68 protein-coding genes (2 of these 68 running past the window's edge) are annotated in these 55499 nt (G+C 36.1%); 51 read left to right on the top strand and 17 right to left on the bottom strand.

Annotation, left to right across the window (positions count from 1 at the left end; genetic code table 11):
• The 4 genes from ACRXC1_RS12155 to ACRXC1_RS12140 all read right to left on the bottom strand — a co-directional run.
• A protein-coding gene (locus tag ACRXC1_RS12155; protein ID WP_433659155.1) for an AAA family ATPase crosses the window boundary here: on the bottom strand, nt 1-536 show its 5' portion. 400 nt of this gene lie to the left of the window's left edge; the window shows 536 of its 936 coding nt (coding positions 1-536); the start codon lies at nt 534-536; its stop codon lies off the left edge, out of view.
• 128 nt (nt 537-664) lie between these two features.
• Entirely contained in the window at nt 665-973 is a 309-nt protein-coding gene (locus tag ACRXC1_RS12150; protein ID WP_120404300.1) for a helix-turn-helix domain-containing protein, read from the bottom strand.
• Complete coding sequence (locus ACRXC1_RS12145; RefSeq protein ID WP_392988950.1) at nt 961-1173, bottom strand: helix-turn-helix domain-containing protein; 213 nt, start codon at nt 1171-1173, stop codon at nt 961-963. The genes ACRXC1_RS12150 and ACRXC1_RS12145 overlap by 13 nt, the downstream gene beginning before the upstream one ends.
• 121 nt (nt 1174-1294) lie before the next feature.
• Nucleotides 1295-1987, bottom strand: coding sequence for a hypothetical protein (locus ACRXC1_RS12140; RefSeq protein ID WP_433659152.1), 693 nt, complete (start codon nt 1985-1987; stop codon nt 1295-1297).
• Nucleotides 1988-2143: 156 nt separating this feature from the next.
• Between ACRXC1_RS12140 and ACRXC1_RS12135 the strand changes: the two genes are divergently transcribed.
• The 11 genes from ACRXC1_RS12135 to ACRXC1_RS12085 all read left to right on the top strand — a co-directional run bounded on the left by ACRXC1_RS12135 (nt 2144) and on the right by ACRXC1_RS12085 (nt 10835).
• Nucleotides 2144-3514 (top strand): hypothetical protein, encoded by a 1371-nt coding sequence (locus tag ACRXC1_RS12135; RefSeq protein ID WP_433659150.1) that lies wholly within the window; start codon nt 2144-2146, stop codon nt 3512-3514.
• A gap of 178 nt (nt 3515-3692) precedes the next feature.
• Complete coding sequence (locus ACRXC1_RS12130; RefSeq protein ID WP_433659148.1) at nt 3693-3869, top strand: hypothetical protein; 177 nt, start codon at nt 3693-3695, stop codon at nt 3867-3869.
• The gene (locus ACRXC1_RS12125; RefSeq protein WP_433659146.1) at nt 3869-4654 is read left to right on the top strand and encodes a hypothetical protein; all 786 of its coding nucleotides are present in this window, start codon (nt 3869-3871) and stop codon (nt 4652-4654) included. Before ACRXC1_RS12130 ends, ACRXC1_RS12125 begins: the two co-directional genes overlap by 1 nt.
• 559 nt (nt 4655-5213) lie before the next feature.
• On the top strand, nt 5214-6272 hold the full coding sequence (locus tag ACRXC1_RS12120) for a helix-turn-helix domain-containing protein (RefSeq protein WP_433659144.1): 1059 nt from the start codon (nt 5214-5216) through the stop codon (nt 6270-6272).
• 95 nt (nt 6273-6367) lie between these two features.
• Entirely contained in the window at nt 6368-6610 is a 243-nt protein-coding gene (locus ACRXC1_RS12115) for a hypothetical protein (protein WP_433659142.1), read from the top strand.
• Nucleotides 6611-6616: 6 nt separating this feature from the next.
• Nucleotides 6617-7216, top strand: a complete 600-nt coding sequence (locus tag ACRXC1_RS12110; protein ID WP_433659140.1) for a hypothetical protein — start codon at nt 6617-6619, stop codon at nt 7214-7216.
• Nucleotides 7217-7315: 99 nt separating this feature from the next.
• Nucleotides 7316-8134 (top strand): hypothetical protein, encoded by an 819-nt coding sequence (locus tag ACRXC1_RS12105; RefSeq protein WP_433659138.1) that lies wholly within the window; start codon nt 7316-7318, stop codon nt 8132-8134.
• A 69-nt stretch (nt 8135-8203) separates the two neighbouring features.
• The gene (locus ACRXC1_RS12100) at nt 8204-8422 is read left to right on the top strand and encodes a helix-turn-helix domain-containing protein (RefSeq protein ID WP_433659136.1); all 219 of its coding nucleotides are present in this window, start codon (nt 8204-8206) and stop codon (nt 8420-8422) included.
• On the top strand, nt 8400-9461 hold the full coding sequence (locus tag ACRXC1_RS12095) for a tyrosine-type recombinase/integrase (protein ID WP_433659134.1): 1062 nt from the start codon (nt 8400-8402) through the stop codon (nt 9459-9461). Before ACRXC1_RS12100 ends, ACRXC1_RS12095 begins: the two co-directional genes overlap by 23 nt.
• A 71-nt stretch (nt 9462-9532) precedes the next feature.
• Nucleotides 9533-9751 carry a hypothetical protein gene (locus ACRXC1_RS12090; RefSeq protein WP_433659132.1) on the top strand — a complete coding sequence of 73 codons (219 nt, stop codon included), beginning with the start codon at nt 9533-9535 and terminating at the stop codon, nt 9749-9751.
• A complete protein-coding gene (locus ACRXC1_RS12085) occupies nt 9738-10835 on the top strand; it encodes a DNA methyltransferase (RefSeq protein WP_433659130.1) in 1098 nt (365 codons plus the stop codon). Before ACRXC1_RS12090 ends, ACRXC1_RS12085 begins: the two co-directional genes overlap by 14 nt.
• A 1-nt stretch (nt 10836) precedes the next feature.
• Here the strand turns inward: ACRXC1_RS12085 and ACRXC1_RS12080 are convergent, their stop codons facing one another.
• Nucleotides 10837-11799, bottom strand: a complete 963-nt coding sequence (locus ACRXC1_RS12080) for a BstXI family restriction endonuclease (protein WP_433659128.1) — start codon at nt 11797-11799, stop codon at nt 10837-10839.
• Nucleotides 11800-12319: 520 nt separating this feature from the next.
• Between ACRXC1_RS12080 and ACRXC1_RS12075 the strand changes: the two genes are divergently transcribed.
• Together ACRXC1_RS12075 and ACRXC1_RS12070 are read left to right on the top strand one after the other, a co-directional pair.
• Nucleotides 12320-12691, top strand: a complete 372-nt coding sequence (locus tag ACRXC1_RS12075) for a hypothetical protein (protein ID WP_433659126.1) — start codon at nt 12320-12322, stop codon at nt 12689-12691.
• A 250-nt stretch (nt 12692-12941) separates the two neighbouring features.
• The gene (locus ACRXC1_RS12070) at nt 12942-13076 is read left to right on the top strand and encodes a hypothetical protein (protein ID WP_433659124.1); all 135 of its coding nucleotides are present in this window, start codon (nt 12942-12944) and stop codon (nt 13074-13076) included.
• A 10-nt stretch (nt 13077-13086) separates the two neighbouring features.
• On the opposite strand, the gene ACRXC1_RS12065 is transcribed toward ACRXC1_RS12070, so the two are convergent.
• The gene (locus ACRXC1_RS12065; RefSeq protein ID WP_433659122.1) at nt 13087-13656 is read right to left on the bottom strand and encodes a hypothetical protein; all 570 of its coding nucleotides are present in this window, start codon (nt 13654-13656) and stop codon (nt 13087-13089) included.
• Nucleotides 13653-14561 carry a phosphorothioated DNA-binding restriction endonuclease gene (locus ACRXC1_RS12060; protein ID WP_433659120.1) on the bottom strand — a complete coding sequence of 303 codons (909 nt, stop codon included), beginning with the start codon at nt 14559-14561 and terminating at the stop codon, nt 13653-13655. Before ACRXC1_RS12060 ends, ACRXC1_RS12065 begins: the two co-directional genes overlap by 4 nt.
• A 61-nt stretch (nt 14562-14622) precedes the next feature.
• On the opposite strand from ACRXC1_RS12060, the gene ACRXC1_RS12055 reads away from it, so the two are divergent.
• The 5 genes from ACRXC1_RS12055 to ACRXC1_RS12035 all read left to right on the top strand — a co-directional run bounded on the left by ACRXC1_RS12055 (nt 14623) and on the right by ACRXC1_RS12035 (nt 17028).
• Entirely contained in the window at nt 14623-15189 is a 567-nt protein-coding gene (locus tag ACRXC1_RS12055; protein ID WP_433659118.1) for a class I SAM-dependent methyltransferase, read from the top strand.
• 139 nt (nt 15190-15328) lie between these two features.
• Nucleotides 15329-15943 (top strand): hypothetical protein, encoded by a 615-nt coding sequence (locus tag ACRXC1_RS12050; protein ID WP_433659116.1) that lies wholly within the window; start codon nt 15329-15331, stop codon nt 15941-15943.
• A gap of 30 nt (nt 15944-15973) precedes the next feature.
• Entirely contained in the window at nt 15974-16147 is a 174-nt protein-coding gene (locus tag ACRXC1_RS12045) for a hypothetical protein (RefSeq protein ID WP_433659114.1), read from the top strand.
• Complete coding sequence (locus ACRXC1_RS12040) at nt 16144-16455, top strand: hypothetical protein (protein WP_433659112.1); 312 nt, start codon at nt 16144-16146, stop codon at nt 16453-16455. The genes ACRXC1_RS12045 and ACRXC1_RS12040 overlap by 4 nt, the downstream gene beginning before the upstream one ends.
• Before the next feature lie 99 nt (nt 16456-16554).
• Nucleotides 16555-17028 carry a thermonuclease family protein gene (locus tag ACRXC1_RS12035; protein WP_433659110.1) on the top strand — a complete coding sequence of 158 codons (474 nt, stop codon included), beginning with the start codon at nt 16555-16557 and terminating at the stop codon, nt 17026-17028.
• Nucleotides 17029-17087: 59 nt separating this feature from the next.
• Here the strand turns inward: ACRXC1_RS12035 and ACRXC1_RS12030 are convergent, their stop codons facing one another.
• Together ACRXC1_RS12030 and ACRXC1_RS12025 are read right to left on the bottom strand one after the other, a co-directional pair.
• Nucleotides 17088-17774: a hypothetical protein gene (locus tag ACRXC1_RS12030; protein WP_433659108.1), complete on the bottom strand. Its 687-nt coding sequence runs from the start codon at nt 17772-17774 to the stop codon at nt 17088-17090.
• Nucleotides 17752-18138 (bottom strand): hypothetical protein, encoded by a 387-nt coding sequence (locus tag ACRXC1_RS12025; protein ID WP_433659106.1) that lies wholly within the window; start codon nt 18136-18138, stop codon nt 17752-17754. The genes ACRXC1_RS12030 and ACRXC1_RS12025 overlap by 23 nt, the downstream gene beginning before the upstream one ends.
• 95 nt (nt 18139-18233) lie before the next feature.
• Between ACRXC1_RS12025 and ACRXC1_RS12020 the strand changes: the two genes are divergently transcribed.
• Both ACRXC1_RS12020 and ACRXC1_RS12015 read left to right on the top strand, forming a co-directional pair.
• The gene (locus ACRXC1_RS12020; protein ID WP_433659104.1) at nt 18234-19061 is read left to right on the top strand and encodes a LysR family transcriptional regulator; all 828 of its coding nucleotides are present in this window, start codon (nt 18234-18236) and stop codon (nt 19059-19061) included.
• Nucleotides 19062-19160: 99 nt separating this feature from the next.
• The gene (locus ACRXC1_RS12015) at nt 19161-20303 is read left to right on the top strand and encodes a lanthionine synthetase C family protein (RefSeq protein WP_433659102.1); all 1143 of its coding nucleotides are present in this window, start codon (nt 19161-19163) and stop codon (nt 20301-20303) included.
• 47 nt (nt 20304-20350) lie between these two features.
• Here ACRXC1_RS12015 and ACRXC1_RS12010 read toward each other — a convergent pair whose 3' ends face one another.
• The gene (locus tag ACRXC1_RS12010; protein WP_433659100.1) at nt 20351-21031 is read right to left on the bottom strand and encodes a helix-turn-helix transcriptional regulator; all 681 of its coding nucleotides are present in this window, start codon (nt 21029-21031) and stop codon (nt 20351-20353) included.
• 75 nt (nt 21032-21106) lie between these two features.
• Here ACRXC1_RS12010 and ACRXC1_RS12005 point away from each other — a divergent pair, with 75 nt between their 5' ends.
• The 4 genes from ACRXC1_RS12005 (at nt 21107) to ACRXC1_RS11990 (ending at nt 23460) form a co-directional block, all read left to right on the top strand.
• Nucleotides 21107-21472: a VOC family protein gene (locus ACRXC1_RS12005; RefSeq protein WP_433659098.1), complete on the top strand. Its 366-nt coding sequence runs from the start codon at nt 21107-21109 to the stop codon at nt 21470-21472.
• 151 nt (nt 21473-21623) lie between these two features.
• On the top strand, nt 21624-22361 hold the full coding sequence (locus tag ACRXC1_RS12000; RefSeq protein ID WP_433659096.1) for a cytochrome b/b6 domain-containing protein: 738 nt from the start codon (nt 21624-21626) through the stop codon (nt 22359-22361).
• 9 nt (nt 22362-22370) lie between these two features.
• Complete coding sequence (locus tag ACRXC1_RS11995; RefSeq protein WP_392908725.1) at nt 22371-22886, top strand: helix-turn-helix transcriptional regulator; 516 nt, start codon at nt 22371-22373, stop codon at nt 22884-22886.
• Nucleotides 22887-23064: 178 nt separating this feature from the next.
• On the top strand, nt 23065-23460 hold the full coding sequence (locus ACRXC1_RS11990) for a hypothetical protein (protein WP_433659093.1): 396 nt from the start codon (nt 23065-23067) through the stop codon (nt 23458-23460).
• 70 nt (nt 23461-23530) lie between these two features.
• On the opposite strand, the gene ACRXC1_RS11985 is transcribed toward ACRXC1_RS11990, so the two are convergent.
• Nucleotides 23531-24022: a TraR/DksA family transcriptional regulator gene (locus ACRXC1_RS11985; protein ID WP_433659091.1), complete on the bottom strand. Its 492-nt coding sequence runs from the start codon at nt 24020-24022 to the stop codon at nt 23531-23533.
• 225 nt (nt 24023-24247) lie between these two features.
• On the opposite strand from ACRXC1_RS11985, the gene ACRXC1_RS11980 reads away from it, so the two are divergent.
• From ACRXC1_RS11980 to ACRXC1_RS11970, 3 genes are all read left to right on the top strand, one after another.
• Nucleotides 24248-24442: a YwbE family protein gene (locus ACRXC1_RS11980; RefSeq protein WP_433659089.1), complete on the top strand. Its 195-nt coding sequence runs from the start codon at nt 24248-24250 to the stop codon at nt 24440-24442.
• Nucleotides 24442-24975 carry an NUDIX hydrolase gene (locus ACRXC1_RS11975; RefSeq protein ID WP_433659087.1) on the top strand — a complete coding sequence of 178 codons (534 nt, stop codon included), beginning with the start codon at nt 24442-24444 and terminating at the stop codon, nt 24973-24975. The genes ACRXC1_RS11980 and ACRXC1_RS11975 overlap by 1 nt, the downstream gene beginning before the upstream one ends.
• Before the next feature lie 212 nt (nt 24976-25187).
• Nucleotides 25188-25514: a hypothetical protein gene (locus ACRXC1_RS11970; RefSeq protein ID WP_433659085.1), complete on the top strand. Its 327-nt coding sequence runs from the start codon at nt 25188-25190 to the stop codon at nt 25512-25514.
• Here the strand turns inward: ACRXC1_RS11970 and ACRXC1_RS11965 are convergent, their stop codons facing one another.
• Nucleotides 25515-26318, bottom strand: coding sequence for a TIGR02147 family protein (locus ACRXC1_RS11965; protein WP_433659083.1), 804 nt, complete (start codon nt 26316-26318; stop codon nt 25515-25517).
• 162 nt (nt 26319-26480) lie between these two features.
• Here ACRXC1_RS11965 and ACRXC1_RS11960 point away from each other — a divergent pair, with 162 nt between their 5' ends.
• The 3 genes from ACRXC1_RS11960 to ACRXC1_RS11950 all read left to right on the top strand — a co-directional run bounded on the left by ACRXC1_RS11960 (nt 26481) and on the right by ACRXC1_RS11950 (nt 28790).
• Complete coding sequence (locus ACRXC1_RS11960) at nt 26481-27788, top strand: hypothetical protein (RefSeq protein ID WP_433659081.1); 1308 nt, start codon at nt 26481-26483, stop codon at nt 27786-27788.
• Between the two features lie 240 nt (nt 27789-28028).
• Nucleotides 28029-28346: a hypothetical protein gene (locus ACRXC1_RS11955; protein WP_433659079.1), complete on the top strand. Its 318-nt coding sequence runs from the start codon at nt 28029-28031 to the stop codon at nt 28344-28346.
• 18 nt (nt 28347-28364) lie between these two features.
• Nucleotides 28365-28790: a hypothetical protein gene (locus ACRXC1_RS11950; RefSeq protein WP_433659077.1), complete on the top strand. Its 426-nt coding sequence runs from the start codon at nt 28365-28367 to the stop codon at nt 28788-28790.
• A gap of 38 nt (nt 28791-28828) precedes the next feature.
• Here the strand turns inward: ACRXC1_RS11950 and ACRXC1_RS11945 are convergent, their stop codons facing one another.
• Nucleotides 28829-30664 carry a hypothetical protein gene (locus ACRXC1_RS11945; RefSeq protein ID WP_433659075.1) on the bottom strand — a complete coding sequence of 612 codons (1836 nt, stop codon included), beginning with the start codon at nt 30662-30664 and terminating at the stop codon, nt 28829-28831.
• Nucleotides 30665-30740: 76 nt separating this feature from the next.
• Here ACRXC1_RS11945 and ACRXC1_RS11940 point away from each other — a divergent pair, with 76 nt between their 5' ends.
• The 5 genes from ACRXC1_RS11940 to ACRXC1_RS11920 all read left to right on the top strand — a co-directional run bounded on the left by ACRXC1_RS11940 (nt 30741) and on the right by ACRXC1_RS11920 (nt 37018).
• Nucleotides 30741-31232 (top strand): hypothetical protein, encoded by a 492-nt coding sequence (locus ACRXC1_RS11940; protein ID WP_433659073.1) that lies wholly within the window; start codon nt 30741-30743, stop codon nt 31230-31232.
• 31 nt (nt 31233-31263) lie between these two features.
• Nucleotides 31264-32103, top strand: coding sequence for an NIF family HAD-type phosphatase (locus ACRXC1_RS11935; RefSeq protein ID WP_433659071.1), 840 nt, complete (start codon nt 31264-31266; stop codon nt 32101-32103).
• Between the two features lie 228 nt (nt 32104-32331).
• Nucleotides 32332-32724, top strand: coding sequence for a MarR family winged helix-turn-helix transcriptional regulator (locus ACRXC1_RS11930; protein WP_433659069.1), 393 nt, complete (start codon nt 32332-32334; stop codon nt 32722-32724).
• Nucleotides 32721-33947, top strand: a complete 1227-nt coding sequence (locus tag ACRXC1_RS11925; RefSeq protein WP_433659067.1) for a TolC family protein — start codon at nt 32721-32723, stop codon at nt 33945-33947. Before ACRXC1_RS11930 ends, ACRXC1_RS11925 begins: the two co-directional genes overlap by 4 nt.
• Nucleotides 33948-33961: 14 nt before the next feature.
• Nucleotides 33962-37018, top strand: coding sequence for an efflux RND transporter permease subunit (locus tag ACRXC1_RS11920; protein WP_392908753.1), 3057 nt, complete (start codon nt 33962-33964; stop codon nt 37016-37018).
• Nucleotides 37019-37059: 41 nt separating this feature from the next.
• Here ACRXC1_RS11920 and ACRXC1_RS11915 read toward each other — a convergent pair whose 3' ends face one another.
• On the bottom strand, nt 37060-37722 hold the full coding sequence (locus ACRXC1_RS11915; protein WP_433659065.1) for an endonuclease I family protein: 663 nt from the start codon (nt 37720-37722) through the stop codon (nt 37060-37062).
• A 191-nt stretch (nt 37723-37913) separates the two neighbouring features.
• Between ACRXC1_RS11915 and ACRXC1_RS11910 the strand changes: the two genes are divergently transcribed.
• The 4 genes from ACRXC1_RS11910 to ACRXC1_RS11895 all read left to right on the top strand — a co-directional run bounded on the left by ACRXC1_RS11910 (nt 37914) and on the right by ACRXC1_RS11895 (nt 40781).
• Nucleotides 37914-38234: a hypothetical protein gene (locus ACRXC1_RS11910; protein WP_393060859.1), complete on the top strand. Its 321-nt coding sequence runs from the start codon at nt 37914-37916 to the stop codon at nt 38232-38234.
• Entirely contained in the window at nt 38235-38771 is a 537-nt protein-coding gene (locus ACRXC1_RS11905) for a metalloregulator ArsR/SmtB family transcription factor (protein WP_393060861.1), read from the top strand.
• Nucleotides 38772-38885: 114 nt separating this feature from the next.
• A complete protein-coding gene (locus ACRXC1_RS11900) occupies nt 38886-39863 on the top strand; it encodes an SAM-dependent methyltransferase (protein ID WP_433659062.1) in 978 nt (325 codons plus the stop codon).
• 18 nt (nt 39864-39881) lie between these two features.
• Complete coding sequence (locus tag ACRXC1_RS11895; RefSeq protein WP_433659060.1) at nt 39882-40781, top strand: M14 family metallopeptidase; 900 nt, start codon at nt 39882-39884, stop codon at nt 40779-40781.
• On the opposite strand, the gene ACRXC1_RS11890 is transcribed toward ACRXC1_RS11895, so the two are convergent.
• Both ACRXC1_RS11890 and thpR read right to left on the bottom strand, forming a co-directional pair.
• Nucleotides 40757-41263 carry a M48 metallopeptidase family protein gene (locus ACRXC1_RS11890; protein WP_433659058.1) on the bottom strand — a complete coding sequence of 169 codons (507 nt, stop codon included), beginning with the start codon at nt 41261-41263 and terminating at the stop codon, nt 40757-40759. The genes ACRXC1_RS11895 and ACRXC1_RS11890 overlap by 25 nt on opposite strands.
• Nucleotides 41264-41278: 15 nt before the next feature.
• Entirely contained in the window at nt 41279-41803 is a 525-nt protein-coding gene (gene thpR / locus ACRXC1_RS11885) for an RNA 2',3'-cyclic phosphodiesterase (RefSeq protein ID WP_433659056.1), read from the bottom strand.
• A gap of 206 nt (nt 41804-42009) precedes the next feature.
• Between thpR and ACRXC1_RS11880 the strand changes: the two genes are divergently transcribed.
• From ACRXC1_RS11880 to mnhG, 11 genes are all read left to right on the top strand, one after another.
• Complete coding sequence (locus ACRXC1_RS11880) at nt 42010-44817, top strand: G8 domain-containing protein (RefSeq protein WP_433659054.1); 2808 nt, start codon at nt 42010-42012, stop codon at nt 44815-44817.
• A 5-nt stretch (nt 44818-44822) separates the two neighbouring features.
• Nucleotides 44823-45392: a hypothetical protein gene (locus ACRXC1_RS11875; RefSeq protein ID WP_433659052.1), complete on the top strand. Its 570-nt coding sequence runs from the start codon at nt 44823-44825 to the stop codon at nt 45390-45392.
• A gap of 88 nt (nt 45393-45480) precedes the next feature.
• Nucleotides 45481-47979, top strand: a complete 2499-nt coding sequence (locus ACRXC1_RS11870) for a cation-translocating P-type ATPase (RefSeq protein ID WP_433659050.1) — start codon at nt 45481-45483, stop codon at nt 47977-47979.
• A 109-nt stretch (nt 47980-48088) separates the two neighbouring features.
• Nucleotides 48089-48307 carry a hypothetical protein gene (locus ACRXC1_RS11865; RefSeq protein WP_433659048.1) on the top strand — a complete coding sequence of 73 codons (219 nt, stop codon included), beginning with the start codon at nt 48089-48091 and terminating at the stop codon, nt 48305-48307.
• A gap of 117 nt (nt 48308-48424) precedes the next feature.
• Nucleotides 48425-50542 (top strand): hydrogen gas-evolving membrane-bound hydrogenase subunit E, encoded by a 2118-nt coding sequence (mbhE, locus tag ACRXC1_RS11860; RefSeq protein ID WP_433659046.1) that lies wholly within the window; start codon nt 48425-48427, stop codon nt 50540-50542.
• Nucleotides 50535-50960: an MnhB domain-containing protein gene (locus ACRXC1_RS11855; RefSeq protein ID WP_433659044.1), complete on the top strand. Its 426-nt coding sequence runs from the start codon at nt 50535-50537 to the stop codon at nt 50958-50960. Before mbhE ends, ACRXC1_RS11855 begins: the two co-directional genes overlap by 8 nt.
• On the top strand, nt 50961-51272 hold the full coding sequence (locus ACRXC1_RS11850) for a sodium:proton antiporter (protein ID WP_433659042.1): 312 nt from the start codon (nt 50961-50963) through the stop codon (nt 51270-51272).
• A complete protein-coding gene (locus ACRXC1_RS11845) occupies nt 51269-52750 on the top strand; it encodes a complex I subunit 5 family protein (protein ID WP_433659040.1) in 1482 nt (493 codons plus the stop codon). The genes ACRXC1_RS11850 and ACRXC1_RS11845 overlap by 4 nt, the downstream gene beginning before the upstream one ends.
• A gap of 7 nt (nt 52751-52757) precedes the next feature.
• Nucleotides 52758-53105: a Na+/H+ antiporter subunit E gene (locus tag ACRXC1_RS11840; RefSeq protein WP_392908775.1), complete on the top strand. Its 348-nt coding sequence runs from the start codon at nt 52758-52760 to the stop codon at nt 53103-53105.
• Nucleotides 53102-53371 carry a monovalent cation/H+ antiporter complex subunit F gene (locus ACRXC1_RS11835; RefSeq protein WP_392908776.1) on the top strand — a complete coding sequence of 90 codons (270 nt, stop codon included), beginning with the start codon at nt 53102-53104 and terminating at the stop codon, nt 53369-53371. The genes ACRXC1_RS11840 and ACRXC1_RS11835 overlap by 4 nt, the downstream gene beginning before the upstream one ends.
• Nucleotides 53368-53652, top strand: a complete 285-nt coding sequence (mnhG, locus tag ACRXC1_RS11830) for a monovalent cation/H(+) antiporter subunit G (RefSeq protein ID WP_392908778.1) — start codon at nt 53368-53370, stop codon at nt 53650-53652. The genes ACRXC1_RS11835 and mnhG overlap by 4 nt, the downstream gene beginning before the upstream one ends.
• Before the next feature lies 1 nt (nt 53653).
• Here the strand turns inward: mnhG and ACRXC1_RS11825 are convergent, their stop codons facing one another.
• The gene (locus ACRXC1_RS11825; protein WP_433659037.1) at nt 53654-54670 is read right to left on the bottom strand and encodes a S8 family serine peptidase; all 1017 of its coding nucleotides are present in this window, start codon (nt 54668-54670) and stop codon (nt 53654-53656) included.
• A 159-nt stretch (nt 54671-54829) separates the two neighbouring features.
• Between ACRXC1_RS11825 and ACRXC1_RS11820 the strand changes: the two genes are divergently transcribed.
• Nucleotides 54830-55499 carry the 5' portion of a hypothetical protein gene (locus tag ACRXC1_RS11820; protein ID WP_433659035.1) on the top strand. The gene runs 8 nt beyond the window's last position, so 670 of the gene's 678 nt are visible here — the first part of the coding sequence; the start codon lies at nt 54830-54832; the stop codon falls past the right edge of the window.

Genomic DNA, 55499 nt, shown 5'->3' with positions numbered 1-55499 from the left:
TCGGGGGAAGAATCACCAAAAGAGCAAGTTGAGAAATTATCAATATAAGCTAAGTCAATCTCATACTCTTTCACAAACTTAAATAGCGAAGCTACCCATGATTGTGGGTCATAAATAGTAGCTTGATCTAAGTCGGATTCATCTATAAGAATAAGCCTTCGCATGATGTGGTTACGTTCTTCAACAGATTTATACTTAAGAGATAACATTGTATCGAATCGTCGTTTTACATCGCCTTTCTCGCCTTCGGAAAGAAAGAGTAGGGTGTTATGACCTCTAACAATATTCTCACAAGCTAAGGACTGTGCAAGTGCTGATTTGCCCTTGTTTGTTCTTCCTAAGAAGACATGAGTGTGTCCTCTTTGAAAACCTTTGTGAGCTTTTAAGAAATTATACTTCGTTTTAAAGTCTTCTTTTAATTCTTTTATTTGAATTTGATCGAGACTATGTCTCTTTATTTGTTCTTTTGGTTTTAATATTTCTTCGTCTAGCGAAAACCTTATATCTGAAACAGATATCTTTTTTAATCTTTTCATTTTTAAATTCCTTTTTAAATAATTATTAATCTTTAAGTTTTAGTTTTTTAGGAATGTTCAAAATGAGCACTATATTTATTATCTTATATTTATATAGGCATCATTTTGAACACTATATAGTAGTCATTTTAGCCACTATCTATGTTCGGAATGTTAGGTACTAAGAGCTTATAGTCGCTATTTCCTGTATAAATTGAGCCTTTTTTCCACTCTAGAAAACCATTAACCACAAGTTCTTGAATAAGATTTCTTAGCGTTCTATGTGTTCCAATCTTTAAGTCCTTCATGATCTTTTTCTGGCTCGGAAATGACCTTCTCGCATTGCCTGAGTAAGATCGAAACTTAAGGTAAGCATAAAGGCCCATGGCCTTAGCGCTTAGATTCTGACTCTGAAAAATCTCATTTGGGATTTGTGTGAAGTTTCTTACCAGAGCCATGACGAATCCTCCTCATCTGCTTTGACAGTTTTCGAGTCAATCCATTTGATAAGCTCGTCTTGTTTAAAACGTACAAGACGACCGATCTTTACGAATGGAATTTCTTTACGAAATACCGCCGTACGAAGTCTTGAGACTTTGACTGAGAGGAAGCTAGATGCTTCCTCGATGTTTAGTAATGCTTGTTTGGGATTATCCATTTTAATATCCTTTTAAATTCATCAGCATCATTGCTGAATTGTTTAAAAGAATAGAGTTTTGGGTATTGTCTAATAACCAGAAGACTGGCCGATAAAAAAAACGGCCATTTTTCTGGGGCCATTATTTAATGTTTTCGGATAGTTGTAGGTCTTTTAATTCTTCGTAATATCTTAGTCTTTCTTGAAAGTCCTTTACATCTAGGAGGTCAAAATCAAGTTCTTTGATGAAGATTTCACCGATATGTTCATGGCAAAGTTTTAGAAAGCTTATATATTCTTTCCAGTAATTATCAGGCATAAGTTCTTTGAAAATACTTCGATAAATGACATAGAATTGGTATTCATAATAAAATTTATTCTTCCTATTTAACTTGAAAAATTTAGATTCACTTTTTTGTTTAAAGAAATAAGCGTATGTTTCAGGAATTTCAATATACTTTTCTAGTCTTTCCATCTCTTTTACTGGTAGGTCAAGTTCTTCAAGCTTTTCTTGTAGATACTCTTTCTTAAATTCTTCAATACTTGAAGGTAGCTTCTTTAGTCCTTCTCTTACATGCTTGGAGGCATAGTATTTGTTTAAGGTGAGGATTATGTAAAAAGTTTTAAGTGTGTGAAGTGTTCCTTCCACTTGCTCTGGCAAAGGCATTATACTTGGGAGGTACTCTTTTAGTTTTAAAAGGCCATCAATTTTAAATTCAAATATTGTAGAGTCTTTACCATAAAGTTCTTCACCTAAGAACTCAAGTGCATCTTTCTTCGTTAGTTTTACATTTATTTCTTTTTCGAAAAAATCATTTATAATTTTATTTTTCATCGTTTCTCTAAGTTTTTTTATAACTACTATAGCTGGATACATCTCTTTGATTTATATAAGTTGTAAAAAATACAGGCTTCTCTTAATTAAACAATACTGCTTGATATTAGTGCTATATTTAAAAGATGCTATTTAAGAAGATTAGATGGAGAATAAATGGAAGAGAAAATTAATGAGCTACAAAATGACCTTGATAGTATTAACTCATTTTCAGTAGATAATCTAAAAAAATTAGGAAGTGAATATTTGTCTTCTAAGCGCGGACACTTTGCTAAACTCCTTGATGGAGATGATGTAAAAGTAAGGTTAGGGAGGAAAGGAAAACAGCTCGAATTCGAGGAACCTATATTCATTAATACTATTTCATTTATTTCGGCAGCAGAAAAGAAAAAGTTGAATATTAATATAAAGGTTTTCTATGTTGATGGAAGCGTAAAAGAGTTTAATAAAACAAAAACTAGTAGGCATGGAGAAAATCGTTCATTTATTTCAATTAATCACTTAGTTAAGTCTATGTTAATAACATCGGCAAGCTTTTTGTCAGAACAGAAAATACAAGAAATACTAATCTTTGGACTACCTTTAGACTCCTTATTTAAAATAATCAATTCATACAATGAATTCTCTAATGAGATTAATGATTTTAAGGAGGATGCAAATAATATTACTGAAGAGATAAGTAAAAAATCGAGTAAATTATTAGATGATATTGAATCTTTTACCTCTGAAGAAGATAGTCGAAAGCAGGCTCTAAGTGAACTAAATGAAGACTTGAAGAAAACTAGCACTGAATTATCAGATGTTGAAGAAAAATTAACTAAAAAAGAAAATGAGTTAGAAGGACTTAGTGGAACCTACAATGACGTTTATGAAAAAAAGAATAGTCTTGAAAATCAAGTAGAACAGTTAACAGAAAGTAAATCTACTTTAAATAAGTCTATTTCAAACCTAAGTGGTGAGTTAGAAAAGCTTTCATCACGTAAGGATTTATATACAGAAGATATGAAGGGCTTTAATACTGAGAGTAATAAGCAATTAAGAATATACTATGCACTTCTTTTTTCATCAATAATCTGTCTCGGTATTATAGGTAAAGACTCTGTTGAGAAGATAAATGTTCTTGTCAATGTTTACGAGAACCTACTCGCAAACAATGCAAAGGTTCGTGGATGGGATCTTGTAGTAATGCGTTTACCTTATGCTTCAATAATTTTAGCTGTAATAAGTGCTCTTTCTATATTTGCACAAAAGTTAGTAGGTAAAATATTAGAAATTAATAATCAGAAAAGGGAGATTATTGGTTTATCCTTATTGGCAAGAGATGTTACAAACTCTTCTTCAAAAGGATTGGAGATGTCTGATCACGAAATATATAAAAAACGTGAATCTTTAAAATTTGAACTTTTAAGTGAATCGATTGTTGGAAGTACCTTTAGATCTGTTAAGGCTAAACGTAATGAAGTGAAAAGTGGGTACTCTTTAGGTGATCTTGATAACGAGAATAATGAAGAGACTCATTTGCAGTAATGAAATATATATTTAAAGAAAGATTTGGTAAAAACACGAGTTAAAGCTTTCATTTAAGTATATTTTTTGTATTTTTATCGTGAAAACAGTCGTTTAGAGCGGTAATGAGTGAGAGATTTGCTATTCCCTTGATTATTGAATGAATTTTACCGATAATGTAATAAAGAAGGAGCTTTTTATGAATCTTATTGATGAACTGAAAAAGAAGAAAAAGTTTAAAGAGAAGAAAGAATCTTCGGAAAGATCTAATGTTGTCTACACAAAATCTGGAGCTAGGCTTAATGCTTCTTCTGATGAGATTTTTCGATCACTCAAGCGTGATCTATCAATAATGAAAGAGTCTAAAACAAATTAATGACATCTTTTACGCTTTTAATTGCATCATCTGGCTTTATAGCACATAAAATTATACATTTTTTAAGAAGAACGGATTATAGAAAAACAAATGGTTGGGACCTTGTTTTATATTGTTTGCTCTATGGAATCCTGCCAACTATATCTACTCTATTCTTTTACTTTGATGAAGTCACTTCAAAGCCTTTAGATTTAGAGCGAGTAGACTACATATCTATTATTTCAATTATTTTTATTCTTTCAATTTTTGAAGCTGCAGCTATCGCAAATCTGTTATCAAGTGAAGCTTTTGCATATTTCAAGAAAGAAGCGAGTAGCCTTTTTGGAGAAAATGTTTCTAATGGTCTAGTATATGACACTCTAGGTAAGCTATCAGATCTTCAACTTGAAGATGATGATAGAGTAATAATGGTTACTATGAATAATGGAAAGGTATATGTTGGTAGGCTGTATGATGTTGACCTTGACCAAAACTTAGACTTTCAGGAGATGTATCTATCAATTAGTTTGATTAAAAGTGGATATAGAAGGAATGAAAATCTTTCTGTTAAGTATGACTCAAATTATGAAGAGTTCCTTTCCTCAAAAATCGCTGAGTTCGAATCAAGTACGAAGGATATGCCAGAAGAGGAAGTAGAGTCCCTAAAAGAAGTTTTTGTAAAAGAGATAAGTAAACCAAAGTACCTTCCAATTTCAAAAATTGAGTCACTATGTATCTATAGCAAGGTGTTAAATGAGATTACTTCTATGAAAAATTATCAATATGGCTTATTCGAAGATTTATAAATTTTCTACATAAAGGTGTATCAGTAAGTAGCGATTGCCGTGTGGCAAACAGTGTGGCAAGATTCTCTAAATTTTGAATAAAAATTCTCTGAAAAATTTTTAAAAATGATAAGTCATTAATTCTTGATTGGTGACATATTTCTAGGACCGTCGCCATAGGCTGTTTTCGTGTGGCAGATATGTGGCAAAGTAGAATATTGCTCTCCACACTAGAATAATGAAGGAGACAGTAGGCCCAAATCCTTATGTGATTTTGGTTAGTTATTTGATTGTGGTCTAGTTTTGCCACACGTTTTCTGTTGTAATCGCTGGTTATTAGCTGTGTTTGGCCGTTCTTGGCAATCCCACCACCTCCACCATTCTGCTCATCGAGATTTCATTTATTTCCACATCTCTTCATTTATTTCCTGCTTTATAAAATAATCCCTTTAATATTAGGTTGTTATGGGTCAATGTAAGTCTTTCTATTTTCATTTTTGTATATTTCTTTTCATTTCTCTTTTAATGCCTTAGTGTACGCTGAGTGTTTTATTATGGTGTACTGGTTAATATGAAGTTTGTGAGAAATGATTCCGTTTTATTAAAGCTTATCAGAGAAGAAAAAGAACTTTCTCAGAGGAAAGTTGCTGATTCCCTTAAAGTTTCATGCTCCTATATTTCTCAAGTGGAAAATGGGCATAAGCCTTTACCAAAGTTTGACGTACTTATTGATTGGCTTCGTGTTTTGAAAATAAAACCAAAGTATTTTGAAGCATTACTCAAGGAGAGAGAAAAAGAATTAGAAGCTATTATTGATGAAAAGTGGGATACACTAGAGAATTTCTTACATCACGAAGAGTATATAAGTTCTCTTGATAAAGATGGTTTTGCACCAGCACCATACAATATTGAAAATGAAGCGTTTGAACTCAATTTTGTAAAAGCTAGTCTTGCTAAAAAACAAAAAAATATTGAAGAAGAACTTAAGTACAGTGAGTATTCAGATTGGGTTATGGAAGATGTAGATAAGAAGAGGTCTGAACTAAGGTCGAAGTTAAAAAGTCGAGAGCAGTTATTAAAGCGTGGGAGCCTCAGAAAGTATATTTTGAAGAAATATGGCCATGATATACTTTGGAGAATACATAGCTTAAATGAAGACCTATTGCTTGTTTATCCTCAATTTCAAGATAGCTATAATAAACGTCATTATTATAAATATGAATGGGATTCACATCTAGGGAAACGAGTAAGAGCCTATTACACGAGATGGGAGATTGAGTCGGCAAATAAGAGGATTCTTTTTAAGAGTAGAAAAAATGATAATACACTGTCTTACTTCTATATTTACTTCCTATCAAAAATTCTAAGAAGCAACAACTCTGATTCAAATAGAAAAAGGCCAAAGCCATTCTGGGAAGATATCTTAATAATCCTCCAATATCTTATTCAGAAAAAGGTATATAAAAGGACAGATAATTCATTGTCTGCAACAAATTTATTTGAACGTATCTTTAGAAGTGAATATGGTTTCACTATTCAGCAGCTTAAAACTATGAGTGATCGTGCTGAAAAATTAGTTAAGAATCAAGACGTTAATACCTTTAATCAGCTTAGAGGGCTAATGAAATCAATAGATTAAAAGTTGGAAACTGTTTATCTCTTTTCTCTTGTACATTTTTCTATACTTCTTTCGAAGTCAGAATGGGTCTGGCTTTGAAACAGTTAGGAGATCGTATGTATACGAACCAAGAATTTACAAATTTTTTTGAGGGGTTTTCACCTCTATCAAACCCTGATCAGCTTTTAAGAAGGTGGAAAGCTCTTGATAAGACTATTGAGACACTTTCAGACAAAGGAAGTCTTTACCTTCTTAGGGAAGTTCTAATGTTAAACCTAGAACGTTGGCCAAATGAACAGAAGCTAAAAAACTTAGTCACGAAGGTTAATAGAAAGATCGCTAGAAATAAAAAGGGGTAAAAATATGTGATAGATACAGCTAGATTTGGAATACGTTTTGATAAACCAGACTTAGCAGAATTCTATCATAAGTTGATTAATCTTTTAGATTCTATAGAGAGTAGTGACAAGTTTATCGTTGAAAAGAAAAACTATCCTTACTTTCGAATGAATGAACTAAATAGGGTGTATAAAAAGACAGTTAAGATAAAGAAGGATGACTATTATATTTTCATTCAGTATAAGCCATTGAGAAAATTTAAAAATGCATATGCAATAAAGGTAAGTTCGGAGCTTAGTAATTTTGAAAACTTTAAAGCATTCTTTGAATTCTTTCTCAGCATACATGAAAGTAGTCTAGCTTGGAAGGAGTTTTTAAATCTTCTTGAGATTGTAGAGCTTCATTTCAAGCTAGATATTAAAGAAAAAACATTCGATTTTTTCAGGGAAAGTCTTGTCTTAAATTTCTCGAAATCACCCTTTATCTTGAAAAACATAGAAACAGGAAGAAGGACATATTATGTGTCAAAAAGTCTGTATCTATATGAAAAAGAAGGGTTTGTTAGGTTAGAAAAACGATTAAAAGGAAAGGAACTTAAACTAAACATGTATCAAAAAGCTATATAGCTTTTATGTATAAAGGATCAGTTTAAATCACCATTTGGTGAACTTGAATTTCTAAATCCATACAGTCTTTCTGATCATATAAGAGGCAAGGAATATAGAATGTATAAAAGATTTTTAGGAGAGTTGAATTCAAAGAAAGTGGAGATTGTAACGACTAAGAAAGGTAAGGCCATAAAGCAGGAAAACACTTTTTTAAACGCTCGAATAAAAACTAATAAACTTATGAATAGAGCCTTTGTTAAGTTCATTCAAAGCAGGATGAAAGTTATCGACTTTGATTTAAGTAAGTTGATTTTTAAAGAATTAGACAGTTTTGTAGGAGAAACACAGATGAGTAATGAACCGAATATAATTAAGAAAAAAAGAGTTGTTAGAAGAAGAAAGAGCACGGAGCAAACAGAGAATAAAGCAGTAGTTGTTCAAGAAAGAAATGTAGAAGAAGGTTTTGACCTTGAGAAAGTTGATTATACTCTATTGCCTTTCATTAGTGAGGGTATTTCAGAAAGAGATAAAGCAATAATTACCTTGAGGGCAGTTGGAAACTTTTCATATTCTAAGATATGTAAAACTTTAAATATAAGCAGAAGCACCCTTAATGAGGTTTTAAAGTTCTATAAGAATGATATTGAAAATATAAAAGCTCATGTTCTTCAGCAAATCGTTGAAAAGTGTAGTGTTGGTCATAATAAAAGAATTGAATTCTGGGCTAACGAGTTAAGAAATATACATCTAGAACTTGAAAAGAGAAGGCAAGATCCTATGTCTCTAGAAGATATGAAGTATAACGATTTGTTAAAGCTTGCTAATCAAATGGAAGGTAAGTTTGAAAGTTTATCAAAAGATATTCATTTCACCTTGTCGAAAGGCTTCAAAATGGATGATTTCACAGAAGACGAAACGATGGACTTTGATATTTAAGTTGTACTGATTGTACCAAGGGCCAACTTTTTTTGGCCCTTTACTTTCAAGCTAAAAAGGAAAATTAAAATGAAAGATACGAAAACTATTGAAATTAATAGGTTTTTAACAATAAAAGAGGCAAGTGAGATGTTAGGGCTTAAAATTAACTATATCTACAATCTCGTGAACTCAGGCGAGCTAAAAGCTTATAGATGTGGTAATAAGCCTGGAGGAGCATTGAGGTTTATATTAGAAGATTTATATACCTTTATGGGAGTTGAAGATGCCAATAAAAGAGTTAGGTAAAAGAAAATATTTTATAAGAGTTTCAACTTATATTAATGGAAAAAAGCGTGAAAAAAAGTTCACTGGTATTCTCCCAACTAAGGGAGATGCCAGAAACAAAGAAAAACAACTAAAAGTAGAACTAAGTAAGCTTAAAGAATATGAGGAGAATGAGGCTCTTAGATATACCTGGCGTAAAGCTCTAAATGAGTACTTTGAATACTCTGAAGAGAACCATAGACTTAGTACCTACTATAATAGAAAGAAAGCATTAGAAGCTTACACGAAAGAATGGAAAACTCTTGATACCGAGGAAATTGACAAGAGTATGGTAAAAGATAAGGTGTCTAAATTAGACACCTCAATTAGCCACAAGAAGGACTTATTAAAATACATAAGGCAAGTTTTTGAAAACTCAATAGATAATAGAAAAGTTAATTTTAATCCAGCGAAGAGAATTAAAATTCATGGTGATAAAGACAGTCGAGATAAAGCAAATCATTTAATGGCTATGACTAAAGATGAAGTATATTTAGTTTTGAATTACATTAGAGAATCTAATCCAGACTGGTATTCAATCTTTTATGTTACATATCAATTAGGGTTAAGAAGCTCAGAGGCAATTGCTTTAGAGTATTCTGATATTAAATGGGAAAAAGATCATATTGTTATTTCTAAGAGTTGGTCTAAGTATAAAGGTGGAACAGTTCCACCAAAAAATGGAACTAGTAGAATTGTACCTATGAACACTCAATTAAAAGAGTTTTTACTATTGCTTAAGAAAGAAAATCAAAGTGATACATTTGTACTACCTAGAATTAAATCTTGGATGAATGGAGGTGCTACTAAAGTATTACAAAGTATTCAGAAGGAACTAGGCATTAAGTTAACGAATTATCACTCATTGAGAGCATCATTTATAACGCATTTGCTTCGAAATGGTATGGATATTGTTAGAGTTCAAGCCATGGTTGGACACAGTGAGTTAAGGACAACTCAAAGATATATCCGGTTAGATGCAACAGACTTAAAAGGTGCAACAGAATTACTTCAAGCATAAACCGTAATAGTTTAAAAGCATCTCTTTACATCTTTATGTATGTATTGCAAAATGTACTGCAGAGGCAGGTTATGAATATCAATAATAGTTTCAATTTGAAAGAGAAAAAAGATAAGGCACTTACAGTTAGACTAACTGAAAGTGATATTCTTAAAATCAGAGATATGTCTCATCACCTCAAGTGTTCTCAGTCTAATTTAATAGAAGTATTGATTGAAAATGCTTGGAGTCAGTTATCAAAAGAAATAAATAAAAAAAGTAAGGATACACAGAGAAATGCAGAACATTAAGAGAGCAAGAACGAATGACTACAAAAAAATTCAAAAAGCTTTAACAGATAATAATATTTACAGCTCTACAACTTCATCTATTTACAATGGTGACTCATTAGAGCTTTTGAAAAAAATCCCTGACCATTCCGTCTCTCTGATACTTACTGATCCTCCTTATCATACAACAAAGAAAAAAAATATTATTGGAGATTGTTTCTTCAAAACTGATGAAGACTATATCGCTTGGAAAGACGAATTGATTAAGGAGTGGAAGAGAGTTCTTAAACCAAATGGTTCAATTTATTGCTACTGTTCAGCCCAAATCGCAAGTCGACTAGAAGTTGCTTTTTCTAAAGAATTTAAGATTCTATCACATATAGTTTGGACAAAGCCAAATGCTCCTGGATTTGATGGTTGGAAACAAAAAATGAAGAAAGAGTCATTGAGACAATGGTATGGTCATACTGAAAGAATTATCTTTGCTGAACCAGCTGCAGAAGGAAATTTACACAGGTCATACTTTGCTAACTTTCTGAGAGAAACAAGATTAAAATGTGGCCTTTCTGGTCATCAATTAACTGAGTTTACTGGTGCATATGGAAAAGTAAATCATGGAGGAGCTGTTTCCAACTGGGAAACAGGAAGGAACGTACCAAGTAGAGAACAGTATCAAAAAATCTGTGATGCATTTCTAGACACAGGAAAGGTTAAAACAATGCCTCACTATAATGATTTGATTAGGCCATTTAACGTAACATCTAATGTTGAATTTACAGATGTTTGGAACTTTCAAACTGTTAGACCTTATAAAGGAAAGCACCCTGCTGAAAAGCCTCTTGATATGCTTATGCACGCAATAGAAGCTTCTACGTATGAGGGAGACTTGATATTGGACTGTTTTGCTGGTTCTGGGTCTACTGTTATAGCAGCTCTTGCAATGAATCGAAAAGCGATTGGAATTGAGATTGACCCGTCTCTTTGCGATGAAATAGCAAACAAAATAGAGTACATCGAAAATAAAAAAATGAACCTTATAGAAAGCACTGATTTAAAAGAAGTTAGCTTAAGAAAAGATTTGGAGCAAGTTAGTTTAGGACTTTAGTTCATTCAACTTGAAAATCATTTCTTCTTAGTACATCAGCCATCCAATCGATTGTTTGTGCTATACCAGCGTCTTTTACAACAACATTACAGTGGTGATGTCCCCAGCCTAAATTATATGGCTTATGATTATATTCACCGACTCTCAGTTCGTTGATATGAAATAGGTTTAGTTCAGTTACAGTTAAATCATCAACTGCTCGGCCCTCAGCCTGAAGAACTTTTCGAAAAAAACCTAGGGCACTAATCTCTTCCTTGCATAAAGGGCAGATTGTATTTCCTGCCTCATTAATTATTCTTTGTTCAACTAGTCTAGGGTGATCAATTAAATTGTGTTCTTCGCACTTCTCTCGGTTAAATTCTCTTCTTAGGTCAATATCATCTTGGGTCATACCATACTGAATTAGGGCCGCTTCAGAGTCAAAACATGACCAAAATATATACTCTAGTTGTAGCTTGCATTTGTTTATTGTTTCTGAAGAAGCATATTCATAGACTCTAATACCTGCACCTTTCATTTTAGATGTATTAAACCCTATATTTATTTTCCCTTCTCCTTCAGAAGTTGTTGCAGGTACGCGGGCTACATATTGACCTCCAAGTGGAGAGGTTCTACTTGTCGCAACATTCATAGTTATACTTTGATCATCTGGATGAAAATTATTCCAGTCAGACCTACTGTAGTAGAATATAAGTAAGTTTTCTCCAAGAGTTAAGCCTAGTTCTTGAAGCGATTGAGGGACTCCCTCTGAAAAATATATATTGGGTCTTATTAAGACGATAAAACCTTTACCAAAAACTTGACCTGAATCAAGAATCGTTTGATAGGAGTCATAGTCTATTAGAACTGTACTCGTTCTTAATACTCGGTTTTGAAAAATTACATCGTCATCAGCACCTCTTGTTTGACCAGTCTTGTATATTTTTGTCTCTAGAAGCTTTGGTAATTTTGGTGGCTTAGTCATTTTTCCTCTGAATTTAGTAGTATTATTACCTTGTCGGTTTTCGAGGAACAAACTTAAAATTTTTATACCGCTTATGTATTATTTAAAGCTGTAGTACTTTGTAGTGTGCTGCACTTCTGAACATGAATTAAATCAAACAGATAAGATACCCTTCACCACCTCCACCAAAAGTTATCCTAAAAAGCTCTCAAGAAAGAGCTTTTTTTATTTCAATAAAATTAAATACTTAACAACAAGTGATAAACCTGCTTTTCCCTTGAGTAAGAGGTATGCTAAAGGTTTTAAGCTCAAAGGGACCCTGTTCTGCTATGTGGTCAATCCAATAATCGAGAATTAAATATCGCAAAGCCGCTATATTTAACGCATTTCTTAAAAGCTCTAAATATATTACACGGTCTACTGTGACGCATTACGTTCTTTAAAGATATCAATTATTCTTTAGTTATTATAAATATAAATTAATGAGCAACGGTTATTTAAAAATCATTACTCAAATGATCAAAATTTTGGAAGAAAGATTATGAAGAAATTAATAGTAGGACTATTAGCTTTGGGAAGTATTTCAAGCCTTGCTGGTGAATTCAAATGTAACCCATTTGATGGCCAAGTAGATGTTGGAGTGATTACATTTGTTGGTGATCCTGTTTCTATGGAAATTGAATCTGTGCTTATTAATGATAAAGTTCAGGTTGTCCGCCAGAGCAAGTTTGAGAATGCTTATATGTATCTATCTGAAAATGAGGGAGAAAAAGAGCATACAGCATTGGAGGTAGTAAATTTTAAAGATAGTTACGAAAAATTTGAAGTATCAGTATTTCATAGAAAAAGGGGAATCCTTGGTGTGACAAGTGCTTTCAGAGTATCTCGTTATAAATGTAATCTAAATTACTAGGAACTTGAGTCCTAATCAGTCGAAAAGACAATAAATTTTTGAATAATATACGAAAGCCAGTGATTTCATACTTCACTGGATTTTGCATTTTAGAGACTACTCATAAAGTGCTGCACTCGAAAGAACGCCTTAAATACCAATATAACACTAAAATATATCAATTAATCATGAAAAAACCGAGAACTCGGAAGCCGAGTGACGAATTTTTGTCAGTGTATGACCATTGAAATTTACAAAGAGGGAGGATTCTATGTCGTTTAGAAAGTACGATCCTATGGTTAATAAGATGATCATAGAAAGTGGAAATCGAAATTTATTTTCTGACTTGAATATTCGAAGATTACAATTGGTTACAAGGCTATCACCATCTCTACCAATTAAGTGATTATGGAAATTTAATAATCGGCTTTATACCCAAGCTCCTTTAGACAAGTTAAAAGGTTCTCTGTAAACTTAGTAATATGTACACCTAAGTATTCTTCATTCTCTTTTAAGCTTTCTCTTATATATTCCTCATCTAACAACTTCGGTCCATTCTTAAGAGAAAACCTTATAAATCGACCACCTCTGCTATCTCCAATCGTTCTAACCTTGCAAAAGTCTTTTTCTGAAGACCAGATTTTAATCCCAGTGCCACCAAGTAAAGGGGAGTAGGTACTAATGCGAATTACTTGTGAAAATGGAATGATTATCTCTTTCTCAACAGAGGATAAGGACTTTTTTCTTTTGATCTTAACTTCACTACTATCAAAACTTAAAAAGGATGCATCGGATTTTTTAAGAATAGATAAACTAAAATAAAGAATAAAGGCAATTACAAAAAAGTAGCTAATAACACCGATCAACATACCATTTGAAATAAATGCAAATAAGAGTGGTAATGTCATTAATACAAAACCAATAGTTACTGCACTCGATTCCATTGATTTGTTTTCTAGTTCAATTCTTTCAAATTCTTCTTTCATTTTAATATATTCTTCCTATGCCACTCAATATTTCCAGCACTCGGAAGTAATTCATCATTTAGAATAAACCTTCCAATCGATTCACCAATATATGGAGTAAAGAAAGTATCATTCTTTCGATCAATTAGAATTGATTCGCTAAGCTCAATTCGGTAGTCATTATTTAAAGTCCAGATTCCGCGATCGAAAGTATAGTGATGAGTAGGGCAAAGTGCCAGACCGTTATGTTCGTTACATTCACCACCTCGGGCCTTCCATTTTATATGTGCAGCTTCCATTGAAAGAGGGGTGTTGTTTTTGAAATTAATTTTAAGGCCACAACAAGCGCACTGATTTCCATAGAGAGATAAGATGAGTTTTGGAAACTTTGGATCACGCTTGGCCTTTGTAATTGTTGTTGTGATTGTTTCTTGTTCTGGGACTTGTGCTTCGAGATCAAACACACCGAGTAATTCCCAAAGCGTTTCATGTAAACTTTCTGGAAAGTTATCTTCGGTAATATATTTAATTAGTGCATGTGCATCAGCTTTATTTTGAACAAGCCAATTGTAGATATTCTCACTAAAGCCTGCTTTGAAGTCCTGCTCCTTAGCGGTACCTGTTGAGATATCGCCTTTGCTATTTAGTATGACTTCGGACGGTTTTGTTGTCCAAAAAGAATGAGTTTTAGAGTCATTTGTAAGTCGCCAAAGCGGCTGAAGACAATTAGGGCGTGTTGAGTACTTCGTGAATTCACCAATAATATCTTCTAGCTCTTTTCTATCGCGATTGTATTCAATCCAGCGAGTATCTTGGCAAACTTTGACAAGTGCATAGAGAATAGAGATTGGCTTGTGAGGTGCGTAGTAGTCTTTTGCGCGAGCCTTATTTATCCCTTCGTACCATTTTATAAATTCTTTGATCATAAGATAATTATATCGTCTAAATACGATTGAAGCGATTACAAATTTCGAGTAACCTAGATATATGAATTATTACGATAAGAACGATCAAGAATTCATCAACTCAACGCTTGAGCTTAATCTGACACATTTATACGCGCCATTTCTAGAAGGCGTAAAATCGGGCGGCACAATCTTAGACATCGGCTGCGGGCCAGGGCGTGATCTGAAGTATTTCACTGAGCATGGTTATGAGGCGCAAGGAGTTGAGCCAAGCCACAAGCTTGCGCAATTTGCACGAGAGCATAGTGGATGCGTTGTGCACGAAGGCCTGCTTCAAGATGTGGTATTTGAAGGTGAGAAGTTTGATGGTGTCTGGGCGTGTGCATCTCTTCTTCATGTGCCGTCGAGTGAGCTTTCAAGTGTGTTCAAAAAAATTGCAACAATTATGCATGATGGGGCCGTGTTCTACTGCTCTTTCAAATACGGAGAGTTTGAAGGTGAGCGTAATGGGCGCTTCTTCAATGACCAGACTCTCGATTCAATTAAGGAATTCCTTCCGAAGAATCTTACGATTAGTAATGATTGGGTAACTGAGGATAAGAGGCCAGATCGTGATGAGAGGTGGCTTAATTTACTTCTTAGAAAGTAACGACTATCTAACCTTACATCTTTTGCATTTCTTTAGGTTCAAAGCCTAAACTCATATAATAAATGGTAAAGAAATATTGTTTTAGAATATGTTCATATTTCTCGATAAGTAGCTAACATTAATAGTTAACGGGGGATTTATGAGAGTATTATTTATGTGTGTAGTGTTGAGTTTTATTGTTAGTTGTGCAAGTAATCCACGCGATTTTAAAGTGGCTGAAGTTGAAGAAGGTAAGGGGGCATTCTACGGAACCTTTAAACTGATAGTCGATGGGTCTGCTGATGTTGGAAGTTGTAACCTGATCTTCTCTGATAAGAATGAGGAAGACCAAGCATTTATCAATATAGATAAAACGGGATTTTTTATTGGAAGTGGAAAAGTTGGACAGAATCACTTAGTTCGTGTTGCCTGTCTCAACGGCTTTTCTTCACGCATCTTTATGATTAAGAACGATAAAGGGATTCGTTTTACAAATACTGGAAAAGGTAAAATGACTTATGTTGGAGATATTACAGCGCTATACTCGACAAGAGATGAATCGAAGGCAATGTATCTTTTAGGTGGGGCCCTTGCAGGTGCTCTTGCTGCTTCTGATGCTGAAGGAAAAGGGCAGAGACTTCGTTTTAAGGTTGAGAATAATATCAAAGAAGCGAGCAAACTTTATCGAAAAGTTGTCACGACTGAAGGTCAGTTGAAGGTTAAAAGAAATTTACTAAAGCTTCCTAAGGCAAGTCGTATTCCTGCTAGTGAGTAGTCGTTTTAAAAATGATTAAGGGAGAGAAAAATGATTATTGAGACGGAAGAGCATCCTGATTGGTATCATCATGTTGAGGGAATGAGGTGTTTGATTTTAGGAACCTATCCACCAAGCGTGAAACGAAGAAATTATCCTTTTTATTATCCTAACAAGAGTAGAAAGGTACGTGATACTTTTTTAAGAGATGTAAGAAAAGTATGAGTGATAAAGTTTATGTAATGACCAACGATAAAACAACAAAACATGCGCAAGCTCGATTCTTTTCTCGCTATGGCCGTGAAATCTCTGTTGAGGAGCTAAGGCATATTCAAGATATGCTTAGGTATCAACTAAATGATACACAATATATCGGTCGAGTTAAGAGGGGTGTAGAGGATTCATACCTAAGCTGCTATCATGGTACTTTTGATGAAATCGAGTTCTTTGCTTTATGTGATCCCGAAACATTAGTAATTGTGACCTTCTTAAAAGAAGATCATATCAACCACTTTGAAGAGCTGGAGCTTTAAGGGCGGTTACTGGGGTGTATCCCAAAAAGTACCTAACTACGAAAAATTTCTTGAGCTTTTCAATTAAGTTATTTGTTCTTATTTACCGATATGCAATGCATGAAATACCTAATCCTCACACTCCTTATCTCAATCTTCCAACTAACAACACTCGCAACATCAGACTGCAGTCACGACGAAAACAACTTCCGCTGCGTAAAATACGTAAAGAACTACGACGCCGATACTGTCACGTTTGATATTCCAAATGTGCACCCTTTAATTGGTAATCGTATAAATGTGCGAGTGAGTGGGGTGGATACACCTGAGATTCGAACGAAGAATGCGTGCGAGAAGAGTAAGGGACGAGATGCGAAGAAGATTGTGGCCAATCTTTTAAAGCACGCCAAGCGCATTGATCTTGAAAACGTTAAACGTGGGAAGTATTTTCGCGTGGTGGCCGATGTGAAAATTGATGGCAAGTCGCTGTCATACTATCTTCTTAAAAACGGACTAGCTTATGCATATGACGGAGGAACTAAGAAGAAAATCGATTGGTGTAAGACGAATCGTGAGATTGCGTCGGAGAACTAGGATGCTGGAGCGCACACCGAAAAGTATCCAGGAACCCTTTGGAACCCTTTAGAATCCCTTCAGAATCCAAAGATAAACCGATTAATCTCTTTCTGGTCTTCCTTTGTAATTTTATATGGCCAAGGTGGCATGGCCTTATTCTTTAAAAGGAATTTTATTGTCTCAATATTTTCAGCTGTTAGAATACTTCGAGGTCCACCGGAGCGATGACACTGATAACATGACTTGACCTTAAGGTGCTTGCTCACATCTTCTTTATTATTGAAGAAATTGATTTCTCGTTTTACTGACTTATTTTCAATATGGGCCACATCACCATAACTTTTAATCAGCATATTCCATTTTAAAATTGTAAGACGTGATTTTGTATCAAGTACAACGTCCATACTCGCGTAATTTGGACGAATAAAGCGCGGCCCACTTGGGTGACATCGAAAGCAAGAGGTTTTAAATTCCACTTCTTTGCCATTTTTTATCTGGTGATAACTAGCCTTAAATGGTGTGGTGTCTTTGTTGACGATGATTTTTACCTCGTCCCAGTCTTTTGCGTGAATGCCATGATGGGATTGCTTCATTTGCCAAATGTCTTTTTCATGAGATGACTTAAGGGAGATCTCGTTAAAGACAGCTGCACCGGATCCGGTCTTTGATTCAAGGGATTCGAAAACGACTGACTTGCTTAGATAACTCCCTCCAAAAAAATCGAGGAGGGAGTAAATGATACTAAAGACAGTTAAAATACTCATCGTTACCTTCGCTATCAGTTAGCTTTGCAATGATAATCTTTGATTGGGGTGGGAGTGGGGGACAGACTCGTGCACGACAATGACCACCTGAAATTGGAGGAAATTTCATGCTCAACTCGAGCTTTTCACCTTCTTGGTTATAGAGTTCATAGATATTAGTTGGGTATCCAAATTTTACTGATTTTCCTACAAATACCTCATGGGCAATCGAAGCGTTTGTCGATTCAACAATCTTTCCAGAAAAAAGTTGGTTTCCTTCATAATTAAAGATGAACTTTGTTGTAGGGTTAGCATCAGATGTGCAAACGTAAGCTTGAGCACTGAAAGCGCTAAATAGTAGTAAAAATAGTAATTTTGACTTCATTTTTATCTCCTTGGTTTTGAAGTGTTGAAGATTTTATAAGTAAGAAAAAACATCTTGAATAATTAATAGTTTTTATATATCTATTAAATATACTTATGGATTTGAAATACGATGATTTAAGCACATTCCTAAAGATTCACGAAGCAGGTACCTTTACCAGTGCTTCGAAGTCTCTTGGGCTCTCTCAGTCTGCCTTAAGTCAGAAGATTGCCAGAATTGAAGAGGTCTTACAGGCCACAGTCTTTATTCGCCATCCAAGATCGCTTGAGCTGACTGCCAGTGGTGAAAAATTACTAATTTACGCAAAAGAGGCCGTTCAAAGGCAAGAAGATTTTCTTCGAAACTTTGATCAATATCAAGCCGAAGCCAGTGGAGTTTTAAGAGTTGCAGGATTCTCTTCCATTATGCGCTCTCTCATTATACCAAAGCTTGCACCCCTTATGCGCAAGCATCAGAATGTAAGTATTGAATTTAGTTCTCATGAAGTTCACGAGCTTGAGGACTTATTAAAGACAAATGGTGCTGACTTTATTTTAACTGATTATTTTCCAAATCTCCCAAATGTGGAGAGTCTGCAAGTTGGGGAAGAGGAATACGTCGTCATCGAGTCTAAGAAGCATAAAAATATCCCAAATACCTATTTAGATCATGGGCCTTATGATAATGCCACTGAGTCCTATTTTAAATTTTTAGGACGAGAGATGGATTACTCAAGACGGTTTATGGGTGATGTCTATAGTATTGTTGATGGTGTGGCCCTTGGATTAGGTCGAGCCGTTATGTCTAAGCATATTGTTGAAAATGATGGGCGTTTAAAAATCAGTAAGGCAAAGAAGCGGTATGTACGACCAATTGTCTTGTCACATTTTAAGCAAAGTTATTATACGCCATTACATATATTGGCCTTAGAAAAGCTTCTCTAACTTAATCTGCAAATGAGAAAACAAATTAGTGATAGAATACGTGACAAAATCTTGTTCTTCCAATTTCAGCAGGACAAGATGTATTGGAGTATATAATTAATGAATATTGATAAGAGTAGACATACAAAATTAATAGCTAGTGAATGGGATGAGGCAAAGGCCCGTTATGCTATTGAAGAAATATATAAGTCAGCGGTTAAAGATATCGATGTTAATTCAGAATATAAAGGTCTCTATATGGGCTCTGGTGGAGTGCTGTGGGGACTACTAAGTATTGCAAGATTCTTAGGAAGAAATGTTGATCTTGATCTGGAATCAACGGCAACTGAAATTTATCGCAACTATTTAAATAAGCCTGATAATGACAAGATTACTCCATCGCTTCCAATGGGAGAGGTAGGACTTTTGCTTCTACGTTATCGCATAAATGAAAGTAAAGAGCTTGAAGATGAAATCTATGAATTAGTCGAGTCGAATATCGAAAACCCAACTCTGGAGTTTCTCTGGGGAGCTCCTGGGACAATGCTTGCGGCATCTTTCTTCTATGATAAAACGAAGTCAGAGCGATGGAAGAGGCTCTACCTTGAAAATGCAAATTTTTTAATTGCAAAATTAAAAGAGCGAAGTGATGAAGAGCTCATTTGGGAACAAGATATGTATGGCAAGAAGGTGACTTATGTCGGTGCAGGCCATGGGTATTTTGGAAATATATATTCAATACTTCGAAGCAAAGAGCTCTTAAGCGAGGCCGATCAAAAGTTTATCCTTGATCATACAAAAGATGTTGCTAAGAAGCTTGCTGTGTATGATGAAGAAGGCCATGTTAATTGGCGACCAACTCATCCTGATATTCCACAGGCTCCAACTCTTGTGCAATGGTGTCACGGCTCTCCTGGGATTATTACATCGTTAAAGTATTATCCAAAATATGAAGGTGACGAGGATATCGAAGAGCTACTCGTTAAAGCGGGAGAACTTACTTGGAAAGCAGGCCCACTAAATAAAGGTATCGGTATTTGCCACGGGACTGATGGTAATGGCCTTGCCTTTTTACAGCTTTACAAGAGAACAGGAGATCAAATATGGCTAAATCGTGCGAGAGCATATGCCATGCATGAACTCTCAAGCGCTAACTATAAAGAGAGTGAGTTAAATCTTTTTACTGGTAAGCTTGGCTTTGCACTCTTTTTAATTGCATGTATTGAAGAGACAGATAACTTTCCATTAATTGATGAATTATAAATTTAAATAATAAAGAAATAGGATAAAAGTAATCATGGATGGAAATGTCAGAGACATAGTTTAGAATTTTTTTGAGTTTCTAACCATTTATCAAATAAACTGCCCTGAGTTTTTAATAGTATCTGCTCTAGAGTTTTTACGAGGATAACTTTTTTCGTATCAAAGTGATGGAAGACTTCTTTATCATCATCCCAACCAACAAGTATTCGCTTGTCTCTGAAGTATCCAATTGTTATTGGGAAAATGTGAAATACTTTTTTACGGTATTTTATTTCAAGTTTTTTTCTCATACGAATAGCATTTCGCAAATGATCTAAATCCTCTTCTTGTTGCTCTTTTGGTGCTGGTGGGCCAACTCTTAGAGTTAGGCGATTCATTTCTTTTACCGTATTTTTTGGCAGTCCTTCAGATATTTTTGAGAAGACATTTTGAGATGCCTTTGACAGGGAAGCATCTCCGAATTGTTGTACCCATTGTAACCCCAGAACAATAGCATCGAGCTCATCCTGACTAAACATCAGGGGAGGTATGAAAAAGCCCGGCCTTAAAATATAACCAACACCTGGTTCTCCAATGATTTCTGCACCCTTGTTTTGTAGAAGTGCTATGTCACGATACAAAGTTCTTAGACTTATATTTAATTTTTGAGCGAGCTTTTCACCACTAATTGGATAGCGGTTTGTTCGCAGAATTTGTAAAAGCTCCAAAAGGCGATCGCTTCTTATCATAGCTTACTTATACTGACATATTTTGTCAGTGTCATCTGTTATTCTATTTTCAGATAAACTTAATAAGGAGAGTCCATGAATGCACTGAATTTAATCACTATTTACGTCAGCGACGTGGAAAAAAGTACTGAGTTTTATAAGAAGATTTTTGAAATTGAGCCCAGTTTTAGTGTCCCAACATACGCTTCATTTTCAATGAGTAATGGCCTTAGTTTCTCTTTGTGGTCAAATAAAGCGAAAGATTTTCTTTCAGAGGGAAAAGGATGTCGCTTTGAGCTTACTATCATGGTCTCAGACGAAGGTAGCGTCTTGGACTTATATGAGAAGTGGCAAGGGCTAGGTGTTGTTATTGAACAGGAGTTTCACAAAGCGGTTTTTGGACCGACATTTGTAGCGCTTGATCTTGATGGGCATCGAGTTAGGGTTTGTGTTCCGGATTAAAAACTAATTAGAATAAAGGTACGTGATACTTTTCCTCCTTTTCCTCTTTTTTCTTGTGTTCTAAGTTGTCGAAATCTTTAGGTGTAGGGCATTCGTCCCATGTAATTTTGATGAAAATATTCGATATTAGAATAGGATTCAAGGAGATTTTATGGAAAATTCAAAAGCTTACGATTTGCCGATTAGAATATTTCACTGGACGTTTGCACTGCTATTTGTGATGTCGTTTTCAATTGCAAAGTTGATTGATGATGACTCGGCACTTTACGCTTATCACATGATTTCAGGAATACTGATGGTTTTCCTTGTGGTGCTAAGAATCGTATGGGGTTTTGTCGGTTCAAAAACTTCTAAATTCACATCATTTAAGTTAAGGCCCTCTGAGCTGATCGAATATTTGAAATCGGTGGTTTCTAGTAAGTCGAAGAGGTATTTAGGGCATAATCCAGCATCTAGTTATGCAGCAGTTTTAATGATGGTTTCTACCCTGGGAATTGGCCTTTCTGGGCTACTGATGACTTTAGGGATAAGTAAGCATTTCTTTGAAGAGATTCATGAGCTTCTGGCCAACGGTTTTTTAATAATCGTTCTTTTTCATATTGCTGGTGTCTTACTTCATCAATTTAAGCATAATGATGGGATGATCTATAGTATGCTTAATGGGAAAAAAGCTAAAGTTGATGTAGAAAGTGAGATAAAATCAAACCATATCATTGTTGCACTTGTTTTTGTTATGCTTCTTTCTGCAATGGGGAGTTACTTACTTAAAAGCTTTGATAGAGATACAGGAAAGCTGAATGCCTTTGGTACTCAACTTCAATTAGGTGAAGGAGGAAGTAGTTTTATCATTGAAGAACATGACGATGACCATGAGGAAGATGACGATTAGGAAAGTTAAATGAATAAAAAAGAAAGACTTATAATCTCTGGTATTTTGTTACTTATCAGTTTGATGACAATATTTGATCTTCTAACTGATCTTAGTGAAGGAGTTGTGTGGTGGCATGTTACAATCGAGGGAATTGTTGCGCTAATGGCATTAGTCGGTGTTTATTTTCTTGTTAAGGGAACATTCACACTAAGAAAGTCATTAAGAAAAGAAAGAGAATTATCGGCCAAACTCACTGAAGAAAATACTCATTGGAAGGAAAGTTCCAAAAGATTTCTCGACGGTTTGAGTAAGTCAATTGATACTCAACTTGATAAATGGCAACTTACTAAATCTGAAAAAGAAGTAGCATTCTTACTCATTAAAGGTTTCAGCTTAAAAGAGATTGCTGAGTATCGATCGACAGTGGAAAAAACGACACGATCACAAGCAGCTTCAATTTATGCTAAGTCGGGGGTATCTGGTCGTTCACAGTTATCAGCATTTTTTCTCGAGGACTTACTAATTCCACAACCTGAAAAATAGAATCAAAAGGACACGTTGTTGACATCAACTTAGCTTGCCTATATTCTTACTGTAGGTGGAGGAAGCCGCCTACAGTTCGCAAAAGACCTATGAGTTCACTTCTTCATAATTCTGACATTCATATTAACTATTTTTTAAGGCCATTATGCGAACACTCTAAGCCTTATGAGAGGTTATTATGAACCCTGTACTTACGGCCAAGCGAGAGGCCAAAAAATTCGCAAAACTCAATGGTATTCCCTTAAAACAGGCCCAAAAGCAACTTGCTTATCAAAATGGCTACTCTGATTGGAAGAGTTATAAGAATCGTATCGACACATTTTGGTATCAAAAATCGTCTCCTTTCCTCACTCACTGGTTTGCTAAATATAGTGAAGCTAAGGATTATCAAAAAGAAAATGGCGGCTATCTTTTAACATTTAGAGGACAATTCTTTGTTGCCCAAAAAGAATATATCTTGCACATGGGCCTTGATCCTGATGACTCAGTCTGGGAGCTTATCGACTTTGATGTTAGTTCAAATAATTCCCTTGAAAAGTTTTTTAAGTACCAAGGAAAATTAAAAAGAGCGTGATACTTCGGGCAAAGAGTCTTGGACCTCCTGGAGATTGTCTGGGAGGTTAATTGTCTCGATTCATAGCTTACTAATATTTCTCTTTGGATGCTTCTGCACATTCTATGCAGGTCGTAGCGTAAGGCAGAGCACTCAGTCTTCTGGCCTCAATTTTAGAACCACATTGATCACATATTCCATAATTTCCATTTTGAATTCTTGTAAGAGCATAATCAATATTTTTAAGCTCTATTCTTGCTAGCTCATCTAAGTCTTCAATAACTTCATCATTTTCTACTGCAATGGACTGGTCATCGAGATCTTTCGTTAAGGGCCGGGCCTTTCGTGTTTTATCCTGTGTTAAAACTTCAATTCTTTCAGTGATATCTTCTCGCATCGAAATAAGTTTTCTTTCTACGTTTTTGAGGTCTATCTTGCTTGCGATGTGAACTACCTGATCTCTTTTGATATTCTTTTTCCAATTTCGAGTGTCGGTACCAATTTCAAATTCATCATCTACATTATGCTTGGAGTGAGCTCTATGCTTGTAATTACTTTGATCACTTAATGATTGTCGTCCCATTAAAATTCTCCTTTAACAATATATTGCTCAGAAGCTTACTTATAACTATACAAAAGTAAGAATAATATGATTCAAAATGTTCTTGTACTTAAGAGATTCTTATAATTGGAAAGCAGGAGAGTACTGCTGTTTAATGGGGGTTTTGTTCATTCTTTAATTGTGTGGTTTCAAGTTGAAGCTATTATTATAATTTTCGATTATAAAAAAATAGGATATAAATAAAGCATGGAAGGAAATGTCAGAGACCACATCGAAATAGGCGAGAGAGTTCGCATCGTCTTAAAGAAAGATCAGCGCACAGGTAATTTAACGGAAGGTATCGTAAAAGATATCCTAACCAAATCTGATTACCACCCTCATGGAATTAAGGTTCGTCTTGAAAGCGGAGACGTTGGCCGAGTTAAGGAAATCCTCGATTAATGAGAATGATAAAAAGTACAATTCATCCAGATATTGGACCTAGAGAATCTCTTGAAGAGAAGAGTGTTTTTAAACGTCTTGCTACAAGGGCCATTGCCTTAAACGGTGAGATGATTCTCATGCTCTATACCCAAAGGTATGATGACTATAGTCTTCCTGGTGGGGGACTTGATGAGGGAGAAGATATCAAAGTTGGGATGATTAGAGAGCTGCAAGAAGAAACAGGCGCTAAGAATATTCGAGAGGTCAAAGAGTTTGGAATCTATGAAGAGTATAGGCCGTGGTATCGCCCGGACTTTGATATCCAGCATATGATTTCTTATTGCTTTACTTGCTTTGTTGATTACGACTTAGGTGAAACGCAGCTTGAGCATTACGAAGTAAATAATGGCATGAAACCAATGTGGATTAATATCCACGATGCAATTGCTCACAATGAACAAACCATTGCCTCAAGTGAGAAGAAAGGCATGTCTATTGAGCGTGAGACTTATCTTTTAAAGCTTATTCGCGAAGAGTACTTAACTAAGTAAATAAGATGGCCCGTGATATGAGACGAAATCTGAGAAAAATTTACAAAAGACATAATTTGTACTTCTTAAGTAATTGAAACTACATTTGGCAACCCTTGTTTTCATAGTTGAGCTTAAGAAAACCTCGTTTTTTTAATTAGTTTAATCTATCACTGCGTCATTTATTATCCTATAACTCCTTCAACAAAACAAAATAGAAAAGGAGAAAACAAATGAAAAAGACAATGATGATTTTACTTAGTAGCTTAATTCTTTCACTAAATACTTTTGCGACAGCAGAGGTTCAAAGCTCGAGGCTTGATAATATCGTTACTCAACTTGAGGTATTTATTGGTGATGATAGTGAGCTGATGGCCGATTCTCAAATTAAATTAATCTTTGAAGAGAGTTTAAATAATTTAGATGATTCAAAAATTATTCTTTCAAATATCCTCGAGCTTGATGAGAGATTTGAAGTAACAATGGATGAAGATATGGCCAATAAGTTAGCGATTTTCTCAGCATTACTTCATGAAGTTATGTTAGCGACTAGACCTTAACTAGACTTTAAAGAGATCCATGGTGTAACAGAAGACATCCTCTTGGTTTGTCTTCTTCACCACTTCTCGAATTTCTTCAATGGCCTTTACCATAATGCCATTCACCTTTGGGAGATCTTCTTTAGAGAGGGTGATAACAGACGAGTAGTGAAGCTCATTTTCAGTTGCTCGGTCCATGCTTTCCATCCCACGCAAACGCCAGTTAGAGTGGTGTCTTGCGATCATTGGAGAGTTCTTTCCAAGATGAAAACTTTTAGAAGTCAGCTTTATTTTATCCCCATCATTTATGATTAATCCTGCATCTAAGAGAAAGTCGATAACCTTGGCCACTGTCTCTGTCGTGATTGAAAATGTTGTCGCAATCTCTTCTCTGTCATATTGCTTGGTAATTGAAAGATAGGCGTGGATAGCAAGATAGTGCCAGCTTGAGTAGTACTCATATTGTTGCTCTTTTGTTAGCTCTTTCTTATCAGTAAGGCGCTTACTTAGATCCTTTGAATCCTTTACTAGTTGATCAATTTTATCTTGGTAGTAATCACTTAATCTCTTATTTCCTGCGCGTTGGTAATTAACAAGGGTGAGGTAAAACTCCGTCTGCTTATTAGAAAGGGATAGAAAGTCGGCCGTCAGAAGGGCCTGCTCCAAGCTAAAGTGAGCATCTTTATTTAAGACCTGAGAGATATAGGCCGTTTGGCAGGCCAGCTTCTCAGCAAGTCTAGACCTAGTCCCGCGCACCTTCTTACCAAGCTCATCAAGAGCATCAATGGTAAATTCTTTGTAATTTTGATAACTGAAAATATCCATAAGTAGCCGTTATTATTAGTTCGTTCTTGATTTTCATAGTTCTAGTTAATATTTTAGCATATTTTTAGTTAACTAAGACTTCATTGTGTATTTATTAAAGACAGGGCCTATAAATTAAACAGTTTATCCTTTGTTACATTGTTATTGGGTTATATTGAGGCCATGAAGACTCAAAAACTTATTTCACTCATTGGACTATGCTTGTGCCTAAGTCACCAGGCCTTTGGTGTGGAGTCTAAGCATAAACTTCAAGTGGATTTATCAAAGTATAAAACACTTCTTGATATTAAGAAGATAGATCTTAATAATCTTAATAAAGAAAAGCCTCAGCAGTTAGACCTAAATTCACTTTTAAAAAAGAATGTGCAAGACAATTCAGATGACGGTGGTTTTGAGAGTTCCGGTGGAGGAACAATTGTTAAGACCGGAGTTGGTGCACCTATCTTATTAGACTTTGCTATTTATAATCAAGAGTTCGTCGATGAGTTTCATTATTCAAAAGGTTCTTCTGTTGAACTTAAGAATTATGCGAGCATCCTAGGTTATGAGAAATTTTCATTTAATCGTTTTGAAGAAATGGAAATATATCCTCTTTTAAAAGAGAGGATTGATATTTGGCAGGAAAGTAGCCCTGTGATTACTCATGCTATTAAAGCGGCCTTAAAGGGTGCTGATTGGAGATTTACTCCACATCGAGTAAGAAGCTTTTATGAAGGTGAACTTTTTGAAGGAGCTGTTTTTTATTCAGGTGTTAAAGGTGCTTGGATCTCGGCCCCTGTTTGGAATCGTGTGGGTGACTTTACAAAAGTAGGTCTCCTTATTCATGAGGCCTTAAGGCATATGAGTATAAGCTATGGTAATAAATTAAGCGAAGATATGATCCATGATTTAACTTATCGAATTGTTCTAACAAACCCTGTTGTAGGTGAGACTCTTGATTCTCGAAGCTACTATCATAGAGACTCAATTACGGCACTCCACTTTAGGAGTAAGGATGAGCTTTTTGAAAGTATGGCCAAGTTAAGAGCGCTTGCTTTAGACAAGAGGTTTCATAACAAACCTGAGCTACTTTCACTTATTCAAGAAAGTATCAACAATATCAATAACCCCGAATCTCTAGGAGAGAGTGTTAACACTCTTGATCGTCGCTATGAGATAACTTTTGATAAAAAAGAGGCGAACCTATTACTAGATCTTTCTAATGCTATCCATGAGGTTATCGTTGGTCACTTTCGTAAGAAGGCATCGGTACCAGCTTTAGAGCTTATGGATACGATGCGCTCTCTCGATTCAATAATTAGTTTAGATACGATGGGGGAGAGTGTGATCATTGACTACTTAGAAAGTGGGGAGAATCCTTTTGGAGTCCATGAAGTGAAAGAGCGTCTACAATTTCAACAAGAGATAAAGAAGCTTAAAGAACATCATAAGAGACTACTTGAAAGTGGTGCTTTAATCGAGGCTTACTAAACAAAAAGGTACGTGATACCTTTTGTAATACCTTTTGTATAGAAGGGTTAATTTTTTCTTAATTATTAACTGTCTCGAACTATAGCTTACTAATATTTCATATATACTTAAAAGCACTTTAAGTTTTGAACCTAAAGAAATTCTAAAGAAAGGAATTCTTCTTCGTATTTGCTTACATTGACAATGACTTTTAGTGAGAAGTATTGAGGCTCCATACAATTAATTTTAAAGGAGATTCTCATGAAAAAGTTTATGATGCTTTTTGCATTTGTTATTGTTGGTTCTTTATCTAATGCTCAAGCCTATGTTAGTGCAAATGCTAATTGCTGGGTTAATGGCGGTGGCCAAGCAGTTTGTGAAGTTTGTAATCATTACTATAGCAGACCTATTTATTGCAATATGAATATGCGTGGCCTGACTGCTTATGGTGCATGGATGACTGCATTCCAAAATGGTTATGTAATGCCAGGTCAGTGTATCAATGGATTTGTGAGAGCGAATAATCCTTATGTTGATCCTCTTGTTGATGCTAACGTTAATTTTAACTGTCGTTTTTAATAGAAGTTGTAGGTATAAATGAAAGCAATAATATTAGTAGGTAGTTTTTTTATTTCAAGTTTAACTATGGCCATAAGTTGTCATCATTCTTCAATGATTGCCAAAAAAAGCCAACAGATGCTTCAAGAGTATAACAATCAAGTTGATAATTTAAATTCTGTTTGCGGAACTTATCTGGGTTGTTCAAATATTGAAGAAATTAATTCTGAGTTCAAGGCCGTTTATTCAAATTTAAATCATATAACTGATGCTTTAAAAGACAAAGCAGGTGATCTTTATTGGTTAGCTGAGAATTGCGGTGGGCGTGATGGTCAAGTTGCTTATGATTTCTATGGAGCTGTTGCAGGAGCATACAACTCATATATTCAACCTGATGGTGTAAAAGATCATATTAGAGATAATTGTCTTCTACCAATTGTTAGAAAATTAAGTTCATGTAAATAAGAAGAATAATGGCTCCATTGAGGAGCCATTTTTTTATATTAGTTTTTTTCAATCGAAGAAGTTTTAGCGTAGTTAATCGCTGTTGTAAGTAGAAGACCTACAAAGAATAAGACGCTTAGGCTTGTTTGGAAATTAAAGTCTTTAACTCCAGCGATCTCCATTCCGCCAATTGCAAGGATTCCAAATAGAAGAGCAAATAGGGCGTCTCCTGTAATAAGCCCTGCGGCAGTAAGAATTCCTCGGTGTGTGATTTTTGTCACAGACTTTGTCCCAGAAAGTCTAGCAAGAGAACCTAATAGAATTCCTGTTCCGATATATGAAGGAAGATAGATTCCAACTGCAAAGGCAAGTGAGCTTAGAATAACACCCTTACGCTTTCCGATGATCTCAATAATAACAGCTAATAATCCAAGTCCAGTACCTGCAAGAACTGGCATTAGAGGAATATCACTTTGAATAAAAAGAGATTTTAAAACAGTTGCAAAGAATGCTGCCTGTGGTGCAGGTAGTGCTTCACTTCCAAGAGTTCCTGTTTCATGAGCAACGTAAATTGCTAGAGGTACAGAGATTGCACCACCTAGAAGGCCTACGATTTGTCCCACAAATGAGCTTGAAACTTTAAGGCCATTAAATTGCATTGTCTTATAATCTTGAGATGAATCGTTTGATGCACAGATAGCAACACAAGCTGCAACGATAATTGGAACTAGAAAGTAAACACCTTGAATCCCTTCAAGGCCAATGGCAAGTCCTACTAAACTTAGAACAAGCATTCCCATGAATACGGTTCCACTAACAGGCGAAGCAGATGATCCAACTTGAAGTGATAAGAGAGCTCCAAGACCACTTAGGAAGAAGATTAGAAGTAGTGCAACGATACCAAGTGCAACAAGTCCGACAAGTGTTGCTCCTGAATACATCATCATGGCGATTAATAAGAATGCACCAAAACCAATCGATGCTAGAAGTTGCTTTCTTACTCGCGCTGGGATTTCTAATTGTTCAGCATCAAAGTCTGCTTTCTTATTTGCAAGAGCATTGCGAGTTTTTCTACCTTCAATGATGTAAGCAATTAATGAGTAAACAACAGCAACAACCATGGCAGCACCACCAACCCAACGAAAAGTTGTTCCTGGCATATTTTGGGCCGCAGACATTCCCTTAACAACTGCGTTTAGAAGACCTCCAAAGAAGATCAGGATAGCAGTCGGAACAGTAAGGAGTGCTCCAATACCAAAGTATAGTGGGTTAATTGGAAGTGGAAGTTTTGTTTCGACTCCACTAAGAGTGAACTTAAGATCATAGATACTTGCTTTTAAAACTTTTATTTGGCTTAGGAAGGCCATCACAAATCCAAGTGCTAGACCAGGAATAAGTGAGAATTTTAAAGGTGGACGGGCCTGAGGATTTTCAGCAGCTGTTTGGATAAGGCGGTCACAAGCAACGGCCTCGGGAGCTGGAAGTTTTGGATCTGTTAAAAATCTTTGAGTTGCAAGGCCCACAAAACCCCAACCTAGGAAACATCCGGCAGCAGAAGCTAGAATGAGTGAAAGAATATCGACTGGTGGAACAGGTTGTCCTAGTTCCGCAGCTAAGATTTGAACGATTGGTGCAACGAAGGCGACACCTGCTGTTACGGCAACTCCTGCTGAGCCTGTTACTTGGGCCATGGCAAGGAAGCCTTTCATGTCGCTTTTAAAGAAGCTACCCATTGCGACCCATCCAAATAAAACGACGAGGGGACTGATCCCAGGGGTAATACCTGCTTTTAGTGCTGAAAAAACAAATGCTGAACCGAGCACAAAGGAAATGACGAAGCCGAAGGCTATCCCTGCTTTTTTTGATTTTAACGATGGTTCAATAGCATGACTCATTTACTTCCTCCAATTATTATTTAGTTATAATTATAGAATCTCTTTACTGCTTAGATTTAGCAAGTATTATGTATATATGACGAAAATTGATAAAGAAAAGCTTACGCAAGAAATGAATTCAAAGAATCGTGAATGGCTAATAGAGTCTGATGGTGTTTCAGCTCTTTTCATTCATAATCTCGAAAACTTCGCTTATCGCTACCTTGAAACATCAACAGATAAAGGGATTAAGTGTGTTGTTGATGGTGATGTATTTCGAGTGCAATCTTGTGAGCCGTCAATTTTAGAGGCCCTAAAATGGGATAATCCAGAACTAAAAAAATCTCTCATTGACCTATGCAAGAAGTATCCAGGAAAAGCATCGCAAGAGCTTAGAGTTAATCTGTGCATTGAAACGAAGATGTTAGGGGAGAAGAAGAATGAATGCTCTGCTCATATTACGTGCTTGCTCCCAAGTGGTGAGAGCACAATTCTCTTTGAGAAGACGACATCCATGAGCTTTGATGACCCGATTGAGCTTAGAAATAAGCATGCTGCACTCTTAGAAGAAGTTTCAGTAATTTTTTAAGTATTTGACTAAAATGGTCGATAAGATATGAGTGAGATATCTCGTTTTCATCCTATTATTCATTTCATGCTCCAAAGCTCTTAGGGGGCCAGCGCAGCTAAAGCAGAGGCATATTGTTTTTGATCTCGACCACACACTTGTGGCCGAAATTGAGGCGGGTGAAACATTTAATCCAAAAAGAACTGTTACCATCCAAGGCATTCGCTATAGGATTATTCCATACGCCCAAGAACTCATCACTGAATTATCAAAACGAGAAGATGTTTCAATTTCTTTTTTTAGTGGAGGGAGCGAGGGGCGAAATCTAGAACTTTTAAAATCACTTAAACTCTCAGACGGAAGTGAAAAAAGTTTTCATGATATTTCTTATCGCATTCTTTCAAAGCGCCACCTTTACGATAATAGAAGAAATGTTCCCGAAGATTCTCGCTTTGTTCATAAGTGGAAAAAAGACATCTCCCTTGTGAGTGATGACTTAGACTCTGTGATTCTTGTGGATGATCACAAGGACTTCTACTATGAAGGCCAAAAAGAGAATACTGTTTGGCTAGGTGAGTGGTTTAATAACTTTGAAAGCTACTCAGATGTCGAAGATTACAGAAAAAGAATTGGAGACGCCAAAGGCTTCAGACTTCCTCCATCATATAAAGACTGGTGGATGAATCGCAATAAACTGGCCCTTGTTGGAAGCGCCATTGAACAAGCTTTGGATAACGATGAAGTCTTTGTGCAATCAATGAGAACTCACCTCAAGCGCCTAGATGAACAAAGAGCTGGAAAGCTTGAGGATTTAAAAGACAGAGTTCATACTTTTGGAATACGGTCTGCGCCGGAGTCTTGTTCCTCGGCACTTGGAAGTTTTCTATTATAAAAAAGTGCCATGCTCCATTGGTTGTGCAAGTGCGAAACCAAAGGTGCATGGCACCTGCTGTTTAAATAATTCGTTTAGTGGCTTAACTAGTCTTCATTGCATTAAAAATAATGTTTTTCAAACTTAAGATAATCTTAGTAAAATACTTAACAAAGTTAAATATTAACAAGGTTATGTTTTATCAAAGATTCTTTATCTAGAAAATTCATCGAGGTCATACCGTCATCGATGGGAATTATTAGGTCATACATTAAAAGAGAAAGCGAATCTGAAATTAGCTTTCCAAAGTATCGTATTCTGGCAAGAGTAAATGATGGTGTGTGCACATGTAGTGATTTAGCTGATGTTATTCATGTTTCTTGTGCTGCTATTTCAAAGCTTGTGGATACATTAGTAAATGATAAGTATATTTCACGTGAGGCCTGTAAGACAGATCGAAGAATTACTTTTTTAAAGATTACAGCAAAGGGCAAGAAGAAGTTTGAGAAGGTCAGAAGTGGCGCCAGTCATAGGTTTTCAGGTAGTTTGGAAAACCTTTCCGCATCTGAAGTTTCACAGTTAACAAGTGCTCTCGAAGTAATAGAAAACTTTGTTCTAAAATTACAGGAGGGCCAATCTTGAATTACTATAAAATTGCATTTTTATTTATTACTTTTACCCCTTTTATTAGTAATGCTTCTGTAGAAGAGCTTTACTTAAAGTCTTTAAAGAAGTCTAAGCAAGTCGAGGTCTTTAAGCTTACAGAAAAGAAAACGGTTTCAGATTTGGAGACTGTAGAGTCAAGCCTCTACCCAAGCTTAGATGCAGTATATTCTAATACGTATCGTGATGAACATCCTGAAAGCTCAACAAATAAAGAAGTTGATTCAGAAGTCTATCTTTCATTAAGACAAAAGCTATTTCAAGGTGGAGCAGAGTTTGCTCTTTATGATTACAACAAGATCGTGCCTAAGCAGGCAAAAGCATTAACAGATAAAAGTCTTGCTGAGTACTATTCTCAATTTACGACATTATTTTTTCAAATGTCTTCGGCCATAGAAGAAAAAGAAAGAGTTGAGGCACTGCTTGAAAACTTAAGAAAGAGAGTTAGTATTGTTAGACAAAGAGCAAAGATTGGACGAGATCGTAAGGCTGATCTCTATGCTCTTGAATCTCAGCTTCATCGCTTAGAGGCCGGACTTGTTCAAAGTAAGGCCCAAGTAAAGACATCAATGACTGATTTAATGAATTTTTCAGGTCTTGATGATGTTAAAGAAGTGAAAGATAGTGTCGACCCTCTAAAACTGGTTCTGTCTACAAATGTTGACTTAGAAAATACGCCAGATCTTAAGAGCCTAAAATATGATTACGAAGCATCTGTTGCTGAGGCTAAAATTGAAAAGGCCGCATACTATCCACAAGTAGATCTAAGCGCTGATTACAATATTGATAAGAATGATATTGGAGAACGCGATTGGAGAGTTAGCTTAAACGTTACTCTTAATCTTCTAGACTTTGGTGAAAGAAAGTCGAAAGTGACAAGCAGAAGAATCGTTTCACAAATTAATAAAGCACAAATTGATTACAATAGAAGAAATACTGTTAATCGTTGGAGTGCTTTTGTTAAAAATTTTGAATATAAGAAAAATGAATTACAAACTCTAAGAAAAGCTTTGTATCGAAGTAGGGCATCATATCAAGAGCAATTAAAGGATCTTAATAAGGGGCTAGTAACACAAATTGAAGTTATTAGATCTTTAGACGACGTAATTGACCTAGAAAAGTTAGCAATTAGATCATCTCTTGAAGTGAAGTCTTTATATTATCAAGCAAATGCTTACTTAGGTAATATCCCTAAAGAATAAGAAGGTTGTATATTATGAGTTTATCATCTCTATCGATAAAGAATCCTGTTTTTGCATGGATGTTAATGTTCTCACTAATCCTATTTGGTATCCTAGGGTTTAGAGAACTTGGAATTAATGAAAATCCTGATGTTGATTACCCATCAATCTCTATTGCATATGAATATGAAGGTGCAACACCAGAAGTAGTAGAAAAAGATGTTTTAGAGCCTGCTGAATCTGTTCTTGTTTCAATGCAAGGGATTAAGGACATGACATCAACTGCTGGGCGTGGCCAAGGTCGTATCAATCTTGAGTTTACACTTGATAAAGATATCGACTTTGCTCTTCAGGAAGTACAAACCCTCTTAGGCCGTGCTCAAAGACAATTACCAGATATTGTTGAAACTCCTACTGTAACTAAATCAAATGCGGCAGATGATCCAATTCTCTACCTCGCACTTGTCTCTGACACACTCTCTGAAAGAGAATTAAATATTCTCTTTAAAGATGGTGTTATTGATCAGATCACAACAATCGAAGGTGTTTCTGAAGTTCGTGCTTTTGGAGCACGCGAGCCAATGATGAGAGTGGACGTTATTGCAGAGAAACTTGATTCATTTCAATTAACACTTTCAGATATTGTCCAAACACTTCAAAGAGAAAGTGTGGAGCTGCCTGCTGGTAAATTTGAAACACTTAAAGATGAGAAGAGTTTACGTGTCCTAGGTGAAGGACGTACTGTTGAAGATTTTAAAAATATGATCATTAGTCGTCGTGGCGGACAGGCCAATTATGTTCCGATTCGACTATCTGAAGTTGCAAATATCTATGCGGGTGTTGAAAACCGCACAAGAATTTCACGTGTAAATCAAAAGCCTTCTCTTTCAATGCCTATTTATAAGCAAAGAGGGGTGAATGCTGTTGATGTTGCTGACCGTGTAAAAGCACGTGTTAAGGAGATCTCTGAAAACCTTCCTGAGGGAACAAACCTTTCAGTAAACTTTGACCGTACTTCTTTTATTCGATTATCAATTGGTGAGCTTCTACAAAACTTAGTTCTCTCTGTTCTATTAACTTCATTAGTATGTTGGTTATTTCTAAACTCAATGTCGGCAACGATTAATATTGTTCTGGCAATTCCAACTGCTATTATTGGTACTTTCTCTTTCATGTACTTAATGGGCTTCTCTTTAAACACATTCTCTCTGCTAGGTCTGACCCTAGCTATTGGGATCGTTGTTGATGATGCCATTGTTATGCTCGAAAATATTGTCCGATATGCAAAGATGGGACATGATAAAGTACAGGCGTCTTTTAAGGGAAGTAAGGAAATTGCATTTGCGGTTCTTGCTACGACTGCAGTTCTTATCGCAATCTTTGCTCCAATTACACTTATGCCTGGAATTGAGGGGCGTTTCTTTAAGGAATTTGCCTTAACAATCTGTATTGCGGTTTCACTATCTTCTCTTGAAGCACTTACTCTTGCACCGATGAGATGTTCTCAATTTCTTAATGTTGCATCTAAAGGGATCTTTATTCACCACTGGGTTAATCGTGCAGTAGATTTTGGAAATAAAATCTATATGGGAGTTTTAAAATTCTCTCTTGGACATCGTTTAAAAGTTATTCTTATTTCTACGGTTGTTATCTTGGCTTCATTTATGTCGCTAAATCACATTGATAAAGAATTTGCACCAGAATCAGATCGAAGCTTCATGTTTGTTATCTTTATTGCACCAGATGGAGCAAGTTTAGATTATACAAATGAGAAAGTTAAAGAGTATGAAGCTATTGTTTCTAAGAACGAAAATGTCGAAAGAATGATTGTTGCTGTTGGTGGTGGACGTGGAGCCTCATCTGGTAACCGTGGTTTTGGAGTTATCATTCTCAAAGACCGTGATAAAAGAGAGCTGACACAATTTCAAATAGCCTCTCAATTAAGAAAGGATCTATCTGTTATCAAAGGACTTCATATTATTGTTAGAGATCGAATGGGATCTGCTATTGGTGGACGAAGAGGAAGTCCAATTGAGTTTACAATTACTGGTCCTGATGCAGAGATTCAAGCTCAACTATATGAGCAATTAGCGAAAGGCATGAAAGAATCTGATCTAATGGTTGGAATTCGCTCCGATGATATTGGTGAACTTCCTGAAGTGCACATCATTCCAGATCGTCTTAAGGCCCAACAGCGTGGGATTGAAGTTAATACTATCGCTACTGCCTTAAATGTTGGTGTAGCAGGGACCCCTGCAACAAAGTATACAGAACGTGGAAGACGTTATGATGTCTTCGTTCAGTTAGCAGAAGAAGATCGCACTAGAGAGAATATCTCATCACTTCTTCTACAAAATAACCGTGGAGAATTTGTTACATTAAGTGAAGTTGTAAAGATTGAAGATGCCTTTGGGCCACAAACGATTTACCGTGAAAATCGTTCGAGAGGTGTTCGAGTCGATGCGAACTTAAAAGAAGGTGTCGCTCAGAGTAAGGCCATCGATTATATTAAAGAATTAGGAGAGAAGGTTTTACCAAAAGGTTACTACCTTAAATTCTCAAAAGACCTAAATGAATCACTATTTAGCGTTCTTATGATTATGGTACTTGGTCTTGTTATTGCCTACATGGTTTTAGCAAGTCAGTTCAATTCTTTCTCTGACCCAATTACTGTTTTCTTGGCCGTTCCATTTGGACTTGCGGGATCTTTCATTGCTCTATGGCTATCTGGTAGTACCTTAAATATATACTCGATGATTGGGATTCTCTTAACGATGGGTATTGTTAAGAAGACTTCGATTCTTATTGTTGAATTCTCAAATCAATTACGTGATGAAGGAAAGGAATTAGCTGACGCTATCTTAGAAGCATGTAAAACAAGATTTAGACCGATTATTATGACAACTTTTACAACTCTTGCATCGGCCGTTCCTGCTGCTGTTATTATTGGAGCTGGTTCTGAAACAAGAAGACCGATGGCCCTTGTTATTATCGGTGGGGTATTCCTTTCAACGATCTTTACCTTAGTTGTTGTACCTTGTTTCTATTCTTTAATTGCAAGACCTAGAAGAAAGATTTTAGAAGAAGTTTAGGATTTGTGCCCACCTGATGGTGGGCCCAATCTTTTCGAAGTCTAGAAGTTTGAAATCTCATCAATCCATTCTGGTTTTAAAATAAATGGATTGATATTTCCTTGAAGAGATTTGATAATCTCATTTCTCTTTAATTCTCGCTCATCTACTGGATCTAGTTTATTCCAAGCTCTGAGAGTTTCCTCTTGATCCTTATCAATTGAAAAATCATAGCGAACAGCAAAGTAGAACATTGCTCGCGCAACATTTCCTTTGTGGCCATCTTGTGGTTCAAAACAGTCCTGAGCATAATCATCAAAGCCTTGAATACTTCCATCCATTTGCCAGTAATCGTAAGCGGCATTACAAAAAGGAAGATTTGCCCTCTTACTATTAGACTCTTTGCTCGTTAGAAAGAGGTGGTGCATATCACTATTGGCCGGAAGCTCTTTTGCTCCCTTTGACTGTGGCCATGTGTGTTCAATATTGATTTTGAAATTCTTTTCTTTTTGCTGATATCTCTTCTTACACTGGCTTGGTGTGTAGACACTGCAAATAACACCATCAATATTATCCACGATCGAAAACATCACTTTCTTAACTTCTTTGTACTCAAGGGCCACGTGGTTCTTCTTTGCCATTTGGGTAATATCAAAACGTGTGAAGGCATTTGATTGAGTTGGTAAACATAAGATGATTAAGAAGCTTGCGATAAGATTTTTCATAGGTATTTAATATGTTGTACAAAAGATTTTGTCCAAGGACAGTGTAAAATTGTATCGCGTATATGTAGAAGCTAAGTTGTCAAAATTACATTAAAACTGGTATCTACTTTGATGAATATCAAAACAAATATTGACCTTCTCTTTTTTTGAGTTTATTTTGACATGTATCAAAATAGATCGGAGAGGAAATTATGAATTTTTTAGATGAATTAAGAGAGCTTTCAAAACAGGCATCGAATCTCAGTAGAGGAAAAATCGATATCAATATTGAAAGAAAGATTAGAGAAAATGTTTTTGAAATTATGGAAGAGCTTTATGGAAATGCGACTCCAGCTAATTTCATCAAAACGACAAAACTTATGTATAGAGATTGGTCTCAAAGCTATAGCGAGGATATTAGATTTGGCCGTGATGAAGATGCGGACAAAGCAATGATTAAGCTTAGTATATTTGAGTGGATTGTATCTCTACCATCAGTTCAAGAAATGCGCACATCTCTTGGCGAAGGCTAAATGATGAGTCTTGCAAAAGTATTCAAAGTCTTAGGGGATGAGGCGAGATTGAGTATTATTAGGAGCCTTGCAGAGAAAGACCTTTATGCAGAAGTTCTTGCAGAAAGACTTTCTCTATCTCCTGGTACGATTACACATCATTTAAAAAAATTAGAAGCCGTTGGCCTTATTAAGTCTCGTAAAGAGCAGTACTATAAAGTCTTTTCACTTCAAAAGAAGGTATTAGATAAAAATATTTTAAACTCAATTCTTGAAGTCTCAATTTCTAACGAAGATGAAAATGAAGTTCAATATGAGCAAAAGATAATTAAATCATTTTTTAAAAATGGAGAACTGAAGTCGATTCCTGTGCAACGAAAAAAGAGGCTTGTTATCTTAAAGCATCTACTACAAGAATTTAAGAAGGGTAGAGACTACACAGAAGCCGAGGTGAATGAAAGACTTGAAAAGTATAATGAAGACTTTTGTACAATTAGACGCGAGTTTATTGCAGAGAAGCTCATGTCTAGAAAGTCTGGTGTTTATAGAGTTGTTTAAGCGCGAAATCACAAAGTTAGATCAAGAGATCAATGAATGCCGTTAATAATTAAGTACATTCTTTATTTAAATGGTATAAGATAGTTAATCTATTAATAACCAATAAGGATGGCAATGAGTCAGCAACAATATATTTTTGTATGTACAAATCCAGGAAACGAAATTCTCTTAAAAGAAGAGATTAAGATATTTTATCCAGAATTAGTTTTAAGCTTTTCCAAGAAAGGCTTTGTGACATTTAAGAATACAGGTATTGCATATGACTTAAAAACGATATCGCAACTCCAGCTTACATTTGCTACACGAAGTGGAATCTTCTACGGAAAATCAACTCCTGAAAATATTGTAAGTGATGTGAAGGCATCAGGGCTTGATAGTGAAGATTTCATGATTCATAGTTTTGCAATTGGATGTGAGACTGATTTTGATGCTAAAGAAGCCTTCGGACGTGAGGTAAATGGCTACAGTGCTGAAGGTAAGATCGTAATTGATTTAATGAGCCTAGGACCGAATGAGATTTGGTTTGGCGCTCACAGTGTAGCAGATGGGTGTACTCGCTATCCTAATTCTATGGCCGAAGTCGATACTCCTGATAATGCCGTTTCAAAAGGATACTTAAAGCTTTCTCAAATTGTGAAACTTTATGCGGTAAAATTATTTAAAGGTGATCTGTGGCTAGACTTTGGGTGTGCTCCAGGTGGTGCTTCACAATATCTTCTAGATGAAGGATGCAAGGTTGTGGGAATCGATCCTGCAAAAATAAGTCCAGAGATCGCTAATCACAAAAACTTCTCACATATGAAAAAATCAGTGCAGGACCTTTCTCATGAGGATCTTCCTGAGGATGTACGCTGGATTCACGCAGATATTAATATTAATCCTAAGCAGTCAATCAAAGAAGTCCTAAGACTAGCGAAGAAGTATAATCGAACTTTAAAGGGGATTATCTTTACCGTTCAGGTTGTAAAGATGGAATATATTGAAAATATCGAATCATTTGAAGATCAATTCTATGATTGGGGATTTCACAATATCATTAGTCGACAAGTACCAGCTCACAAGAAAGAGTATGTGATTTTAGCGACAAGATAGTTATATATAGGTACTAATATGGAAAAGAATCTTATCCCTTGGGGTGACGTAGAAAAAGAGAACTGGTTTAAAGAGCAAGTGATAAAGCGATCATATCTTGAAGAGGTCGTAACAAAGATTAAGAGCTTAGAAGACCGTTTTGATGTCTCTCAATATGGTGCCCTTCCTTATGATGAAGAAAAGTACCCTCTTTATTTAATTAAAAGTAAGAATTTTTCACCAGTGAAAAGAACCATTCTTGTTACTGGTGGCGTCCATGGTTATGAAACAAGTGGTGTTCACGGTGCCCTTGCTTTTCTAGAAAGACAAGCTACAAATTATACAGATTCATTTAACTTTGTCGTTGCTCCATGTATAAGCCCTTGGGGATATGAGACAATCAATCGCTGGAATCCAATGACAGTTGATCCAAATCGCTCTTTCTATACAAATGGGCCAGCTCCAGAGTGCAATCTTGTCATGAAGGCCATTGCTGGTTTAGCTGTTGAAGTCTTTGCCCACTTCGATCTTCACGAGACGACAGATACTGACAATACTATCTTTAGGCCGGCCTTAGAAAAGAGGGATGGTGTCTCTCAAGATGTTTGGGATATTCCTGATGGATTCTATCTTGTTGATGATAGTGAAAATTCTTGCCCTGATTTCCAAAAGGCGATCATTGATTCAGTTCGTAAGGTCACGCATATCGCACCTGCTGATAAGAATGGGAAGATTATAGGGGCCACCATTGCACAAGAGGGTGTGATTAACTATGCTCTAAAGAAACTTCATCTTTGTGCATCTTTTTCAAATGCGAAGTTTTGTACAACAACGGAAGTTTATCCTGATAGTCCAAAAGTTAGTGATGAGGATTGTGTAAATGCACAGGTTGCGGCCATTGTTGGTGGGCTTGATTATTTAAATAAAGTTTCCCCTTGATCTAAGAGAACAAGGTAGAGGCGAAGATCGAATTCAACCTGATGGTAGTTAGGTTGCATATACTCACAAAGTTTATAGAATGCCTTGTTGTGGTCCTTTTCCTTAAAATGGGCAAGCTCATGGACAACTAGCATTTCAAGCATCTCACGAGGGGCATCTTTTAGAGTGCGAGAGATTCTCATTTCATGCTTCTTCTTTAATTTTCCACCGTGATTTCTACTGATATACGTATGGGTACCGAGAGCATCGTTAACGAGATCTTTTTGCTTCTCATAAATAACCTTACTCAATTGCGGTACATTTCGCATATACTGATCTTTGAGTTCATTTGCATATTTGTAGAGCAATTTGTCAGAGTTGATTTCATGTGGATGAGGATACTTCTTTAAGAGATATGACCTAAGGTTACCACTGGAAATCAGATCTTGGATTTGCTGTTTTAAATGTTCCGGATAATGTCTAAAGTACTTTTCAATAGGCATTGCCGCTCCGATTAGTTAGAAAGTTTCTAATGGAAGGTATTCAACACCATTTTTAGTTGAATGACTATGAAATAAGATAAACTCTTTAGCAGTAATGCTAAAGTTAGGTATGTGAATTGTTTGCATGAATTCCTTTATTTCATTCTCTCTAATTCCTCGCTCCATTCTACCTAAAGTAAGGTGTGGGGTGAATATCATCTTGTCTAATTTTAGCTCTAGGCCCTGAAGTCTCTCTTCCACCTTTTCCTGTAGCTCCATTAGCTCTTCATTACTTTCTACTCCAATCCAAATAGGAGTCCCACGGCGATGAGGGTAGAAGTATCCCAAAGATGAAAATCTCAATGTGAAAGGTTTGAATTTAACTGTATTAAGTTGTTCTTTGATTTGTTCTAATAACTCATTTGAGACTTCTCCAATGAACTTCAAGGTTAGGTGAAGATTGGCCGCAGGATAACGGCGAAAATTAGCATGATCCATCTTCACATTCTCTAATTTTTCTTTTGTATCCTTTGGTAAGTCAATGGCGACAAAAACTCTCATAATAGATTTCCTAGAAGTTAGAACCCACTTTTATTTGCACATATTTGTGTCAATCATGACATTCAAATATTGCTATTCTAGCATGGTTAAGTACATAGAATTATTGTGTTTAATTAAACTTTCTTTAGAAAAGTTAAATTCATATTTGATGCCCGCTTAAAATACCCAAGGTCAGATCTTACTGGTTTTTTAAATAAGGAAATTAAATGAGAAGTTTATTTAGGACGTTTGTTGTTATTAGTTTTGGAATACTTACTTTCAATAATGCATATGCTCAGATTAAAGGACATATTGATGCAGTTAAGGTCGTCAATAATAAACTGATTGTAAGTGGATGGGCCTGCGATCAGACAGTTAATCAATCCATTAATGTGCATATCTATGCTGGCGATTCTTTAAGTAATAAGAAGATCCTTTCAAATTTTAAAGCGAGTAATTCAAGTGAAGCAGCAGTTTCAAATATTTGTCAGAATACTTTCACTAAACATCGTTTCGCTCATACCTTTACTGATGACCAGTGGAAAACTAACGCAGGTAAGCTTGTCTTTAGCTTTGGAATCTCTGTGACAGGTGGCCCAAATTTACAAATTGGAAAAAGTGGATACTTCCGAATCCCTGCCTATGTATCAGATAGAAAGATTAGTGAGTTATTTACAACAAATGGCCAAAACTTAACAATTCCTTCCGGTATGACAGCAACTCTTGATCGCAATATTAACGTAGGCTTATTACAAGTTGATGGAGAGTTTAGATGTCCCGATAATTCTTCAAGTTACCGAATTATTGCTAAAGGAATTTTAGTAAATGGAAAATTTATTTGTGGAACGAGTAGTAAGAGATTTCAAGGAAAGCTTAGAATTGAACTTGCTGATGGCCTTGAATTAAGTAATGGCAATCATTCAATGGGAAAGAGGGCCTTCGCAGTTCACGGTCAAGGGCAATTACACTTACATGGGGTTTATCGAAATAGTGGGATCATTAAGCTCGCTAATCATGCCAATCCAGGTAATACAACCATTACACTTTCAACTAATGTAAATTGGAAGAAAGATGATGAGATTGTTATTTCTTCAACTTCATTTGATATGAATGAAGCAGAAAGAGTTAAAATTGTTTCAGTTAATAATAATGTCGTCGTAATTGATCGAGCGCTATCTTATAAACACTGGGGTGTTAATCGTACTTTAAGCCACAGTGGGAAAAGTTGGACGCTAGATAATAGAGCAACCGTTGCAAATCTAACTCGAAATATCGTGATTGCATCTCATGGCACTTCTCATACGTCTTCATACCTTGGTGGCCACGTTATGGTTATGGGTAGTGCTAAGGCATATGTTGACTCAGTTCAATTCTCAAAACTTGGACGAATGGGGGAGATGGCAAGATATCCATTCCATTGGCATATGGTCGGAAATGCAAGTGGACAATATATTAAGAACTCATCTGTTACTGACAGTTACCAAAGATGTATCACAATTCATGCAACTAATTATGTTAGCGTTATAGGAAATGTTTGTTACAACCACTTTGGACACGGCTATTTTCTAGAAGATGGTAACGAAGTAAAGAATACTCTGAGTCACAATATTGGACTGGTTTCAAAAAAGGTTCCAGAGTCGAGAGCTCTCCTCATTTCAGATGTAAGAGGGGTCTCGGGAAGGTTTCCTAGTCCTTCGACTTATTGGATTTCAAACCCTGATAATACTGTCGCTTACAATGTTGCAGCTGGATCTGAAGGGACGGGTTTTTGGATGGCCTTTGAAAAGACGAGAATTTGTTCTCCTGATGGACTTTGTTCAACACCTGTTACAAATAATACATTGAGATATGATAATAACACTGCCCACTCAAGTAAGGTCGGTCACACATGGGATGGGGCCCCTGATGGTGCTCTAAGAAATAATCCAAATAACCCGGAAGATAGAGAGCTACTGAGTGCTCACTATGGGCCGTCAACTTATCCTGTGTTTAGAAATCTTGTTGCTTTTAAGAATACAGAAAGTGGGATCTATTTTAGAGGAAGGGCAGCTCAATTTGATAATGCTGTTTTAGCAGATAATCGTTGGGCCATCTTTACCGCTTATTCTCAGCGTTTTACTAATTCAGCAATTGTTGGGCAAAGTGCAAATAATTCAAATAAAGATAAGGGGATTCTAGCCGGTGCACTTCCTAGTAACTCATTTGTCTCGGGAATCGTTGTCTATGATGGGCCCTTTGAATTAGATAATGTCACATTCTTTGATTATCCAAGTACACAGCAAACTTATAGTAATAGGAATATCACTCCAATACCAATTACCAATATTGGGGGAGCTAATCGATTTGAAAATAAGGTTCGTGGCCTAAAGTTTGCCTCAACACCTTGGAAAAGATTTTTCTATGAAACGAATAATCAAAACTGGATTGATTCGGCCTATTCAATGTCGGTAAGAGACCTCGACGGTTCTTTGACAGGCGTAAGTGGTGCAGTTGTTGTTCCATATAAGAGTTTTAATAATAGTAGTTGTAGTACAAGAACAGATTGGAATGCATACATTTGTAATTATGATTTAGGGCTTTTTACTTTCCGTTCTGTTAAAGGCAGAAATGGTATCGAAGATAATAATAAGATCTACTTCACTTTGAAAAGAGGAGCACAGTCTAAGGTTCTAACATCAATTGCTTCAAGTAACTGGAGTAATAAATTTAATACGATTGTAGGAACAAGTGATATTTATCAAGTTGATTTTGAATCAGTTCCTTCTCTTGATAAGCAGTTTAAAGTTAATTATCAAGCAGAAGGAAATCAGGCGACAAGTGCGATCGTGCAAATTGTTGGTGGGAATAATTGTGATCTCGTAGGAGCAACAAAGTTACAAAGCTTAGCTGCACTTAGATGTCATAATGGAAATGGTTACTACGTATCAGCTGACTCTATTTATCTTAGAATGAAGGCTACGATTAAGCACCCATGGCATGCTAAGGCTCCACTTAGTAACTCATACTATCGTAGTATGGATATAACATGTAGGTAGTAGTGATGAAAGTTATAGGAATTATTCTAATATTTACCATTGCTGGATTTCTGTTTCGCGATACGGAGATTAAAGAAGTCGAAGAGTCTATAACAGAAAACACTAGTGAAGAGCTGGTTATGAACAAGGAGGTACAAAGCCTTGAGTCGAGTTCATATGAAAAGATAGAAATTGTCGATATTGATGAAAGAATAGATGAGCTTGAGTCAAGATTTTATGACTCAGAGAGTATTTCTGCAAATGAGGCCAATGATAATAGAATGATTATATCAAGTCTCAAAGAAAGTCTTGGCCATCAAATCGATACTTTAGATAAGCTATCTCATGCTGAAAGGGCCTATGTTCTTCTAAAGAATATGGCCCCAGAAGATTTCTATAAATTGTCATACCAGGATAAAGAAAAATTAATGTTCGAGTTTGGTGGTCGCAAGGTTCTTAACGAGTATTATTACAGGTACGAAGTTCTTGGTGAAAATTATGAGATACCGTCACTTGAGGAGATAAGTCAGATAAAGAAACTTGCTCAATTAGAGCTCGTAGATGAAGGCGACTCAACGATGATGATTAGTGAATAAAAGAAGTTAATCTTTAGTCTTCTTAACTGGTTTTGTTCTTAACGTTTTTAGTAGAATAAGCTCAACTTCATTGATGGTGAAAGAGCTTATGCAAAGGAAGGTCTCATTTCGTAATTTAGTAGGCCTTGTCGGTCGTCCCACGGGGCTAGACGAGAAGGAGGTCTCTAAGCAGCGCTCAAAATTTGGAACAAATGAAATAGTCGAACGAGTAGGAAGTCCTTTGCTTGAGCTTATTGTGGATACGCTGAAAGACCCTATGGTTTGGTTTCTTGTTAGTATTTCTGCAGTTTTCTATTTTATTGGTGAATTCACCGAATCTCTTATTTTAATTCTGGCAACATTGCCACTTATCTTCATGGATGCCTTCCTTCATTTTCGTACTCAAGCATCAACTGCTGGGCTTAGAAGTCAGCTCTCATCAAAAGTTACACTGCTTAGGGAAGGTAAGCAGGTCATCGTTGATTCTCTTGATATTGTTCCTGGAGATCTAGTTATGCTTTCAGGTAAGAATCTCTTCTTGCCGGCAGATGGCCATTGGGAAGAAGCAGATTCATTACAGGTAGATGAGTCTGTCTTAACAGGTGAGGCATTTCCTGTAAAAAAAACTTCTATTGATTTTGACCCCTTTGTCGATAGTGGAGAGGCCTTGGTTGATACAAGCATTTTAGGCTTTGCTGGAACAAGAGTCCTAACTGGGAAGGGAGTCTTAAGAGTTTTATCCACTGGTAAGAGTACTTCCTATGGTGAAATTGTTCAGTCTGTTGTGACAATTTCTCATGAAAGGACTCCTCTTCAGTCTGCAATTTTAGAACTCACTCGTCTATTAGTTTATGCCTCAGTCATTCTTTGTTTGGCCATCGCCGCAATTAGGTTTTATCAAGGACATGGATGGCTTGATGCTCTCTTAAGTGCAGCAGTCTTGGCCGTCGCGGCCTTACCTGAAGAATTTCCTGTGGTTTTCTCGTTCTTTTTAGGTGTTGGTGTTTACCGATTAGCAAAGCACCATGCTCTTGTTAGAAGGGCCGTGTCAGTTGAAAATATCGGTCGAGTCACTCAAATCTGTACCGATAAGACCGGCACCATAACGATTGGTAAGCTTGAGCTGGCCCACTTTGTTACATCAGATGACTTTTCTCAAACTCAAATTTTGTTAATGGCCCTAGCAGCGTCTAATATTGAAGGCACAGACCCTGTCGATATCGCTTTGATTAATGAAGCAAAAATTAGGGGAGTCAATATCCCCAAGAGAATGAATGTTATTCCATTTACTGAAGATCGAAAGCGCGAGACCGGATTCTGCATTTGCGATAATAATTCAATTTGTGTCATTAAGGGATCTCCTGAAGTTGTCTTGTCAAAAGCAGAACTCTCGCAAGATGAAATTCAAAAGTGGGTAAAAGAAGTCGAGGGGTTAGCGAAGGGGGGCCATAAAGTCTTAGCAGTTGCGGCCATGCCGGTGTTGCAATCAGATGTCGATTCTTGCAATGAGCCTGAAAGTGGATTCAAATTTTACGGAATCCTTGCATTCGAAGACCCGGCCCGCCCAGAAGTAAAAGAAGCAATAAAGTATTGCCAACAAAATGCAATTAAAGTGCTGATGATTACAGGTGATCATCCAGACACTGCAGGTGCAATTGCAAAAGATGTGGGATTAATTGACTCTAATCCTGTTGTTGTCTCGGCCGAACTTGAGCCTGAAAAACTTGAAGAGGAGTGGCTGTTAAAGAACCCTGATTTCTTCAAGAGTGTCGATATTGTAGCAAGATGTAATCCCATTCAAAAACTCAGAATCGTAGAGAGTCTAAAAAGAGCTGGTGAGTTAGTTGTTGTTACAGGCGATGGAGTTAATGATGTCCCAGCACTTAAGGCAGCCGACATTGGTGTGGCAATGGGCCTAAGAGGAACAAGAAGTGCAAGAGAAGTTTCTTCAATCATCCTTACAGATGATAACTTCAGTACGATTGTTAATGCAATTCGGGAAGGAAAACAACTTTTTGAAAATCTAAGAATGAGCTTCAATTATCTTTTACTTATTCATATACCATTTGTTCTTTCGGCAGCAATTATTCCGTTATTAGGATACCCTTTGCTTTATCTACCAATCCACGTGGTATGGCTCGAACTCATCATTCATCCAACAGCTTTATTTGCATTTCAGCAAGATGCCCAACAAGGCCCTCATCGTGAGCAGCTTTCTATGCGAAAGTCCTTTTTTAATCGTAGTGATTTAGTCATTATATTAGGTGTCGGATTTGCTTTAACATTTATTCTTATTCTCTTCTATATTAGCTCAATTGCTGAGGGCCAAGATGTCGGACATGGACGAGCAAAGGCCATGGCACTGCTCTCTCTTTGGAGTGCAGGTATTGTTGTGGCCTTAACGGGAGGAAGGACTATTACAGCAAAACTTATCATCATAATGACTTCATTGATGACTATTGTTCTCATTCAGAGTTCATTAATGGATAAGATACTTCATTTAACACCTCTGGATCTATTTGACTGGAGCAAAGTATGTGTAATTGTTCTTTGCTTTCTCATTGGCCTTAAAATATCTAGATCATCAATATTACACAAAAGTAAATGAAAACCTAAATTGTCATTGAATAAATTAATATAATCTATTGTCAATATATATATTATTGCTGTTTACAATTCCGGTATAGTTATTGGAGGTGTAAACAAAGGAGCATTGCATGAATGCCAATGAAATCATTTTCCTAATTTCATGCCTCGCATTGATTGGGGTGTATATTGCGATTGAGAAGTTTATAAAAATTAAATCTTCGAAGAGAGACTATTATACTAATGCCGATATTATGAGTGACACAAAAGATCGTAGTAGCAAGGTAACGACCGATCACTTAGTGGCAATGAAAAAGAAAAATCAATTATCAGCTAAGAAAAGCGCTTAGAAAAAATCGTTTCATTTATGAGGTCGTACTTAATTAAGTATGGCCTCAAAATTTCCAACACACACTTAGATAAAATTAAACTCGTAATTTGTACGAAGGATTGTTTTGAAGTTAGTAATGGAAGGTATATTTTCTCTATCAAGTGTGAATAATCTATTTGGGGCACTTGTTGCCATCATTGGATTAGGTGTCTTTGTCTATAGCTTCTTTTATATGAAGAGCTTTAGCAAGAAAGATAAAATAATTTACTATATCTCACTTATTCTCTTCTCAATTTCGATGTTTGGAATAATTTATTCCTCAAATCTCTTATTCTTATATTTATTCTGGGAAATGACGAGTGTCACATCCTTCTTTTTGATTGGATTAAAGAATGAGGATTCGCAAGTTAGGGAAAAAGCAAGATGGGCCTTGTATACAACTGTTGGCGGTGGGCTATTTATCCTTTTTGGTATTATCTTAATTTCTCAAATAGGTGTTGATTTAGGCCTATCATTTTATGAATCATTTAATTTATCAAGCTTGATGGGCGTAAAGGGATTTTCTAATCATGAGTACTTTAAAGTTTCTTTGGTGACACTATTTATAGGGATTAGTTCAAAATCGGCACTCTTCCCATTTTCATATTGGCTCCCTTTGGCCATGGCCGGGCCGACTCCCGTCAGTAGCTTCCTTCATTCTGCGACCATGGTGAAGGCCGGTCTCATCTTAGGGGTTAAAGTATTTCCTCTTTATGCTCAAGATCCACTGTGGCAGATACTCTTTATTGGAGCAGGTGTTATAACTGTTCTTCATGGCGGATTTCAGTGCCTCCTGCAAAGTAACTTTAAGACAATGCTAGCATATTCCACCATCTGTATTCTTGGAATGCTTGCCATTCTTCTTGGAGTTGGAAATAAATATTCAATCATAAGCTTCGTCTTATTAGTTATTGCACACGCTTTTTACAAGGCAAGTTTATTTCAATATGTGGGCTACTTTGCAAAAGCTTTAAAAACAATGGATCGGCATGAATTATTAAATGGTGATCGTGTTGGCATATTACCTTTTATTGTAGCTCTATTGAATACGATGAGTATGGTCGGTATTCCTCTTAGCGTCGGCTTTTATGCTAAGGAATATATTTACTTAACATCGATAAAGTCACATCTCTTATGGATTCTTGTTTCCACTTTTTTTTTAGGAAACCTCTTTATGGGAATTCAAGCCGTTAATCTTCTTCGTGCCTCTTGGCCACGGATGAGAAGTTATGTGATAGGTTATAAGGGACTACTTATCTCACCACTTATCTATTCATTATTATCATTATCTATTGCTCTAGCGCCAAATTTATTAGGAATTAATTTAATTGCTGAAGAAGCTATAGGAGAGGTCGGACTTAGAGTTCAAAGTATACATATTAAACCATGGCATGGGCTTGAATATCCCTATGGGACAGTTTTGGCACTAAGTATCCTAACCATTTTAGGTAGTATTTTGGGAAGTCTTTTTCTTGATAAGTACTTTTTGAAACTTGATGAATTTTCGAAAAAGTACTCTGACTTTAGTCCCTGGCCTATATTAGTGAAGGGACTAGATTTAACTTTGGATCTTTTTAAGAAAATGAATATGGCCATGCAAAATGGTGATTTTGCACACTATATTCGCATTACGATAGGTTCTTTGGCCTTACTTACAATTTCGGCGCACATGGGGATTTCAAATTTCATTCCCCCGGGATTTGACATTACTCTATCAAAGCTCTTGAGCTTGTCAGGGATTTTAGTAGGACTTGTTTTTGCATATATCAGTAAATCAAATCTAAAGGCCATTCTCTACTTTGTTCTTTCTGGCTTCTTTCTCGTTCTATTCTTTGGTTATCACAGTGCCGCAGACGTTAGTATGACTCAACTTATGGTTGAAACACTTTCTTTATTCTTTGTGTTTTTTCTCATTAAGGCCGTTCCCATTGATGGACGGGATTTGAGAATAAATATCAAGCCGATTAATTTTGTTATTGCTTTCACATATGGGATTTCTATCTTTATTTTCTCAATGGCCAAAAATCTCAACTTTGATATGACGGCCAGTCGATATTTTTTTGAAAACTCAAAACTTTTGGCCAAAGGAGAGAATGTTGTCAATGTCATTCTTGTCGATTATCGGGCCATGGATACATTTGGAGAAGTTCTTGTTGTGGCAATTGCTATTGTTGGTGTACTTGCAATTTTTTCAAAGAGAGGTGAGCGTGAATGAGGCATTAATACGAGGAAGTTTTAAGGTCGTTTGTCCGCTTCTTGCTATCTTATCTCTCTTATTTCTTTTAAGAGGCCACGATCTCTCTGGTGGAGGTTTTATTGGTGGGCTAGTCTTGTCCTTGGCGATGATCTTACACTTTATTTCCCAACCGGACTCTAAGTTAAAGAAATGGATATATCTTAATTATACTTCTATGATTGCCATCAGTATCTTAGCTCTTATTTTTATTCTAACAATACCTATGCTCTTAGGTAAGGCCGGACTAAGCTCGATGTGGACAAGTATTCCTTTTCCTATCGCTGGCAAAATTAGCTCTGTCTTAGTATTTGATTCCATTGTTTTTATCATTGTCTCATCAAGTACTACCATGGCCTATGTGAAATTTATTAGTTTCTCAAAGGAGAATGGTAGTTAAATGACTTTTCTAGTTGGTTGTATATTTTTATTCATAGGTTTTCTCTTCTTGTTAAAGAACACTTGGGTCAATAGTATCTTTGCAATTATCACATTGGGCAATGGTGCTAATCTTATCATCTTCTCAATTGGTCAGGTTGTTGCACATGGATACCCCTTTGCTAAAGAAGGTGATACCTTTGATTCTCACTTTGCTGACCCTTTAACTCAAGCACTCATTCTAACTGCTATCGTTATCTCTTTCGCTACATTATGTTTTGTCATTTCTGTTATTAAGAAGATCAATGATTCTAGGGAAGGAGAGAGGGGATGATACTTGATAATTATTACTTTATATTCTTTCTGATCTTACCACTGCTTTCTGCTTCCTTTACGCTCTTGTTTAAAGACTCGGATGGATTGGCACCATTCTTTTCAAACTTATTTTCACTCTTATACTTTATCTATGCTGGTGTTTGTCTCTTTTCATACACTGATACTTCCACATTTGTCGCAGGAGACTGGGAGAGTGGAATTGGGATATCCTTAAGCTATGATCTTTTTTCAGGTATTATGATTTTTGTCATTGGAGCGATTTATTTCACAGGGGCCCTCTATGCGTACCCGGGCGTAACAGTTGAAAAAAAGAGTACTTATCATTTCTTATATAACACCCTTTTTCTCGGTTTGACCGGAGCATTTCTGACACGTGACCTATTCAATCTATTTGTATGGTTCGAAATCACACTAATGAGTAGCTACGTACTTGTTGTTCTCGATTCATCTCGAAAAAGACTTAAAAGTGGCCTTAAATATATTCTTCTTAATTTTATAAGTGGACTTATCTTTTTAATTTCAATTGCACTTATTTATAAATTTACTAATACATTAGATTTTAAAGTTTTAAATGAGAGACTGTCACAACTATATACTAGTGATGCAGGCCTTGTTCGCTCCCTTGCTCTCTCTTTATTTGGTGCCTTTGCGATAAAGTCGGCGTTCTTTCCTCTATTCTTTTGGCTACCAGAAAGTTATCCAAAACTATCTGCAGGACTCAGCGGAGTTTTGGCCGGGCTACTTACAAAGCTTGGTCTCTATGCAATGATTAGAGTTTTTGGCCAGGTGTTTCCACCAGATCTTCAGTTATTTTGGACAGTTCTTATCTTGGCAATTGTTACACTTCTTGTTGGAGTCTGGTTTGCTGTAGTACAAAATAAATTACGTGAAATCTTAAGTTATCATATTATCAGCCAGGTTGGCTTCATTGGAATAGGGGTAAGCTTTTGTTTGCATCCAGATATGGCAATAAGGAAGTTTGGATTAGCTTGTGCCTTATTTTATATTTTTCATCATATCATTGTAAAAACAAACCTCTTCTTTGTTTCTGGCCTTGTTAGAAACTTTGCATACACAGAAAAGATAACAAAATTGGGAGGACTGCTTAAGACTTCTCCAACAATTGCACTACTTTTTATGATTCCGGCAGCAAGTCTAATTGGAATACCTCCATTTTCAGGCTTTTGGGCAAAACTAGGTCTATTCAAAATTGCTACTGAAAGTCGCCTTATTTGGATTATCATTCCAATGATTATTGGCAGCTTCTTTACACTATATAGTATGGTCAAAATTTGGAGTGGAGTATTTTGGGGCGAATATCAAGAGTTTATTGTATCCTTTCCCAAGGTCACAATCGTTCGCTCATATATCTCCTGTATCTTACTTTGTCTTTTCACTTTGATTATTAGTTTAAATCCTCTTTTGATCTTTAAACTGGCCCAGGAAGTGGGCAAGATTGGATTGGTGTATAAGTGAGGTATCAATGAGACTCTGGTACATATTTGAATTCGTTATTCTCTACCTATGGGATCTTACTCTTGGGGCACTAAGGGTCGCACAAGATGTTGTTACTCCTAAGAATTTATCTACCCCTGGTATTATAAAATTTCCACTTGAAGTACAAAGTGACTTCGAAATTGCACTACTTTCTAATTTAATTACCTTTTCGCCAGGAACAATGGTCATTGATTTAGACGCAGATAAGTCACATTTATATATTCACATGATGTTCTTAGAAAATGAAGAGGAAGCAATACAAGAATTTAAAGAAGTTATTGAAAGTCGTGTGTTAAGGATATTGCGTGGAAATCGAAAGGGGAAGTTAAAGTGAGTGTCCTATTAATGATTTCAACTGGAATTGTTATTCTAACATTTCTTTTGCTCACAATCGAGGCAAAGAGAGAGCAAGAGGTCCTCGTCAAGGTCTTGGCCTTTGACTTAATTGGGATTTCAGGGGTTAGTCTTTTTTTGATATTGTATACATCAAATAGGGATACGTTCTTTCACAATATAGCGCAACTATTTGCGATTGTTGGTTTTGTTACTGCATTCGTATTTGCGGTCTTTTTATCGGATAAAAGTAAGGAGAATAAATGATACATTTAATAGGTGAAATTTTAATTCTCTTAGGTTCTATCTTTGTTTTCTTGGCAGTAGTAGGGTTTATTAAAATGCCAGACTTCTTTATGAAGCTTCAAGCTGCAAGTAAGGCCAGTGCCTTTGGTGCAGCTCTTATCTTACTAGGCTCTAGTATGATTATCGCTGAAATTAATATTGTAATTACTAATTTCTTGCTATTTATATTCTTATTGATCACAACACCAATTGCAACACATGCAATGGCCTATGCTTATGCTAAGAAGAATGAAATTTCGTGATTTAATCTTTGAGTGCCTCGAAGGCATCTATAATACCACCTGATACACTCAAGCCTTCTAGGCTTTTAAGAGGGCGGCTCGTCTTTATAAGTCTTTCTCGCATTGTCCATCTAGCATCTGGGCCATGTGTCGCCAGAACCATTGCCGCAACGGCCGCAACTAGAGGTGTTGAAAAGCTTGTTCCACTCGAGTAACCATATGTATTTGATAGATGAGTTGTTTGAATTTTTACACCTGGTGCGAAGAGGTGGACAGACTTATCTCCATAGTTAGATGACTTCGCTCTTTTTCCACTCTTATCGTTTGAACCGACTACTATGATATTTGAAAACTCATCTGCATATGCTCCTGGATATCGATTTGTAGAGTTCTCAACTCCTACATTTCCAGATGAAGCAATGACGAGAATACCCTTATCATTTAGTTCACGAAGAACTTTCTTGAACTCAGGAGAAGTTACCTTAAGGCGTGCTGAAAAACTGATGATATCTGCACCTCGATCCATCGCATATCTCATGGCATCAATAAGGTGTGGGAGCTTCTCTTTTCTCTTTGCCATTGGCTCTGGCTTAACGATAGGGATGATCTTTATGCCTTTTGCGACACCCTTTATGCCTTTGCCATTGTTATGTTTTGCCGCGATAACTCCAGCGACTGCTGTTCCGTGCTTTGTTTGGAAATCGTAATCACCAGCTAACTCACCATTCTTCTTATTTGAGTTGTAGCCAAAGTAATCATCGATATAACCATTCTTATCATCATCGATACCATTATTTGGTATTTCGCCTTTGTTGATTAAGATATTATCTTTTAGGTCTTCATGATTAACATCAAAGCCTGCATCAATAATTGCAATAACAGGTTGATAATTTGATTCAAGGATTTTCCAGGCCTTCTCAATATTAGCGCCCTTAATCTTAGTATTATATTTTAAATACCACTGATCTTTTTCAAGGGGATCATTTGCAAATACTGAGGTAATTGTAAGAAGTGAAAGAAGAAGGGCAATGCTCTTCATTATGGCTCCAAATGATTTTGATTTCTGATGATTTATAGAATTTATAGTGACTTAGGACAAGAATTAATAAGACAAATAAGAATATTTTACAAAGAATAACATGGGCATTTCTACCCATGATATATAGAATTACTTTAGACATTTAAAGAGGAATTACATATGAAATATGCCTTACTTGCATTTATCGCTTTAGTTGTAGCGTCCAATACTTCTGCTATCGATTATCAAAGATATAAAGGTGGATGTGAATTTACAGCTAGTTATCAGGATTTATTTACAGAGGAGACGATCTTTGAGGATAAGTCGATCTCTTATCGAAACAATCTTGTTTATACTAGAGCAGGTCTAGCTCCTATCGATATTTATGTAACTGATCGTGGCTTCTCTAGTGAGAATGCTGAGTTATCTCTATTTGGTTATAAGTACCTTTCTCAACATTTAAAATATCGAACAGATAATTCGTTAATGACTTATAATGTTCAGTTACCATTTGTTGATTATCGTCAATCTTATGCAGAAAGTGATGGAAAGAAGTTTATCGTTTCTATGCTAAAGGCACTTGTTGATGAAGAATATACTCGGCCACTAGATGAAATCGATATGTTAGAGGAAACGGTAGAGTTTTCAAAAATGTATTCTCGTCAAACATTGTATTCAAATTATTCCTACTTTGTTGAAGGACGTAATTACACTGGCTTTACAACTGACCACGCACGTGGAACAGTAACTATGCGTTATCAGCTTCACTACTTACCAAGAGTTCATAATGGTGCTTCTTACCACTTATATATGAGATGCTATGGGTATGAAGAAATGAAGAGAGTTGTAA

Source organism: Halobacteriovorax sp. GFR8 (assembly GCF_050955245.1).
Taxonomy (GTDB): Bacteria; Bdellovibrionota; Bacteriovoracia; order Bacteriovoracales; family Bacteriovoracaceae; genus Halobacteriovorax_A.
Note: the sequence above shows the minus strand (reverse complement) of the source record. Positions and strands in the feature narration are given on the sequence as shown.

Coding starts and splice junctions, on each gene's coding strand:
- ACRXC1_RS12020 (WP_433659104.1), top strand. CDS start 18,234: ATGGATTTGAAATACGATGATTTAAGCACATTCCTAAAGATTCACGAA.
- ACRXC1_RS11995 (WP_392908725.1), top strand. CDS start 22,371: ATGAATAAAAAAGAAAGACTTATAATCTCTGGTATTTTGTTACTTATC.
- ACRXC1_RS12105 (WP_433659138.1), top strand. CDS start 7,316: ATGTATAAAAGATTTTTAGGAGAGTTGAATTCAAAGAAAGTGGAGATT.
- ACRXC1_RS11850 (WP_433659042.1), top strand. CDS start 50,961: ATGACTTTTCTAGTTGGTTGTATATTTTTATTCATAGGTTTTCTCTTC.
- mbhE (WP_433659046.1), top strand. CDS start 48,425: ATGGAAGGTATATTTTCTCTATCAAGTGTGAATAATCTATTTGGGGCA.
- ACRXC1_RS12100 (WP_433659136.1), top strand. CDS start 8,204: ATGAAAGATACGAAAACTATTGAAATTAATAGGTTTTTAACAATAAAA.
- mnhG (WP_392908778.1), top strand. CDS start 53,368: ATGATACATTTAATAGGTGAAATTTTAATTCTCTTAGGTTCTATCTTT.
- ACRXC1_RS12115 (WP_433659142.1), top strand. CDS start 6,368: ATGTATACGAACCAAGAATTTACAAATTTTTTTGAGGGGTTTTCACCT.
- ACRXC1_RS12125 (WP_433659146.1), top strand. CDS start 3,869: ATGACATCTTTTACGCTTTTAATTGCATCATCTGGCTTTATAGCACAT.
- ACRXC1_RS11825 (WP_433659037.1), bottom strand. CDS start 54,670: ATGAAGAGCATTGCCCTTCTTCTTTCACTTCTTACAATTACCTCAGTA.
- ACRXC1_RS11920 (WP_392908753.1), top strand. CDS start 33,962: ATGAGTTTATCATCTCTATCGATAAAGAATCCTGTTTTTGCATGGATG.
- ACRXC1_RS12095 (WP_433659134.1), top strand. CDS start 8,400: ATGCCAATAAAAGAGTTAGGTAAAAGAAAATATTTTATAAGAGTTTCA.
- ACRXC1_RS12010 (WP_433659100.1), bottom strand. CDS start 21,031: ATGATAAGAAGCGATCGCCTTTTGGAGCTTTTACAAATTCTGCGAACA.
- ACRXC1_RS12135 (WP_433659150.1), top strand. CDS start 2,144: ATGGAAGAGAAAATTAATGAGCTACAAAATGACCTTGATAGTATTAAC.
- ACRXC1_RS12035 (WP_433659110.1), top strand. CDS start 16,555: ATGAAATACCTAATCCTCACACTCCTTATCTCAATCTTCCAACTAACA.
- ACRXC1_RS12025 (WP_433659106.1), bottom strand. CDS start 18,138: ATGAAGTCAAAATTACTATTTTTACTACTATTTAGCGCTTTCAGTGCT.
- ACRXC1_RS11890 (WP_433659058.1), bottom strand. CDS start 41,263: ATGCCTATTGAAAAGTACTTTAGACATTATCCGGAACATTTAAAACAG.
- ACRXC1_RS11965 (WP_433659083.1), bottom strand. CDS start 26,318: ATGGATATTTTCAGTTATCAAAATTACAAAGAATTTACCATTGATGCT.
- ACRXC1_RS12150 (WP_120404300.1), bottom strand. CDS start 973: ATGGCTCTGGTAAGAAACTTCACACAAATCCCAAATGAGATTTTTCAG.
- ACRXC1_RS11985 (WP_433659091.1), bottom strand. CDS start 24,022: ATGGGACGACAATCATTAAGTGATCAAAGTAATTACAAGCATAGAGCT.
- thpR (WP_433659056.1), bottom strand. CDS start 41,803: ATGAGAGTTTTTGTCGCCATTGACTTACCAAAGGATACAAAAGAAAAA.
- ACRXC1_RS11950 (WP_433659077.1), top strand. CDS start 28,365: ATGAAAGCAATAATATTAGTAGGTAGTTTTTTTATTTCAAGTTTAACT.
- ACRXC1_RS11990 (WP_433659093.1), top strand. CDS start 23,065: ATGAACCCTGTACTTACGGCCAAGCGAGAGGCCAAAAAATTCGCAAAA.
- ACRXC1_RS11975 (WP_433659087.1), top strand. CDS start 24,442: ATGAGAATGATAAAAAGTACAATTCATCCAGATATTGGACCTAGAGAA.
- ACRXC1_RS11930 (WP_433659069.1), top strand. CDS start 32,332: ATGGGAATTATTAGGTCATACATTAAAAGAGAAAGCGAATCTGAAATT.
- ACRXC1_RS12015 (WP_433659102.1), top strand. CDS start 19,161: ATGAATATTGATAAGAGTAGACATACAAAATTAATAGCTAGTGAATGG.
- ACRXC1_RS11900 (WP_433659062.1), top strand. CDS start 38,886: ATGAGTCAGCAACAATATATTTTTGTATGTACAAATCCAGGAAACGAA.
- ACRXC1_RS11895 (WP_433659060.1), top strand. CDS start 39,882: ATGGAAAAGAATCTTATCCCTTGGGGTGACGTAGAAAAAGAGAACTGG.
- ACRXC1_RS11945 (WP_433659075.1), bottom strand. CDS start 30,664: ATGAGTCATGCTATTGAACCATCGTTAAAATCAAAAAAAGCAGGGATA.
- ACRXC1_RS12050 (WP_433659116.1), top strand. CDS start 15,329: ATGAGAGTATTATTTATGTGTGTAGTGTTGAGTTTTATTGTTAGTTGT.
- ACRXC1_RS11960 (WP_433659081.1), top strand. CDS start 26,481: ATGAAGACTCAAAAACTTATTTCACTCATTGGACTATGCTTGTGCCTA.
- ACRXC1_RS12060 (WP_433659120.1), bottom strand. CDS start 14,561: ATGATCAAAGAATTTATAAAATGGTACGAAGGGATAAATAAGGCTCGC.
- ACRXC1_RS11940 (WP_433659073.1), top strand. CDS start 30,741: ATGACGAAAATTGATAAAGAAAAGCTTACGCAAGAAATGAATTCAAAG.
- ACRXC1_RS12145 (WP_392988950.1), bottom strand. CDS start 1,173: ATGGATAATCCCAAACAAGCATTACTAAACATCGAGGAAGCATCTAGC.
- ACRXC1_RS11865 (WP_433659048.1), top strand. CDS start 48,089: ATGAATGCCAATGAAATCATTTTCCTAATTTCATGCCTCGCATTGATT.
- ACRXC1_RS12070 (WP_433659124.1), top strand. CDS start 12,942: ATGTCGTTTAGAAAGTACGATCCTATGGTTAATAAGATGATCATAGAA.
- ACRXC1_RS11845 (WP_433659040.1), top strand. CDS start 51,269: ATGATACTTGATAATTATTACTTTATATTCTTTCTGATCTTACCACTG.
- ACRXC1_RS12055 (WP_433659118.1), top strand. CDS start 14,623: ATGAATTATTACGATAAGAACGATCAAGAATTCATCAACTCAACGCTT.
- ACRXC1_RS12090 (WP_433659132.1), top strand. CDS start 9,533: ATGAATATCAATAATAGTTTCAATTTGAAAGAGAAAAAAGATAAGGCA.
- ACRXC1_RS12000 (WP_433659096.1), top strand. CDS start 21,624: ATGGAAAATTCAAAAGCTTACGATTTGCCGATTAGAATATTTCACTGG.
- ACRXC1_RS12005 (WP_433659098.1), top strand. CDS start 21,107: ATGAATGCACTGAATTTAATCACTATTTACGTCAGCGACGTGGAAAAA.
- ACRXC1_RS11980 (WP_433659089.1), top strand. CDS start 24,248: ATGGAAGGAAATGTCAGAGACCACATCGAAATAGGCGAGAGAGTTCGC.
- ACRXC1_RS12130 (WP_433659148.1), top strand. CDS start 3,693: ATGAATCTTATTGATGAACTGAAAAAGAAGAAAAAGTTTAAAGAGAAG.
- ACRXC1_RS12065 (WP_433659122.1), bottom strand. CDS start 13,656: ATGAAAGAAGAATTTGAAAGAATTGAACTAGAAAACAAATCAATGGAA.
- ACRXC1_RS12140 (WP_433659152.1), bottom strand. CDS start 1,987: ATGAAAAATAAAATTATAAATGATTTTTTCGAAAAAGAAATAAATGTA.
- ACRXC1_RS12045 (WP_433659114.1), top strand. CDS start 15,974: ATGATTATTGAGACGGAAGAGCATCCTGATTGGTATCATCATGTTGAG.
- ACRXC1_RS11880 (WP_433659054.1), top strand. CDS start 42,010: ATGAGAAGTTTATTTAGGACGTTTGTTGTTATTAGTTTTGGAATACTT.
- ACRXC1_RS12075 (WP_433659126.1), top strand. CDS start 12,320: ATGAAGAAATTAATAGTAGGACTATTAGCTTTGGGAAGTATTTCAAGC.
- ACRXC1_RS11970 (WP_433659085.1), top strand. CDS start 25,188: ATGAAAAAGACAATGATGATTTTACTTAGTAGCTTAATTCTTTCACTA.
- ACRXC1_RS11910 (WP_393060859.1), top strand. CDS start 37,914: ATGAATTTTTTAGATGAATTAAGAGAGCTTTCAAAACAGGCATCGAAT.
- ACRXC1_RS11915 (WP_433659065.1), bottom strand. CDS start 37,722: ATGAAAAATCTTATCGCAAGCTTCTTAATCATCTTATGTTTACCAACT.
- ACRXC1_RS12080 (WP_433659128.1), bottom strand. CDS start 11,799: ATGACTAAGCCACCAAAATTACCAAAGCTTCTAGAGACAAAAATATAC.
- ACRXC1_RS12040 (WP_433659112.1), top strand. CDS start 16,144: ATGAGTGATAAAGTTTATGTAATGACCAACGATAAAACAACAAAACAT.
- ACRXC1_RS11955 (WP_433659079.1), top strand. CDS start 28,029: ATGAAAAAGTTTATGATGCTTTTTGCATTTGTTATTGTTGGTTCTTTA.
- ACRXC1_RS12030 (WP_433659108.1), bottom strand. CDS start 17,774: ATGAGTATTTTAACTGTCTTTAGTATCATTTACTCCCTCCTCGATTTT.
- ACRXC1_RS11875 (WP_433659052.1), top strand. CDS start 44,823: ATGAAAGTTATAGGAATTATTCTAATATTTACCATTGCTGGATTTCTG.
- ACRXC1_RS11870 (WP_433659050.1), top strand. CDS start 45,481: ATGCAAAGGAAGGTCTCATTTCGTAATTTAGTAGGCCTTGTCGGTCGT.
- ACRXC1_RS12085 (WP_433659130.1), top strand. CDS start 9,738: ATGCAGAACATTAAGAGAGCAAGAACGAATGACTACAAAAAAATTCAA.
- ACRXC1_RS11840 (WP_392908775.1), top strand. CDS start 52,758: ATGAGACTCTGGTACATATTTGAATTCGTTATTCTCTACCTATGGGAT.
- ACRXC1_RS11905 (WP_393060861.1), top strand. CDS start 38,235: ATGATGAGTCTTGCAAAAGTATTCAAAGTCTTAGGGGATGAGGCGAGA.